The sequence below is a fragment of the Pseudomonas fluorescens genome, from assembly GCF_018614775.1.
Classification (GTDB): domain Bacteria; phylum Pseudomonadota; class Gammaproteobacteria; order Pseudomonadales; family Pseudomonadaceae; genus Aquipseudomonas; species Aquipseudomonas fluorescens_BY.
This window is the reverse complement of the sequence record NZ_JAGGOF010000005.1, coordinates 1-41,173: the sequence shown is the minus strand read 5'-3', so window position 1 is coordinate 41,173 and position 41,173 is coordinate 1. Positions and strand designations below refer to the sequence as shown.

Below are 41,173 nucleotides of genomic sequence, written 5' to 3'. Positions count from 1 at the left end.
TTTTGATCTGGGGCGCCCCGTTAACCACGATGGCCGAACGGAGGTGTTGCGCAGTGGGCAATCCGGCATGGATGCCGGATTAGCCGCGCTGGGCCATGGATGGCCCTTCGCGGCGGGCCCACGGAGCAATGCCGGAGTGAGGGCATGCCGAGCCTAGGCGAGGCACCGAGTGGTGGGGCAAGGCGCTTTTGGTTACTTTTGGCGCCCTTTCAAAAGTGACCCGCTGTAAGAGCGGAACCCTAAGCGGCCGTTACCGAGAAAACGGATATACACACTATCGAAGCCCAAAGAAAAATGCCCGCATCTCACAACACGGGCATTTCTCAAAAACAGCGCGCGCCTACTTCACCACCTTAAGACTAGGCCGCCCACTAGGCCGCGGCGGTTCATCATCCGGTGGCGGCAGTTCATCATCCGCTTCGAGCTCATCCTCGCCATCCAACGGCGCTTCCAGCTCAAACACCATACCCTGGCCATTCTCCCGGGCATAAATCCCCAGGATCGAGGCAATAGGCACGTACAGCGTATGCGGCACGCCACCGAAGCGCCCTTCAAAGCTCACGGCATCGTTGTCCATGTGCAGATGGCGCACGGCGGCCGGCGAAACGTTCAGGACAATCTGCCCGTCATTGGCAAAACCCTGCGGCACCTGCACCGACGGGTACTCGGCGTTGACCAGCATGTGCGGGGTGCAGTCATTGTCCACAATCCACTCGTAGAGCGCGCGGACCAGATAAGGTCGACTGGAGTTCATAGCGGCTCCTTAAGCCTCAGCGCATGTCGCGTTCGACACCAGACAGACTCGCCTGGAAAGCCTCACGCGCAAATTGGCGCTCCATATAATCAAGCAGCGGCTTGGCAGGCCGCGGCAGTTCGATACCCAGGATCGGCAATCGCCAGAGTATGGGTAATAGGCAGCAATCCACCAGACTTTGTTCCTCACTGAGAAAGAACGGCTTATCGACGAACAGCGGCGATACGCCCGTCAGGCTTTCACGCAATTCCTTACGCGCCACCACCCGCGCCGGCTCCTTGCTCCGCGAGTCCAGGATCAGGTCCACCAACCCGCACCAGTCCCGCTGGATGCGATGCATCAGCAAGCGACTGTTGGCACGCGCGACAGGGTAAACCGGCAGCAGGGGTGGATGCGGATAACGCTCATCCAGGTATTCCATCACCACAGTCGACTCCCACAATGCCAGATCACGATCGACCAGCGTGGGCAGGCTGCCGTAAGGGTTCACTTCGATCAGTTTTGGCGGCTGACGGCCCGCTTCGACGTAGATGATCTCGGCGCTGACACCTTTCTCTGCCAGTACGATGCGTACCCGGTGGGAATAGTGGTCGGCGGGGTCGGAGTAACAGGCCAACCGATTGGTCACGCCCATGGCGGTCCTCCTCGCTTGTTGAAATTATCGAAAAACGGAAAAACGAGCGCGCCCAGAGGGTGTCTCCCGTAACGCCTGGCCGACCAGGCTCGTTACACTTTCAGAGACGCCCTTGGGCGCGCACGATTAACAGCAACGGCTTACAGCTTTATCAATGTACGTCTTTCCAGTATTCACGCTTGAGCAGGTAAGCGAATACGAAGAAGAACGCCAGGTACAGCAAAACATACGTACCGATGCGCTGATGCTGCAGCTTCACCGGGTTGGCCGAGTAGGCCAGGAAGGTCACCAGGTTCTTGACCTTCTCGTCAAACTGCTCAGGCGTCAAGGCGCCGGTGTTCGGCACGATGGTCAACTGGTCGCAGGCTTCGTGAGTCAAAGCGGTGCCCGTCAGTGGATCGAACTGCTTCTTGCCGTTCTCGACGATCTGCACCTGCTTGCAGCCTACCACCTGGCGACCCTGCAGGCTGGCCAGGACGTTAGGCATGCCGACGTTCGGGAAGACCTTGTTGTTCACGCCCCATGGACGTGCCGGGTCTTCGTAGAACGAACGCAGGTAACCATAGAGCCAATCGGTACCACGCACCCGCGCAACCAGGGTCAGGTCGGGCGGCGCAGCGCCGAACCAGGTCTTGGCGTCCGCAGGCTGCATGCCAACGGTCATGTGATCGCCCAGCTTGGCACCGGTGAACACCAGCTTCTCGAGCATTACCTCATGGGGAATGCCCAGGTCATCGGCTACACGCTCGTAACGCTGGAACTTGGCGCTGTGGCAACCCATGCAATAGTTGGCGAACGTACGCGCGCCGTCCTGCATGGCCGCTTTATCGGAAACGTCGATGTCGACTTTTTCCAGCTCTGGACCACCGTGTTCGGCCGCGAAGGACAAGACAGGCATGGCAGCAAGAATCAGTACAGCAAATAGCTTTTTCATCAGCCAGTCACCCTTTCCGGAACCGGTTTGGTCTTCTCGAGCCTGGTATAGAACGGCATCAGAATGAAGTAGGCGAAGTACAGGAAGGTGCACACCTGCGAAAGCAGCGTACGTTCCGGTGTCGGTGCCAGTACGCCCAACACGCCCAGGATCACGAACGAGATGCAGAACACCACGAGCCAGATCTTGCTCAGCCAGCCTTTGTAGCGCATCGACTTGACCGGACTGCGGTCCAGCCATGGCAGGACGAACAGCACGGCAATGGCCGCGCCCATGGCGATAACGCCCATCAGCTTGTCCGGGATCGCCCGCAGGATTGCGTAGAACGGTGTGAAGTACCAGACCGGGGCAATGTGCTCGGGAGTCTTGAACGCGTTAGCCTGTTCGAAGTTCGGCTTCTCGAGGAAGTAACCGCCCATCTCGGGAAAGAAGAACACGATGGAGCAGAAGATGAACAGGAACACCACCACGCCGACGATGTCTTTCACGGTGTAGTACGGGTGGAAGGCAATGCCATCCAGCGGTACGCCGTTCTCGTCCTTGTGTTTCTTGATGTCAACGCCATCCGGGTTGTTCGAGCCAACTTCGTGCAGCGCCAGGATGTGCAGCACCACCAGGCCGAGGATCACGATCGGCAGGGCGACCACGTGCAGGGCGAAGAAGCGGTTCAGGGTAATGCCGGAGATCAGGTAGTCACCCCTGATCCATTGGGTCAGGTCGTTGCCGATGACCGGGATCGCGCCGAACAGCGAGATGATCACCTGGGCGCCCCAGTAGGACATCTGGCCCCATGGCAGCAGGTAGCCCATGAAGGCTTCGGCCATCAGCGCCAGGTAGATCAACATGCCGAAGACCCACACCAGTTCACGCGGCTTCTGGTACGAACCGTAGAGCAGACCACGGAACATATGCAGGTAGACCACGATGAAGAACGCCGAAGCGCCAGTGGAGTGCAGCAGACGCAGGATCGACCCGTACTCGACATCGCGCATGATGTATTCAACGGAAGCAAACGCCTCCTCCGCCGAAGGGGTGTAGCTCATGGTCAGCCAGACACCGGTGACGATCTGGTTGACCAGAACGAGCAGCGCCAGGGAACCAAAGAAGTAGAAGAAGTTGAAATTTTTCGGAGCGTAATACTTGCTGAGATGGTCTTCCCACATTTTGGTCGCGGGAAAGCGTGCATCAACCCAATCCATTAGTTTGCTCATCACGCTTTCTCCGAGTCGACGCCGATGACAATGATGTCGTCGGTCTCATAGGAATGCGGGGGAACTGGCAGGTTCAGAGGTGCAGGCTGGGATTTGTAGACGCGACCCGCCAGGTCGTAGTGGGAGCCGTGGCAAGGGCAGAAATAGCCACCGACCCAATCCTTGCCCAGATCGGCAGGGGCCACTTCAGGACGGAACGTAGGCGAGCAACCCAGGTGCGTGCAGATCCCGATCAGCAGCAGGATCTGCGGCTTGATCGAGCGCGTTTCAGGATTGACGTATTCCGGTTGGACCGAGTTCTTGGAGGAAGGGTCGGACAACTGGCCCTCGATCTTTTTCAGATTCCCCAGGATTTCCTCTGTACGGCGGACGATGAACACCGGCTGGCCGCGCCATTCAGCAATCATCTGCTGGCCTGGCTCGATCTTGCTGACATTCACTTTCACCGGTGCACCTGCAGCTTTCGCCTTGGCACTGGGAAACCATGACCCCACGAACGGGACCGCAGCCCCCACCGCTCCTGCAGCACCCACCACGGATGTGGCTGCTACCAGGAAGCGACGCCGGCCTGCATTCACGCCGTCATTGCTCATTCAGTCCTCTCCCATCAGCTTTGTGGCCTGTTAGATCAGGCGTCTACTAAGTAAAAATCTGAACTTATAAAAATTTTGCCGAATGGTAATGAAAAGCCCCAATTCTGACAAGGTAATTACCAAGCGGCCAAACCGCCAGGCCTTGTAGTATAGGGGCTCTACGAATGTGGCAAGTTGTCACAGAGCAATTCTTTCGCGCATAAAAAAACGCCCAGCTCCGTGAGGAACTGGGCGCCTTTTGAAAGCGGAAGCGAAATTAACGCTTCGAGTACTGCGGACGCTTACGCGCTTTACGCAGACCGACTTTCTTACGTTCAACTTCACGAGCATCGCGAGTCACGAAGCCGGCTTTGCGCAGGGCGCCACGCAGGGTTTCGTCGTAATCCATCAGGGCGCGAGTGATGCCGTGGCGGATTGCGCCGGCCTGGCCACTTACACCACCACCGATAACGGTGACGTAGATGTCGAATTTTTCGACGGTCTCGGTCAGTTCCAGCGGCTGACGAACTACCATGCGGGCAGTTTCGCGGCCGAAGAAGTTATCCAGGGTGCGGTTGTTGATGGAGATGTTGCCAGTGCCCGGACGCAGGAAAACGCGTGCGGTTGCAGTCTTGCGACGGCCAGTGCCGTAATTTTGAGTCGCCGACATAATGAACTATTCCGTTAAAACTTCAGTTCTTGGGGCTGCTGAGCAGTATGAGGGTGAGCAGCGCCCGCATAAACCTTCAGCTTACGATACATGTCGCGACCCAGCGGGTTCTTAGGCAGCATGCCTTTAACCGCGGTCTCGATCACGCGCTCAGGGGCTTTGGCGATCAGCTTTTCGAAGTTGATCGACTTGATGCCGCCAGGAAAACCGGAGTGGGAGTAGTACATTTTGTCAGTGGTTTTAGCGCCAGTAACACGTACTTGCTCGGCGTTGATCACGACAATGTAGTCGCCGGTGTCAACGTGAGGGGTGTACTCAGGCTTGTGCTTGCCACGCAGACGGCTCGCGATTTCGGTGGCCAGACGACCCAGGGTCTGACCAGCAGCGTCGACGACGAACCAGTCGCGCTGTACTGTTTCCGGTTTAGCAGTAAAAGTTTTCATTCTTTATAGCCTCAGGGGCCGCCCTGTAAATTAGACGGCGGATCTTACTGAATAGTGCGTACTTTGACAAGTCAAAGGCAGCCGGATACAGACGCTTTCGGGGGCTCGGGTCGGCGCGTCCGTTCAACGGCAAGATTCTTCGGCGGCGGCGCATCACTTCCACTGCAGAAAGAGGTGCGCAATTATGCAGATTGCGAAAAATATTTCAACCTGCTTTTATGATTGTTTTGCCCAAGGAGTCACTGATGGACTATCGCCAGCTAGGCCGTACCGATCTGAACGTGAGCGCCCTGTGCCTCGGAACCATGACCTGGGGCGAGCAGAACAGCGAGGCCGAGGCGTTCGCCCAGATCGAACGCGCCAAGAGTGCCGGCATCAATTTCATCGACACCGCCGAGATGTATCCGGTACCGCCGAAAGCCGACACCTACGCCACCACCGAGCGCTACATCGGCAATTATTTCAAAAGCCGCGGCGACCGTGCCGACTGGATCCTGGCCAGCAAGATCGCCGGCCCCGGCAACACCATCGACTACATCCGCGACAAAAACCTCAAGCACAACCGCCGCCACATCGTCGAAGCCGTGGATGCCAGCCTCAAGCGTCTGCAGACCGACTGGATCGACCTGTACCAGTTGCATTGGCCGGAGCGCAGCACCAACTTCTTTGGCCAACTGGGCTACCAGCACAAGGCCGACGAAGACTTCACCCCGCTGGAGGAAACCCTCGAAGCCTTGGACGAACAGGTCCGGGCCGGCAAGATCCGCCACATCGGCCTGTCCAACGAAACGCCGTGGGGCACCATGAAATTCCTCGCCCTGGCCGAGGCCCGTGGCTGGCCGCGCGCCGTGTCGATCCAGAACCCGTACAACCTGCTCAACCGCAGCTTCGAGATCGGCCTGGCAGAAATCGCCATTCGCGAACAGTGCGGCCTGCTGGCCTACTCGCCACTGGCGTTCGGCTTCCTGTCGGGTAAATACGAGGGCGGCGCCCGGCCTGCCAAAGGTCGCCTGACGCTGTACAGCCGCTTCATGCGCTACTTCAACCCGCAATCGGAAGCGGCGTGCAGCCGTTACGTGGCGCTGGCACGTGAACATGGCCTGGACCCGGCGCAGATGGCTTTGGCGTTCGTGACCCAACAGCCGTTCGTGACCAGCAACATCATTGGCGCCACCACGCTGGAACAACTGGACAGCAATATCGCCAGCTTCGACCTGAAACTGTCGAAGGAAGTCCTGGCGGGGATCGAGGCGATCCACAAGGATCATCCGAACCCGGCGCCTTGATCGAGCCCCTTCCTCTGCTGATCATTCCCACGCTCTGCGTGGGAATGCATCCGGTGACGCTCCGCGTCACCAGAGCGGAACGCGGAGCGTCCCTGGCGGCGTTTCCACGCAGAGCGTGGGAACGATCACCTCATCATCAAAGCGACCGCGCAATAATCTCCTTCATGATCTCATTGGTCCCGGCATAGATCCGCTGCACCCGCGCATCCGCCCATGCCCGGGCAATCGGGTACTCCCACATGAAACCGTAGCCGCCATGCAACTGCACGCATTCGTCGAGCACCTTGCATTGCAGGTCGGTGCCCCAGTACTTGGCCATTGCCGCCGTTGGCACGTCGAGCTTGCCCTGCAGGTGCAACTCCAGGCAGCGATCGATGAAGACCCGGCCGATCTGGATCTCGGTGGCCATTTCCGCCAGTTTGAAGCGGGTGTTCTGGAAGTCCGCGATGGACTTACCGAACGCCTTGCGTTCCCGGGTGTAGTCCAGGGTCCATTGCAGGGCCGCTTCGGCCGAGGCCAAGCCGCCGATGGCGACGGTCAGGCGTTCCTGGGGCAGCTCCTGCATCAGATAGGCGAAGCCCATTCCCGCTTGTCCGAGCAGGTTTTCCTTTGGTACGCGAACGTCCTGGAAGAACAATTCCGACGTGTCCTGGGCTTTCATTCCGACCTTCTCCAGGCGCTTGCCCTTCTCGAAGCCGGGCGTGCCCGCCTCCACCAGGAACAGGCTGGTGCCCTTGGCGCCGGCCTTCGGATCGGTCTTGGCGACCACGATCACCAGATCCGCCAGGAAGCCATTGGTGATAAAGGTCTTCGAGCCGTTGATGACGTATTCGTCGCCCTCCAGCACCGCCGTGGTCTTCACGCCTTGCAGGTCGGAACCGGCGCCCGGCTCGGTCATGGCGATGGCTGTGACCATCTCGCCGGACACCAGCTTGGGCAGGTACTTGAGTTTCAGCGCTTCGCTGCCGTAATGCAGGATATAGGGCGCGACAATGTCCGAATGCAGGGAGAAGCCGATCCCAGTCAGCCCCAGGCGCCCGATCTCCTCGATCACCACCGTACTGTAGAGAAAGTCCGCTCCCAGCCCGCCATAGGCCTCCGGGAGATGAGAGCACAACATGCCCGTCTCCCCTGCCTTGTTCCAGAGTTGACGGTCCACGTGCCCCTGTTTTTCCCACTGGCTATGGTATGGCACCGCTTCTTTTTCGAGGAAGGTTCGTACGCTGTCGCGAAACAATTCGTGCTCGGAACTGAACAGGGTTCTAGGGACCATGGTGCACCTTGGGTGATTGTTCGATGTGTTATCCGAGAGAGCCTAAGCCCGCGAGATACGACAGGACACTGGACACATCCGACAAAAAATAAGACGATCCAGCCGTTTGGTGACCACTTTCCCCTATAAAAATAAAGATGAATTATGTCCATGCACGTCTCCACGCCCTTGCGGCGCGTCAGCATCCTGGCAATCGACCGGGTCTTCGCTTTCACCCTCATGCAAGCCAAGGATTTCTTTCACCTGGCCAGCTTGCGCTATGGCAAACAACTAGGCCAAGGCCTGACTCCGGCGTTCGAGATCCGGCTGGTCAGCCCGGACGGCAAGCCGGTCAACAGTTTCAGCGACGTGATCATGCCGGTGGATGGCGGCCTGGAGGATACCGACGTCATTATCCTTCCGGCCTTCTGGGATGACTTCCAGGCCCTGAGCCAGCGCTATCCGCAGATCCTGCCCTGGCTGCGCGAACAACATGCCCGCGGCGCGGTGCTCTGTGGCGAGGCCACTGGGGTGTTCTGGCTGGCCGAGGCCGGGTTGCTCGATGGCAAGGAGGCGACCACTTACTGGCGCTTCTTCAATGCTTTCAAGGAGCGCTTCCCGCAGGTTCACCTGAACCAGGACAAGCACCTGACCGACGCCGACAACCTGTTCTGCGCCGGCGGCACGACCTCGGCCTGCGACCTCTACATCTACCTCATCGAACGCTTCTGCGGCGCCAACATCGCCCAAGCCGTGGCGCGGGACATCCTGTATGAGGTGCAACGCAGTTATTCACCGGGAAGGATCGGCTTCGGCGGGCAGAAACTGCATCAGGACGTGATCATCCTGCAGATCCAGCACTGGCTCGAAGAACACTTCGCCGACAAATTCCGCTTCGAGGACGTCGCCCGGGAGCACGGCATGAGCATCCGCAACTTCATGCGCCGCTTCCAGACCGCCACCGGTGATAAACCGCTGCACTACCTGCAACGCCTGCGCATCGAAACCGCCAAGGGCCTGCTCTCCGGCAGCCGCAAGAGCATCAAGACCATCAGCTATGAAGTCGGCTACGACGACGCGAGCTTCTTCGCCCGCCTGTTCCGGCAGCACACCGACCTGTCGCCGAACCAGTATCGACAGCAGTTTCAGCAGGCGGCGTGAGATTGATCACCAACAACCCCGTGTGGGAGCGAGCCTGCTCGCGATGGCGGTCGGCCTGAGACGGTGATGTCGGATGTACCGACGCCATCGCGAGCAGGCTCGCTCCCACAGGGTCATGCGGTGAATGTGCGATTACACGATTCATAAAAAGGACCTGCAGTGCAGGCCCTTTTTTATTCTTCGAAAATGCTTACGGCTTATGCGCCCGCGATAGGAATTCGTGGGATTGCATTTCCAGCAGGCGGCTCAGGGTTCGCTGGAATTCGAACGTCAGGCGGCCGCCGGTGTAGAGGTCCTTGAGTTCGACTTCGGCCGAGATGATCAGCTTCACGTTACGGTCGTAGAACTCGTCGACCATGTTGATGAAACGACGGGCGATGTCGTCGGTGGTGACGCTCATCTGCTCGACGCCGCTGAGCAGCACGGCGTGGAAGATCTTGCCCAGTTCGATGTAGTCGTTCTGGCTGCGCGGGCCGTCGCACAGTTCACGGAAGTCGAACCAGGCGACGTCGTCGCAGGTACGAATGGCCCGGATCTCGCGGTTCTCGATGATCAGTACGTCGTTTTCAATCGCCTGGGTGCATTCCGGCGTCAGGGCGCGGAAGCTTTTGCGCAGGCTCTCTTCGGCGGCGGCATCCAGGGGAAAGTGGAACAGTTCCGCTTGTTCGAGGTGACGCAGGCGATAGTCCACGCCGCTGTCGACGTTGACGATTTCGGTGTGCTGCTTGATCAGCGCGATGGCCGGCAGGAAGCGCGCGCGTTGCAGACCATCCTTGTACAAGCCGTCCGGGACGATGTTCGAAGTGGCGACCAGGGTCACGCCGTTCTTGAACAGCTCTTCCATCAAGGTGCCGAGGATCATTGCGTCGGTGATGTCGGACACGAAGAACTCATCGAAGCAGATCACCCGGGTTTCATCGGAAAAACGCTTGGCGATGATGGTCAGCGGATTCTTCTCGCCACCCAGGGTCTTCATTTCCTCGTGCACGCGCTTCATGAAGCGGTGGAAGTGCGTCCGGGTCTTTTCCTTGAAGGGCAACGCTTCGAAGAAGGTGTCCACCAGGTAGGTCTTGCCACGGCCAACGCCGCCCCAGAAGTACAGGCCCTTGACGGGCGCATGGTCTTTCTTGCCGAACAGTTTGCCCAACAAGCCCGGCTTGTTGTTCGACGCGGCGACCAGGTCGTCGTACAGGCGCTGCAAATGGCGCACGGCCGTTTCCTGGGCTGCGTCGTGGAAGAACTCCGGGCGTTTCAGATCAGCTTGATATCGTTCTAGGGGCGTCATATTCGTTAGCAAGGCAACAAAAACGGGCCGTCACTGTAGCGACGGCCCAGAGGAATGGCAATCGGCCCTTACTCGGGCCGATAGTCGGATGACGCGCTGGATCAATCCTGGACAGGCGTCAGGGCGACGCGCAATGCCTCGATGGCGGCATCCCGCGCGGTGCTGTCGGCAAAATCCGGGCTGTCAGCCACGCATTCGCCGTCGAGCCAGACGCTGAAACCCAGGTCGGCGCTGCGTACGTCCAATGGCTGGCCGGCTTGCAATTGCTTGGTGACCTGTCCGGCCGTCTTGCCATCGGCAAAGTGACGGGACAACAGCAATTGCTCGCCATCGGCCGCCAGCAGGCGGAAGCGGAAACTGCCGTCGTCTTCGCGGAAGCTGACGAAGCGTGCCGCCTTGGCGGCTTTCTTTTTGCTGCTGGCTGCGACCTGAACCTGGCTGACGAACGAGCGCAGGCCAACGGCCTCGCGCAACTCATTGAGGAACGGCGTCGCCACGGCGCGGGCTTTTTTCGCGCCCAACTGCAGGATGTCTTCGAGGTCCGACGGACGCTCGATGAACTGGTGATAACGCTCGCGCGATTCACCCAGCTCGTTGTCGAGCAACTGGAACAGGCGATTCTTGGCTTCGCCCCAACCCAGGCCTTGCAGCAATTCGCTGCGGAACTCCGCCGACTGGGCGGGCGTGGCGAAGGCCTGGAACAGCGTGAACAGGTGCGAGTTGTCCGGGTCCTTGGCTTCGCCCGGGGCACGGGAGTCGGTGACGATCCGCGAGATCGCGTCCTTCATGTCCTTGGCGCTGCTGAACAACGGGATGGTGTTGTCGTAGCTCTTGGACATCTTGCGGCCATCAAGCCCCGGCAGCGTGGCGACGCTTTCTTCGATCAGTGCCTCGGGCATGGTAAAGAACTCCTTGCCCTGGCCGAACAGGTGATTGAAGCGTTGACCGATGTCGCGGGCCATTTCCACGTGCTGGATCTGGTCGCGACCGACCGGCACCTTGTGGGCGTTGAACATCAGGATGTCGGCGGCCATCAATACCGGGTAGCTGTACAGGCCCATGGTGATGCCGGCGTCCGGGTCTTCGCCGGTCTCGACGTTCTTGTCCACCGAAGCCTTGTAGGCGTGAGCACGGTTGAGCAGGCCCTTGGCGGCGACGCAGGTCAGCAGCCAGGTCAGCTCGGGGATCTCGGGGATGTCGGACTGGCGATAGAAGGTCACGCGGTCCACGTCCAGGCCACCGGCCAGCCAGGTCGCGGCGATTTCCAGGCGCGAGCGCTGGATGCGCAGCGGGTCGTCGCATTTGATCAGGGCGTGGTAATCGGCCAGGAAGTAGAACGAATCAGCGTTGCTGTCGCGGCTGGCGACGATCGCCGGCCGGATGGCGCCGGCGTAGTTGCCCAGGTGCGGGGTGCCGGTGGTGGTGATGCCGGTCAGGATACGGGTACGGGTCGTCATGGGTTATCGCTTGTCAGACTGCTGTCAATTCGAAAGGCGCGGCAGGATCAGATCCTTGAGATCGGTCAGCTTGCCATGAAAAAAGTGTCCGCATTCTGCCACTTTCAGCAGCTCATGGGGACGCTGGAGCGCGTCAGACCATTGGTAGACGAGCTGGGGATCGACGACTTCGTCGGTTTCAGGCTGGATCACGGTCAACTCACCGCCCATTGGCAAGGGCGAGTGTTCGTCCAGGCGCATCACCGCCGGAGCCACCATGAACAGGTGCTTGAGCGCTTGCCCCTGGGCTTCCAGGCGCCCGCCCAGGCTGGCAGCGACGAATCCACCAAAGGAAAAACCGAACAGGGTCAGGGGCAACTGCGGATATTTTTCCGTCAGCCACCGCGCCACGGCTTGCGCGTCATCCACTTCACCGCTGCCCATGTCATGGCTGCCGGCACTGGCGCCGACGCCCCGATAATTGAAACGCAACGTAACCAGGCCAGCATCACGGGCGGTGCGTTGCAGGGTCGACACCACTTTGTTGAGCATGGTCCCGCCCTGCACCGGATTGGGGTGGCAGATCAGTGCCAGGCCACGGGGGGCCTCACTGTCCAGGTACAGGGCTTCCAGTTGGCCGACCGGGCCGTCGATGACTACAGGGGTTTCGCGCATGAGCAAGGAAAGAACTCCGTGACCTCGAATAGGGTCAACTCGTCTAGCTAAAAGTCTGTGCCTGGCATGATTGCGATGTTCTTCGCGGTATACAGCGCAGGTCCGAGCCGTTAACGTAAAGCAAAGCCGTTTATAGAGGAAGGACTCGTGGAACACTCGCTCTTAGTTTGGTTGTTGCCGACTCTTGCCCTGGTTGCCGGTGTCGCCATAGGATTCCTGCTTGCCCGACTGCTGCCCAACGCGGTGCCCAACAGCACGCAACGTCAGCTGGACGACATCCAGGAACGCTTCGACAGTTATCAGAATGAGGTGGTCACTCACTTCAACAGCACCGCCTCCCTGGTGAAAAAACTCACCCAGAGCTACCAGGACGTCCAGGATCATCTGTCCGAGGGCGCCAATCGCCTGGCCCTGGACGAACAGACCCGTCAACGCCTGCTGGCGGCCCTGCACGCCGGCTCAGGCCAAGCGCCACGGGAACGCCTGACCCCGCCAAAAGAGGTCCAGGAACCGCCCCGGGACTACGCGCCAAAGGCCCCCAATTCGCCCGGCATGCTCGATGAGCATTACGGTTTGAAGAAGTAACGCCAGCAACACCTGAAAGCCCGCCCGACCACTTGATCGGGCGGGCTTTTTTTTTGTCCGCAATTTCAGCTCCCACAAAGACCCGGTGGGAGCGAGCCTGCTCGCGATTGCGGTGGCACATCCAGCATCGATGCAAGCTGAACCATCGCTATCGCGAGCAAGCTCGGCTCCCACAGGGGATCGAGGATGGGCATCACCTTCGTGAGCCCCCCTGAACCAGCTCAATAGATCGACGTATAAAAAACGGGGGCCATGTTTCCATGGCCCCCGTTTTGATTTGCTCTCAGGCAATCATGGGTACTGCTGGTAAGTCTGCCCCTGCTGCTGCGGTGGGGCCTGGTATTGCTGGCCGGGGATGGCCTTGAGGTTGACTTCGACGCGACGGTTCTGCGCGCGGCCATTGACGTCGGCGTTGCTGGCTACCGGATTGTCCGGGCCGGCGCCACGGGCGGTCAGGTTGGCGCCGCTCACGCCCTGGGACGTCAGGTAGGTCGCCACGCTCTGCGCACGGCGCTGGGACAGGTCCATGTTGTGCTGGCGGCTGCCGGTGCTGTCGGTATAACCGACGATCTCGATCTGGTTCTGGTTGAACTCCTTGAGAGAGCTGGCCAGGTTGTTCAGCGGCTGGTAGAAGCTCGAAGCGATGTTCGCCGAGTCGGTGGCGAAGGTGATGTTGCCCGGCATGATCAGCTTGATCTGGTCACCCTGGCGCTGCACTTCAACGCCGGTATTGGCCATGCTCGCACGCAGTTTCTTTTCCTGTTGGTCGGCGTAATAGCCATAACCTGCCGCAGAAGCACCGACGACCGCGGCGCCGATCAGCGCACCCTTGCCACGGTTGTCGTGACCGATGGCCGCACCGGCCAATGCGCCCGCCAGGGCACCGAGGCCGCCGTACTTGGCGGTCTTGCTCATGCCGGAAGAATCCGTGGAAGCCTGCCCCTGGTTGTCATAAGGGTTAGGCGATGCGCAGCCGGACAACAGGGCCACAGCAGTAGCGACAACAATCAAGCGACGCGAGGTGAACATGGAATGCTCCTGGTTTCAGTCTGAAGTGCCAGCCCGTAGGCAACCGACTCTGGCTGGCGTTTGAACGCGACATCTGGCAAAAATTCCGTCCCGCTGCGTTTCGCTTGCATACAGCTGTTTTTTCCAAAAAAACCACAGCTCAGGACTTGACCAGCCTACGCCGATAGCAGTCGTCCGGCCCGAGTTTCTTGCCCACCACCGAGCGAACCTCAAGCAGCGCCACCGGCGCGTCGCGCTCCTTGTCCAGCAGCACTGAATGGGCCTCCCCATCATTGAACAGATGCCGCTCGCCCCATTGGCGCATCGAAACCACGATCGGGAACACCTCGCGCCCCTTCTGCGTCAGGGCGTACTCCTTATAGGCGCTGCCGTCCGAGGCGGGCCGGGTTTCGAACACACCCACGTGTACCAGCACTTTGAGGCGCGAGGCGAGGATGTTCCTGGCTAATCCGAGATTTTTCTGGAACTCGCTGAAACGTCGGACCCCGTCGAAGGCGTCCCGGATGATCAATAACGACCAGCGATCACCGATCACCTCCACCGCTCGGGCCACCGGACATTCGTTGTCACCGGGTGAGGCTTCGATCATATGCAACCCTTCTTCAGCTGTTTTGAAAAAACAAGTTGCAGATTAAAACCAGAATCGCTAAAAATCAAAAAACTGGTTTCAAAACAAAACCTGAACACCTCAAAGGAATGTGTCCATGACCGCAGAAGCGAAGGTTGACGAAGTCGTGTCGTTAACGTCCCCAGTGCAGGCCCCCCGGCTGACCCGACCCTTGATGCTGCTGTTTTCCGTGACGTGTGCACTGGCCGTGGCAAACGTGTATTTCGTCCAGCCGCTGCTCGATGCCATCGCCGCCAGCCTGCACGTTGCCCCGCGCCTCATCGGCATGGTGGTGACCGCCACCCAGTTCGGTTATGCGCTGGGCCTGGTGTTCATCGTTGCGTTGGGCGACCGGGTCAACCGCAAGCGCCTGATGATCGGCCAGGCGCTGCTGTCGGCCCTGGCGCTCGCTGTCGCGGGGAGTGCCGGCCAATGGTCGGTGTTGTTGGGGGCGATGATCATGGTGGGGATGATGGCGGTGCTGGTGCAGGTCGTCGTGGCCTGCACCGCCACCCTCGCTTCGCCGCAACAGCGCGGGCAAGCCGTGGGTACGGTCACCAGCGGCGTGGTGCTGGGCATCCTGCTCGCGCGGTTGGTCTCGGGGGGGATCTCGGACCTGGCGGGATGGCGCGCGGTCTATTTTGTCTCGTCCGGGCTGATGCTGGCGCTGAGCATTGTGCTCGTCATCGCGGTGCCTTCAACCCGCCAGTCTTCGCCCGACACCTCATACCCGGCGTTGATCGGGTCGATGTTCAAGTTGTTCGCCACGGAGCGCGTCCTGCGGGTTCGAGGATTGCTGGCGCTGCTGGTTTTCGCTGCGTTCAGCGTCTTATGGACTGCCATGGTGCTGCCCCTCAGCGCGCCGCCCTTGTCGCTGTCCCACACGCAAATCGGCTTGTTCGGCCTGGCGGGCGTGGCCGGCGCCCTGGCCGCTGCAAAGGCCGGACGCTGGGCTGACCGTGGCCGGGGACAACGCACCACCGGCATCGCCCTGGCGTTGTTGACCCTGTCGTGGTTACCCACGGCGTTCGCCCCGGCCTCGTTGTTGGCGTTGATCGTGGGCGTCATTGTCCTCGACTTTGCGGTGCAGGCCGTCCATGTGACCAACCAGAGCCTGATCTTGGCCGCCCGTCCCGATGCGCACAGTCGTTTGGTAGGCGCCTATATGTGTTTCTATTCGGTCGGCAGCGCCGTGGGGGCTGCCGCCGCGACCCAGGTCTATGCGCAATGGGGCTGGGTCGCGGTGTGCCTGCTGGGTGCGCTGATCAGTGCCGCGGCCCTGGCCTGGTGGGCCTGGGCCGAGTTCATCCCTCGGCGAGGCAGCGACTCACGCCCCTGACGATCATTTCCACTTCCCGCCCATCAAGGGTCAGCGGCGGCAGCAGGCGAATGGTCTTGCCCCGGGTGACGTTGATCAGCAGGCCATGATCCCGGGCGGCGCAGAGGGCCAGGTCGCGGACCGGCTGCTTGAGCTCGATACCGATCATCAAGCCCTGGCCGCGGATCGCCAGCACATTGGGGTTGTCCGCCAGTTCGGCCCGCAGCCGACCGAGCAATTGCTCGCCCTGGCGCCGGGCATTAGCCACCAGCCCCTGCTCTTCAATGATCTCCAGCACCGTGCAGCCGACCCGACAGGCCAGCGGATTACCGCCGAACGTGCTGCCATGGCTGCCAGGGGTGAACAGTTCGGCGGCCTTGCCCCGGGCCAGGCAGGCGCCGATAGGCACACCGTTGCCCAGGCCCTTGGCGAGGGTCATGACGTCCGGCACGATGCCCTCGTGCTGGAACGCGAACCATTGGCCGGTACGGCCGATGCCGGTCTGGATTTCGTCGAGCATCAACAGCCAGGCCCGCCGGCTGCACAACTGGCGCAGGGCCTTGAGGTAGCCCGGCGGCGCGATCTGCACCCCGCTTTCGCCCTGGATCGGCTCCACCAGTATCGCGACGATGCGTTCGCCGTGAGCCCGCTGGATGTCCTCCAATGCCGCGAGATCACCGAACGGCACCTTGATGAAGTCCCCGGGCAAGCGGTTGAAACCCAACCGCACCGATGGGCCGTCGCTGGCGGACATCGTGCCCAGGGTGCGCCCGTGAAAGGCATTGTCCATGACCACCACCAAAGGCTGCTCCACGCCCTTGTGCCAGCCATAGAGGCGCGCCAGTTTCAGCGCGGTTTCGTTGGCCTCGGCTCCGGAGTTGTTGAAAAACACCCGCTCCAGCCCGGACAACTGCGTGAGTTTGTGCGCCAACCGTTGCTGCCAATCGATGCTGTACAGGTTGGAAGTGTGCAGCAGCAGGCCGGCCTGCTCACTGATCGCCGCCACCAGCTTCGGATGGGAGTGGCCGACATTGGTCACCGCCACGCCCGCCACCGCATCGAGGTATTCGCGACCGTCCTGATCCCACAGGCGCGTGCCCAAGCCGCGGGTAAAGCTCAGCGCCAAGGGTTGGTAAGTGGACATCAGGCAGGCAGCGGTCATGGCATCAAGCTCCATCGGGTGATTTTTTCCAGTATGGTTAGCCACCGAAGCTGGATAAACGTCGCTTTCCTTCAATCATTTTAAAGCTGGGCTTGATAATGGATCTGTTCCAGGCAATGAGCGTGTACGTAAAGGTCGTAGACACCGGCAGCCTGACAGCGGCCGCGCAGGCGTGCGAGATGTCTACGACCATGGTCGGCAATCATCTGCGGGCACTGGAGCAACGTCTTGGCGTGCGCCTGATCAACCGTACGACCCGTCGCCAGCGCTTGACGGAATTCGGTTCGGCTTACTACCAGCGCTGCCTGGAAGTCCTCGGCCTGGTGGCCGATTCCGAGCGCCTGGCCGAGCAGACCCAAGGCGAGCCCTCCGGCACCCTGCGCATCACCGCACCATTGACCTTCGGCACCGAACGCCTGGCGCCGGCGCTAGCGCAATTCAACCAGCGGTTTCCCCAGGTCAAACTCGACGTGGTGCTGACCAACCAACGCCTGGACCTGCTCGACCATGGGTTCGACGTCGCCATCCGCCTCGGCCATCCCGATCCGAAAATGATCGCCCGGCCCTTGCTGGACTACACCCTCACCATCTGCGCCTCCAAGGCGTACCTGACACGGCGGGGCACGCCGCAAAAACCCGCCGACCTGCAACAGCACGACTGCCTGTCATTCGCCTATTCGGCGGCAGACGAGTGGCGTTTCGCCCAGGAACACTGGCCCATCAACGGTCCGGACGGCGAAATCAAAGTGCCAGTGAACGGTCCCATGCTGATCAACAGCTCCTCGGGCCTGCATCGCGCTGCCCTGGCCGGCATGGGGGTGGTGATGCTGCCTGATGCGCTGGTGGCCCAGGACCTGAAGGATGGGCACCTGGTCGCGCTTCTGCAGGGCTACCAACTGCCCCACCGCCCGATGAGCCTGATGTATGCGCAGGATCGCTACCGTCTGCCGAAGCTGCGCAGCTTTGTCGGGTTTGCGCTGGAGCAATGGGGTAAGCCTCAAGGGGAGGCTGAGTGACGTGTGACTGACCCAACGGGTCCTGGTGCTAGTGACGCACCGCCTCCATCGGCTACTCTTCCACCTCGGACGAGCATTTTGATATCAAGGCTGATTGAGGGGACGATGATGGAGAATGCCTCGAACATGGATACGCTACGGTTCGACCTGTCCGATCTGGACGAAGGCGTGCTGCACACCATTCTGGAACTGGTCAGCGACGGCATCTGGGACTGGAATGCCAATACCGGTTTCGTCTACCGCAACCCCGGCTGGTACACGATGCTGGGCTACCATCCCCACTCCCTCCATAACACCGTACTGACCTGGGAAAATGTGATCCACCCCGAAGACTATCCACGGGTGATGGCGCTATTCGACGACTACCTGGAACAACGATCCTCCGGCTACCGGGCCGAATACCGCTGCCGCATGCACGACGGCAACTGGCTCTGGATCGAGGATCGCGGCTACATCATCGCCCGCAACCCGGACGGTACGGTGGCGCGGATGGTCGGCGCACACCGCAGTATCGACGACAGGAAACGCCTGTTCGAACAACTCGAACGGCGCAACCAGTCATTGGAAGCGGTCATCGAGGAACGCACCCGCGAGCTGTCCCGGGTCAACCAGCAGTTGCAGGTCCAGCTCGATGAAAACCGCAGACTCGCCGAAACCGACGCGCTGACACTGGTTGCCAACCGTTACCGCCTGGAGCAGGCCCTGCCGTTGGCCTGCGAGCGCGCCCAGCGGTTTCGCGAACCGTTGTCCCTGATTGCCATGGACATCGATGACTTCAAGGACATCAATGATCGCTACGGCCACGCTTTCGGCGATGCGGCGCTGGTGCAAGTGGTGCAGAGCGTCAAGCGCTGCGAGCGCGACGGCGACTTGCTGGCGCGCTGGGGCGGCGATGAGTTCATCATGATCTTGCCCAACACGTCCCTCGCCGACGCCCGCCTGATGGCCGAAACCATCCGCCGTGGCTTGTCCGACCTGCTGCCGGTGGGCGACTTCCGGATCACCATGAGTTTCGGTGTGGTGCAGCGCTTCGAAGATGAACAGCAAGCGACGCTGCTGGAACGCGCGGACCAGGCGTTGTATCGCTCCAAGTCGGCGGGCAAGAATGTGATCTGTGAATAAGTCGGCAACGGTTCAAAGCAAAAACGATGCAGCTTTAAGGTACCTGCAGCGGTCATAGCTTGTATCCCTCGTCATCAGGCATTCACCCTTGTCGACTCCATCCACTTCACGCATTTACCTGGGCTGCGCCGGCTGGTCGCTGCCCCGGGAGCAATGGCCAGCCTTTCCCGTCGAAGGGACTCACCTGCAGCGCTACGCTGCTCGATTCTCGGGCGTCGAGATCAACAGCTCGTTCTACCGCCCACATCGTCCTGCCACTTATGCGAAGTGGGCAGACAGCGTCGACAGGGACTTTCGTTTCTCGGTCAAGGTGCCCAAGCAGATCACCCATGAACGGCGCCTGCTCGATTGCGCGGGGCTGGTGGACGAGTTCCTCGGGCAATGCTCGCAGTTGGGCGAAAAGCTCGGCTGCCTGTTGATTCAGTTGCCGCCGTCACTGGCTTTTGATGAGGCCACCGCCGGAGCATTTTTTACCGCGTTGCGTGACCGTTATCAGGGACTTGTAGTGCTCGAACCGCGGCATCCGAGCTGGCTGACGCCGCAGGCACTGACGTTGCTGCAAGCCGAGTGCATCGGCCGTGTCGCCGCCGATCCGTCGCCCCTGCCCGGCGGCGATCAGCCCGCAGGTTGGCCAGGTATCCGTTACTACCGCTTGCACGGGTCCCCGCGAATCTACTACTCCTCTTACGAAGAGGCCTGGCTGGAACGACTGGCCCGGCAATTGAAAGCCGACCCGGACACGCCGACCTGGTGCATCTTCGACAACACCGCCAGTGGCGCCGCGACGGCCGATGCGTTGCGATTGATGGCGCTGTTGGACGACTGAAACCGGCTACCGCCGACAAATGCCCGGCGGCCAACGGTCCGACCGTGACAACACTGCCCGCGTCCAATAGATTAGGCGGCCGGAAAAAGCTCAATGCCTTTCTCGCCTCATCCAGCTAACAGAAGTAGTGAAATTTCAATGTCCGATTCCAACACCGCTGAATCCGTAGCCACCCTGTCGTCCAAAGCGGAATACGAAAACTCCATCAATCTTTCACAGCATCTGCCCCAGGCCAAAAGCATCAGTGAGACGGTCCTCGATGCGTTCCAGTCGAACCGCGAAAGCGACCAGATCCGCGAACTGCGCAACGCCATCCGCCAGGCTCACGATGCATTCGACGATGACAAGGCCTACGAGCTGATGGGCCAGCTCAAACAACTCAAGGACGCCGAAGCCGCCGATTTCGCGGCGCTGGAAGACCTGAGCAGCCGCTTCCCGATCAGTCGCATCCTTTCCAGCTACAAGGACGATCCGGCGTTTCAGGAACTGGTCTACGGCCTGGCCCTGAAGGTGCTGAACCAGACCCACCAGGCCATCAGCAACCCGAGCGGCAGCAAGGGCAAGGCCGCGCGCGCCAAGAAGGACGCCGAAGTGTTTGTCATCAGCAAGGACGGCATCAGCGTCACCCTGCCCTTGCGCACCCCGCGTTCCAAGCCGAACGTCGACCGCGAAGCCTTCGAGTTCCTGGGCTTCAACTTCGTCGGCGAAGGCGATGAAGCCGAGCTGGAGAACGACCTGTTCCTGGACAACGACGGCACCGAACAGCCGGCCACCCGCAAAAGCATCATCACCGCCTTGCAGCAACAGAAAGCCTTCGACGGCTACAGCATCGCCCAGCAATAAACCCTCCATGGCTTCTTGTGGGAGCGAGCTTGCTCGCGATAGTGATGGGTCAGCCTGATGGATGCTGAATGTGATGCCGTCTTCGCGAGCAAGCCCGCTCCCACAGAAAAGCCCCGCGCTTCTGACGAAGGCGGGGCTTTTCTGAATCGTACTGCCGGGTCAGACAGCTCCGAGCCGCTCGACCATGTCTGGAAACTTCTCGACCAGCTTGATCAGCAGAGCCGCCTGGGCGTTGGGCTTGGATTTTTGCCGCTCCCAATTCCTGAGCGTACTCGGGCTGGTCCGGATGCTCTTGGCAAAAACGGCCTGAGACATATGCAACTTGTCGCGCAGGGCCACAATTTCTTGCGCCGACACCTCTGGGGGGGGCAACGCCTCGGTTGATACCTGGCGAAGTGTGAGCTTGCCCTCTCGATGAGCGGCCATCTCCTCAACGCCTTGCATCAACTCGGCAAACAGATCGCGCTTTTTCATAAGGTACCTCGTACTTTCAACTCCACTTCTATGGCGCGCTTGAGCAATTTTTCTTGCTCAGAGGTCAAGTTCTCCAACTCATCCTTGTCATAAATCGCAAACATCCAGAATTGGCCATCACTCATAAGCCAATAGTAGATCACTCGAAGTCCTCCCCGTTTCCCCTTGCCACGACGCTCATCCGCCCAACGCAACTTACGAAATCCCCCCGTACGCGGCATCAGATCGCCCGCTTCGGGATTCAGCAACATATGAGATTGAAGCAATCGATATTCATCGTCCGTCAGATAACGGCCTACGGTAGCGGTAAATGCAGAGGTTTCAAAAAATAGGGTTCGCATGGCCAAACTATAGGCAATCTGCCTATAGTTCAACATCCAACATTCTGTTGCTCCAAGTGACCGATGGAATGCAACCAGGCATCCACCCATGAAAAAGCCCCGCGCTTCTCACGAAGGCGGGGCTTTTTTGTACAGCGTTTGGAGCTTAAGGCGCGTAGGTCAGCAGCAGCTCACTGGGCACTTTGAAGTCCAGGGACATCATGACGCTCAGGGCGGTGATGGTGAAGATCGAGAACACGAACAGCTTGCGTGCCCAGACCGTGTCATCCACTGCCTTGTAGCCGGTCCAGGCCATGTACAGCCAGTACATGCCCATGGCGGCGGCGACGGCGAGGTAGCTCATGCCGGCGTAGCCGCTGAAGGTCAACATCAAGGTCGCCACGAGGAAGGCCAGGATGTAGAGCAGGATGTGCTTCTTGGCGACCCGGATGCCGCGCTTGACCGGCAGCACCGGAATCGAGGCGGCCAGGTAGTCGTTGAAGCGGAAGATCGCGATGGCATAGGAGTGCGGCATCTGCCACAGGCTGAACATCACCAGCAGCGTCAGCGCAGCCATGTCGAAGCTGTTGCTCACCGCGACGTAACCGATCACCGGCGGCATCGCCCCCGACAGGCTGCCCACCAGCGTGCCGTGCACCGACTTGCGCTTGAGATACAGGCTGTAGAGGCCGACGTAGATGACAAAGCCGATCACCGCGAACAACGCCGCCAACGGGTTGGCCACCCGGTACAACAGCGCCACACCGGCCACGCCCAGCACCGTGGCGAAGGCCAGGGCCAGTTGCACCGGGATCAGGCCCTGGACCAGGGCACGATTCTTGGTGCGCTCCATCTTGATGTCGATGTCGCGGTCGATGCAGTTGTTGAACACGCAACCGGACGCCACCACGAGGGAAGTGCCGATCATCGCCGCCAGGAAGATGGCCAGATCGACATGCCCTTTGGAGGCCAGGAAAAAACCGCCTGCCACAGAAAGCACGTTACCGAAAATGATCCCCGGCTTGGTGATTTGGATAAAGTGCTTTAAGGACATCCGGATTTTCCTCAGTGCGCCATCATGTTGGTGTGGATGCTGAACATGATCCACAACGACAGGCCGACCAGCAGGACAATCACGATCGCGGCAAAGACAAACGCAACCACGTTGTTACGCTGGGCGGCGGAGCGGTCCAGGTGCAGGAAGTACACCAGGTGCACCAGTACCTGGACCACGGCGAAGATCAGCACGATCCACAGGGTCAGGCTTTTCGGCAGCGTCGGGTACATCACCAGGCCGAACGGAATGACGGTCAGGATCACCGACAGGATGAAACCGATGGCGTAGGACTTGACGCTGCCGTGGCCGGCGTCGTGGCCATCATGGGAATGAGCGTTAGCCATTTACAGGGTCCCCATCAGATAAACAACGGTGAATACGCAGATCCACACTACGTCCAGGAAGTGCCAGAACAGGCTCAGGCAGCTCAGGCGCGTCTTGTTGGTAGCGGTCAGGCCGTTTTTCTGGACCTGGTACATCATGATCGCCATCCAGATCAGGCCGCTGGTCACGTGCAGACCGTGGGTGCCGACCAGGGTGAAGAACCCGGACAGGAAGCCGCTGCGGTTAGGACCGAAACCTTCGGAGATCAACATGTGGAACTCGTTGATCTCCATGCCGATGAAGCCGGCACCGAACAGGAAGGTCAGGGCCAGCCAGCCCAGTACCTGGTTCTTCTTGCCCTTGAACAACGCCAGCATGGCGAAGCCGTAGGTGATCGAGCTGAACAGCAGCAAGGCGGTTTCGCCCAGTACGTACGGCAGCTCGAAGATGTCGTGGCCCGACGGGCCACCGGCGACGTTGTTAACCAGCACCGCGTACGCTGCGAAGATCGACGCAAACAGAATGCAGTCGGTCATCAGGTAGAGCCAGAAACCGAATACGGTCATCTCGCCCGAGTCGTGGTGATGGTCATCGTGCCCATGGTCATGACCATGGGCGTGTCCAACATTGGTCACTAAGTTCGACATGGTTTAAGCCTGTTCCAACGAGGTTTCAACACGGGTGGCGTTAGCAGGGATCTTCCCGGCTGCGACCAGACGCTTGTGCTGCTCGGCTTCGATGCGTTCGATGACATCCACCGGCACCATGTAGCCCTGATCATCACGGGCGGCATGGATCGCGAAATACACCACGGTGCCGACCAGGCTTGCGATAGCCAGCCACCAGATGTGCCAGATCATCGCGAAACCGAACACCGTCAACAGGCCGCCCATGACCACACCGGTGGCGGTGTTGTTGGGCATGTGGATCGGCTCGTACTTGGCCGGGGCCTGGTACGCGGTGCCGTTTTCCTTGGCTTCGGTGAACGGGTCGATGACGTCTGCTTTGGGCAGCACGGCAAAGTTGTAGAACGGTGGCGGCGAAGAGGTCGACCATTCCAGGGTATGGGCATTCCACGGGTCACCGTGTTCGCACATGTTCTCTGGCTTGTTGCGGTCACGCACGCTGACGTACAACTGGATCAGCTGGCAGGCGATACCGCAGGCGATCAGTACCGCACCGAACATGGCGACGTACAGGTACGGCACCCACTCAGGGTTGGTGGTGGTGTTCAAGCGGCGGGTCATGCCCATGAAGCCCAGTGCATAGAGCGGCATGAACGCGACGAAGAAGCCGGTGATCCAGAAGCCGAACGCGGCCTTGCCCCAACCTTCGTGCAGCTTGAAGCCGAACGCTTTCGGGAAGTAGAACGCGAAGCCTGCGATGTAGCCGAACACGGCGCCGCCGATGATCACGTTATGGAAGTGCGCGATCACGAACAGGCTGTTGTGCAGCACGAAGTCTGCACCCGGGATGGCCAGCAGTACGCCGGTCATGCCGCCGATGGCGAAGGTCACCATGAAGCCCAGGGTCCACATCACCTGGCTGGTGAAGCGCAGACGGCCCTGGTAGATGGTGAACAGCCAGTTGAACAGCTTCACCCCGGTCGGGATCGAAATCAGCATCGTCGCCAGGCCGAAGAAGGCGTTGACGCTGGCCCCCGAACCCATGGTGAAGAAGTGGTGCAGCCAGACCATGAAGCCCAGTACCGAGATCGCGCCGCTGGCGTAAATCATCGAGTGGTGGCCGAACAGTTTCTTGCCGGAGAACGTCGAGATCACTTCGGAGAAGATACCGAACGCCGGCAGGATCAGGATGTACACCTCGGGGTGACCCCAGGCCCAGAACAGGTTCACGTACATCATCGGATTTCCACCCAGTTCATTGGTGAAAATGTGGAAATCCATGTAGCGGTCAAGCGTCAGCAAAGCCAGGGTAGCGGTGAGGATCGGGAACGAAGCGACGATCAGCACGTTGGCCCAGGTGCAGGTCCAGGTGAAGATCGGCATGTCCATCAGCTTCATGCCAGGGGTACGCATTTTCAGCACGGTGGCGAGGAAGTTGACCCCCGTCAGTGTCGTACCCAACCCCGATAGCTGCAGCGCCCAGATGTAGTAATCGACCCCCACGCCCGGACTGTATTGCAGCCCCGACAACGGCGGATAGGCGACCCAGCCGGTCTTGGCGAATTCGCCAACTCCCAGGGACACGTTGATCAGCACGACGCCAGACACCAGCAGCCAGAAGCTCAGGGAGTTCAGGAACGGGAAGGCAACGTCACGCGCACCGATCTGCAGCGGCACTGCAAGGTTCATCAGGCCGGTGAAGAATGGCATCGCCATGAAGATGATCATGATCACACCGTGGGCGGTGAAGATCTGGTCATAGTGTTCAGGCGGCAGGTAGCCGGACGAACCCGCAGTGGCCATGGCCTGCTGGGTCCGCATCATGATGGCGTCGGCAAAACCACGCAGCAGCATGACCATGGCGACGACGATGTACATCACGCCGATTTTCTTGTGGTCGACCGAGGTCAGCCACTCGGTCCACAGGTAGGTCCACTTCTTGAAATAAGTGATACCGGCGAACAGACCCAGGCCACCGAGCGCGATGATGGCGAGGGTCACCATGACAATCGGCTCGTGGAACGGGATCGCTTCCCAACTTAATTTACCAAACATCGTTTACTCCTCTGCCCCGGCAGCTGAATGCGAGCTCATGTCCATCCCTTCCATGTTGTGCGCCACTTCCTTTTCGTTCTTCTCGTGATGCATCGGCTTACCCGGATTCATCCCTTCATATTTGTCGATGATGGTCTGGAAAAGGTTCGGCGTGACCGACGAGTAGAGTTCGACTGGGTTGTTTTCGCTCGGTTTGGAAAGGGCTGCGTATTCAGCTTTTTCAAGCTGTTTAGGTGCCTTCTTCACATCGTTGACCCAGGCGTCGAAGTCTTCCTGGGTCGTGGCGATTGCTTTGAACTTCATGCCGGTAAAGCCCGCGCCACTGTAGTTGGCGGAGATACCGTCCATTTCGGCATTCTGGTTGGCGATCAAGTGCAGCTTGGTCTGCATGCCCGCCATGGCGTAGATCTGGCCGCCCAGGCCCGGGATGAAGAACGAGTTCATCACGGTGTCGGAGGTGACCTTGAAGTTGATCGGCGTGTGGGCCGGGAACACGATCTTGTTGACCGTGGCGATGCCTTGTTCCGGGTAGATGAACAGCCACTTCCAGTCCATCGAGACCACTTCAATAGTGATCGGCTTGACGTCGGAGTCCAGCGGACGGTAAGGATCCAGGGCGTGGGTCGACTTGTAGGTGACGTAACCCAGGGCAATGATGATCAGGACCGGAATCGTCCACACCGCGGCTTCGATCTTGGTCGAGTGCGACCATTTCGGCGTGTACACGGCCTTGGTGTTGGATGCGCGGTACTTCCAGGCGAACAGGAAGGTCATGACGATGACCGGCACGACCACCAGCAACATCAGCAGCGTGGCGGTGATGATCAGGTTGCGCTCATCCAGGCCGACCTGGCCCTTTGGATCGAGCAAGGTCATGTTGCAGCCTCCCAGCAGCAACGTGCCGAGCAACGGCAACAAGCCTAGCAATCGGGGGTACCTGTTTTTACTCATCTCACGACCTCTAAAGCAGCTTGCGCAATGCAGTTGGGTTTTGATCGCCAACACTTCACCCTGCCAAGGGTTGGCATTTTTCTTGGATTGAATAAGGGCTGCCCATCGAACGTCAGACGCTGTTCGACACATCCCGGGCCAGCAGTGAGTTCTTATTCGTTGGTCAAAAGGCCTAGTTCAAGCCCAATTCCGTTTGGTGCGGGTAGTTGGAGACACCGACACCTGGGGTCGCATGGGGCGCTCGCGCCCTTCGACCACTCTCGTGCTCAAGCCTGAGCCGGTTCGGAAATTCGGTGCGAGCGATTGTAGTGAGCTGACGCGCTGTAGACCATGTCTCATCCCGAAATAATTTCTCTCCGATCCAGCAATAATCTATCGCCAGGATTGCAAAGCGCAGGCATGTTATCGAAACTGATTCTCAACAAAAACCCAGAAAAGGTAAGGCTACTACGCCCGATTCAGACAGCCAGAGGGACCTTCAAAGGCGAGAATTTGCCTGGCAAGCGCCCGTTTTACGGGGGCTAGGCCAGCCAGCGCTTCGTTGTTAAAAATGCCTGCTACAACGGAAAAGTGTTTGGCCAAACCGAGCACCTTTTTGTTACAGAAGTACGTGTTTATTCGCCTGTGCAAAGCTTGTAGGTCGGCACGTATGTGACAACATGTCGCAGACTGTCGCAGGTCGTGCTTGCCTCCGGTCAAGGCCGATCCAACCTAAGGCTGAAACACAAAACGCCCCGGCCCTCCAAGAGAGAGTCCAAGGCGTTCCATTGGGGGTTCAGCGAAGCGCTTTGCGGTTGCGCAACACCAGCACCGGCACCAGCACCACGGTCAGCACGAAGGCCACCAGCGCCCACTGCGCCAGTGACAAGCCCAGGATCGGTGGGTACGGGGTGGAGCAGAAGCCATCGACCTGGAAACCCAGCGGGAAGATCTTCGCCAGGGGCAGATCATCGACAATCGGTTGCAGCACGTCGATGCCGCAGCTGACCGCAGGGAAGAACTGAGTGTACACATGGTGTCCCGCCACACCCGCACCGGCCAGGGCGCTGAGCACTACCAGGATTTCGAAAATGGTCAGGCTGCGACGGCTGCGCATGGCCGCGCCAATAAAGGCAAAGATCGCAATCAGTAACAGCGCATAGCGCTGCAGGATGCACAGCGGGCACGGCGCCTCACCGAGGGCCACCTGCATGTACAGCGCGCCGCCGATCAGCGCCAGGCAGATCAGCCCCAGCAACACCAGATAGCGCCGCTCACGACCTAACCGCGTCATTTCCTCACTCATTGCGTTTCCCTTTATCTATATGGATCGACGCGCAGCCTCGCGACACTCGGCACGCTATCGGTGGCCGAAGTCTACACGCTGACCATGACAGAGAACGAGCGGCCGCCGGCGACTTTGCAGGGGAATAGACAGGAAGTGGGTTAAGTGCGGATTAATTTTGGGTGGCTGGTTCACGAAACCGTGGTCATACCGCTTCAATGTGGGAGCAGGCTTGCTCCCACATTGGATCTTCGGTGTGTCGCTGGTCCTGTGGGAGCGGGCTTGCTTGCGAAAGCGCAGTGTCAGGCGACATTGAGGTTGACGAAGCGGCCGTCTTCGCGAGCAAGCCCGCTCCCACAGGGTTCGTGGGTATTTATTGTGTTCACCCCCATCCCATGTGGGAGCGAGCCTGCTCGCGATGCAGGCAACCCGGTCCACCTGGCTATTTTACTCAAGCGCCGCCGCCGGCCCGAAGAACTCGTAGCGGCTCTGTCCATCAGGCACGCCCAAGGCCTTGAGATGGCGCTTGACCGCGCCCATGAAGCCCTTCGGCCCGAGGAAGTAGGCATCCAGGTCACGCTGTTCCGGCAACCATTGCGCCAGTTGCTCCTGACTCAACAACCCGACCGTGTCAGCCGGCGGGCTTACGCCGTCGTCTTCGTCGTAGCAATAGAAACGCTTGAGCTGTGGGTGCCGCTCGGCCAGGTCGTCGATCCAGCTGCGGAACGCATGGACACGGCCGTTGCGTGCGCAATGGATGAAATGCACCGGGCGCTCGGTTTGCAAGGCCGCCTGCAACATGGCCAGGGTCGGGGTGATGCCAACGCCGCCACTGATCAACACCAGCGGTTTATCGCTGGCGGTCAGGTAGAAATCCCCGGACGGCGGGAACAGCTGGATGCTGCTGCCGATATCGAAATGGTGATGCAGGTAGTTGGACACCCGCCCGCCCGCCTCGCGCTTGACGCTGATACGGTACTGACCGTTGTCCGCCAGGGCCGACAGCGAATAATTACGGCGCACTTCTTCACCGTCCAGGAACAGTTTCATGCCGATATATTGGCCGGGCTCGGCCATCAGGATCGGCCCCTTGTCCGCCGGTTCGAAATAGAACGAAGTGATTTCCGAGCTTTCCTGCACCTTGGCCGCCAGGATGAACGCCCGCTCGCCCCGCCAACCGCCCGGCGCCGCCGCTTTCTGTTCATACATGCCGGTTTCGGCACCAATGAGGATGTCGGCCAACTGGTTGTAAGCCGCCGTCCACGCGGAGATCACCTCAGGGGTGGCGATCTCCTCGCCCAACACTTCGGCAATCGCCCGCAACAGGCAGGAACCGACAATCGGGTAATGCTGTGGCAGGATCTGCAAGGCGACGTGCTTGTTGACGATTTTCGCCACCAGGTCGCCCAACTGGTCGAGCTGGTCAATGTGCCGCGCATACATCAACACGCCGTTGGCCAACGCCCGCGGCTGGTCGCCACTGGCCTGGTGAGCCTGGTTGAACAGCGGACGCACCTGTGGATATTCGGACAGCATCATGCGATAGAAGTGAGTGATCAGCGCTTCGCCACCGCTTTCCAGCAAGGGCACGGTGGAGCGAACAATGGCACGTTGTTCTCGACTAAGCATAAGGTGACTCCTGACGTGGTACTGATACCTAAGCTGTATCAGATTCCATGCCATAATTTTTTACCTTTATTTTCAGCATGTTATAAATTAAGCAGTCATAAGGACTCGCTACATTTATAGTCTTTTCGACTACATGGAGTCTTTATGACCGCAACGTCCCTGACCTCGCTGTTGCCACTGGTGGCCGACCTGTCGCGCGAATTGCCCGAAGGCGAGCGTTATCGACGCCTGCTCGGCGCCCTGCGTGCCCTGTTGCCTTGCGACGCCGCCGCGTTGTTGCGTCTGGACGGAGACTGCCTGGTGCCGCTGGCGGTGGACGGCCTGAGCACCGATACGCTCGGCCGCCGCTTCCGGGTCAAGGAACATCCGCGCTTCGAAGCGTTGCTGGCTAACCCGCAGCCGACCCGTTTCGCCGCCGACAGCGCCCTGCCCGACCCGTACGACGGTTTGGTCGATGGCTTGGACGAACACCTCGAGGTCCATGACTGCATGGGCTGCCCACTGTTCGTCGACGAGCGGCCCTGGGGTCTGCTGACCCTCGATTCGCTGGACCCGGAGCGCTTCGAACCCATTGACCTCGGGGCCTTGCAAGCCTTCGCCAGCCTCGCCGCCGCGACCGTCAGCGCCGCCGAGCGCATCGAGCGCCTGGCCTTGAAGGCCGAGGACGAGCACCGCCGCGCCGAGGTCTATCGCCAAGCCAGCGGCCAACAGCCCCGCGACCTGATTGGCCAGAGCAAGGCGCACAAACACCTGGTGGAAGAGATCAACCTGGTGGGCGGCAGCGACCTGACGGTGCTGATCACCGGGGAAACCGGGGTCGGCAAGGAACTGGTCGCCCAGGCCATCCACGCCGCATCCAAACGCGCCGACCAGCCGCTGATCAGCCTCAACTGCGCCGCCCTGCCGGACACGTTGGTGGAAAGTGAACTCTTTGGCCATGTGCGCGGGGCCTTCACCGGCGCTACCAGTGACCGCCGTGGCAAGTTCGAGCTGGCCGACGGCGGGACCTTGTTCCTCGACGAAGTGGGCGAGTTATCGCTGACCGTCCAGGCCAAGCTGCTGCGGGTGCTGCAAAGTGGCCAGCTGCAACGCCTGGGCTCGGACAAGGAACACCGGGTTGATGTGCGGCTGATCGCGGCCACCAATCGCAACCTCGCCGAAGAAGTGCGCAACGGGCGTTATCGGGCCGACTTCTACCATCGCTTGAGTGTGTACCCGCTGCAGGTACCGGCGTTGCGTGATCGTGGCCGGGATGTGTTGCTGCTCAGCGGCTTCTTCCTGGAACAGAACCGCTCGCGCATGGGCCTGGGCAGCCTGCGCCTGACCAGCGATGCCCAGGTCGCGCTGCTGGCCTACGATTGGCCGGGCAATGTGCGCGAACTGGAACACCTGATCGGCCGCAGTGCCTTGAAGGCCTTGGGCAGTTGTCCGGTGCGCCCGAAAATCCTCAGCCTCAGCGCCCAGGACCTTGATTTGCCCCAGGTGCCTTTAGCTGACACCGAGCCCACAGCCGTCAATCCTGCGCCGGATATGCCGGCGGTTACCGGGGACTTGCGCGAAGCGGTGGATGAGTTCCAGCGCAAGCTGATCGGCGCGACCCTGGAGCGCCACCAGCACAACTGGGCCAGCGCCGCCCGGGAGCTGGGGCTGGACCGGGCGAACCTGGGGCGAATGGCGCGGCGGTTGGGGCTCAAGTAGCTTTGTGGCGAGGGAATTTATCCCCTCGCCACAAAGTGGGTATTCACACGTTACTGACTGGAAATCGTCTGTCGACCGCTTTCACCCTAAAGCCTGCCCCCAACAAGTCGATAACCCACTATCACAAGCTGTTTTGGCGATCCTTGCGCTCGCCTCACCTTTTTCCATAGAAGGTTTTTATGTCTTCCAACAAAGCCCGCGCAGATTCACTTTCGCTTCTGCTGTTTACTTTGCGCAGCGGCAAGCTGATGGCAATCAACCTGCTGAAAGTCAGTGAAATCATCCCCTGCCCGCCCCTGACCAAACTGCCGGAGTCACATCCGCACGTCAAAGGCATCGCGACCCTGCGCGGGGCGTCGTTGTCGGTGATCGACCTGAGCCGCGCCATTGGCGAACGGCCGCTGGAAGACCCGGACGGTGGTTGTCTGATTGTCACCGACGTCAGTCGCTCCAAGCAGGGCCTGCATGTACAGGCGGTGAGCAAGATCGTCCATTGCCTGACCACCGACATCAAGCCCCCCCCTTATGGCTCCGGCGGTACGCGCGCGTTCATCACAGGCGTGACGTCGGTGGATGGCAATCTGGTGCAGGTGCTCGACATCGAAAAAGTCATTCACGGCATTTCACCGGCGCAGATCGAAACCGCGCCTACCGAGCTGAGCATGGAAGACGCCGAAGTCCTGGGCAATGCGCGAATCCTGGTAGTCGATGACAGCCAGGTCGCGCTGCAACAGTCGGTGTACACCCTGCGCAACCTGGGCCTGCAATGCCACACCGCCCGCAGTGCCAAGGAAGCCATCGAGTGCCTGCTCGACCTGCAAGGCACAGCCGAGCAGATCAACCTGATCGTCTCCGACATCGAAATGTCGGAAATGGACGGCTACGCCCTGACCCGGACCTTGCGCGAAACGCCAGACTTCGCCCACCTTTATGTGTTGTTGCACACCTCCCTGGACAGTGCCATGAACAGCGAAAAGGCCCGCTTGGCCGGCGCCAACGGCGTGCTCACCAAGTTCTCCTCGCCAGAGCTGACCAAGTGCCTGATCACCGCCGCAAAGGCTGTGGCTGAGCAAGGGCACTGAGTGCAGGGCTTGCCCTGACAGGAGCAAACGACGCAGAGCCTGTGGGAGCCGAGCTTGCTCGCGATAGCGGTGGAACAGCCAACATTATTGTCGACTGAGACCCCACATCGCGAGCAAGCTCGGCTCCCACAGGCTTTGTGGTGCCCCGGTAGCTGGCGCACAACTTGCTTCGCCCGGCTCACCACGGCGTTTTTCTGTCGCCGCCTCCCAGCCATTTGCGACCGGGCGTTCAATGAACACAACGTTTTCCTGCGTAGGGTGTGGCAAATGCTGCTCCGATCACCACGTTCCCCTGACCCTTGCCGAAGCCCGGATGTGGGCTGAAGACGGCGGCCAGGTGATTGTCCTGGTGGAAGCCTTCCTGCCGGACGGCCTTGGCCTGCCGGTGGCGCAACGCGAGCATGCCGAGCGCCGCTCGGCGGTGGTCCACAGCGGTACCACCGAAGCCCGCGTGGCGATTACCTTTGCCGCCTACAACGCGGGTCGCTGTCGCAATCTCGACGAAGACAACCTGTGTCGCATCTACGAACGCCGGCCCTTGGTGTGCCGCATCTATCCGATGGAAATCAACCCGCACATCCCGCTCAATCCCGCCGCAAAGGACTGCCCGCCGGAGTCCTGGGAAACCGGTCCGCAACTGATCGTCGGCGGCAAACTGATCGATCAGGAACTGGCCACGCTGATCGAGCGCTCACGCCAGGCCGATCGTGAGGACATCGCTCTCAAGGACCACGTCTGCGCCGCCTTGGGCATTCGCACCACCGCGCTGAAGGGCGACGGCTTCACGGCGTACCTGCCGGACATGGCGGCGTTTGCCATCGCCCTCGATCAGGTGCGTATACAGCCCCTGGAGCAAGCGGCAAGTGAATGGCAGTTCCACCTGTCCGGCGATGACGTGGCGGATCAGGTGACGGCCAGCGGCGCCCGGGTTGTGACCGAAGCGCCCGTGAACTACGCGTTTATTTCGTTGCGGGCGGCGTAAGTCGGCAGGACAGGTATAGAGCCCCTCTGTGGGAGCGAGCCTGCTCGCGATGGCGGCAGGTGAGTCACCGACGATGTTGCCTGACCCGGCGCCATCGCGAGCAGGCTCGCTCCCACAGGTATTGCACTCCAGACCCGTGTTCCAATCAGGCTCCCCCTCGCCTAATCCCCACCCAGAATGTTAGCGTGCTTGGTATTCTCTGCCAGATGAGCCTTGCGCGATGAAAAAAACCGTACTTGCCTTCAGCCGTATCACGCCCCAGGTAGTCGAGCGCCTGCAACAGGACTTTGACGTGATCGTGCCAACCCCGTCGAAGGGTGACATCAACACGCAGTTCAACGAAGCCCTGCCCCACGTTCATGGGCTGATTGGCGTCGGGCGCAAGCTCGGGCGTGAGCAGCTGCAAGGCGCCGCGAACCTGCAAGTGGTGTCCAGCATTTCGGTGGGCTACGACAACTACGACCTGAGCTACTTCAATGAGCGCGGGATCATGCTCACCAATACCCCCGACGTGCTCACCGAAAGTACCGCCGACCTGGCCTTCGCCCTGCTGATGAGCAGCGCCCGTCGCGTTGCGGAACTGGACGCCTGGACCAAGGCCGGGGAATGGAAGGCGACGGTCGGACCGCAACTGTTCGGCAGCGATGTACACGGCAAGACCCTGGGCATCGTCGGCATGGGCAACATCGGCGCAGCCATCGCCCGGCGTGGCCGGCTGGGGTTCAACATGCCGATTATCTATAGCGGCAACAGCCGCAAGACCGAACTGGAAAACCAGCTGGGCGCGCAATTTCGCGAGCTGGATCAGCTGCTGGCAGAAGCGGATTTCGTTTGCCTGGTCGTGCCCTTGAGCGAGAAGACCCGCCACTTGATCGGGCAGCGTGAACTGACCCTGATGAAGTCGAGCGCCATCCTGATCAATATTTCCCGCGGTCCGGTGGTGGATGAGCCCGCGTTGGTCGAAGCCTTGCAAAACAACCGCATCCGCGGCGCCGGACTGGATGTCTACGAGAAAGAGCCACTGGCCGAATCGCCGCTGTTCCAGCTGAAGAACGCCGTCACCCTGCCGCATATTGGCTCGGCCACCTCCGAGACCCGTGCTGCCATGGCCGACCTTGCGGTGGATAACTTGCGCAGTGCGCTGCTGGGCGAGCGACCGCAGAACCTGGTCAACCCGCAGGTCTGGAAATAAACCCCGAGCCGTAAGGCACCGTGGCGAGGGCGCTGGCTCCCTCGCCACGGTTTATTGGCTGACTCAGCCCAACGCGGCTTTCATGGACGCCGGGCGGGGCTTGCGGAACACCAACACGTTCCCCAACATCACCAAAACCAACCCGGCCAACGCCGGTGCGGTCCATTGATAACCTTCGACAAAGGCCGAAACGTTCAACGCCACCACCGGGAACAGCACCGTGCAATACGCGGCCCGCTCCGGCCCCATGCGCCCGACCAGCGTCAGGTAGGCGGTAAAGCCGATCACCGAACCGGGGATCACCAGGTACAACAGCGAACCGATGTAGCGCGTGTTCCATTCCATATCGAAGGGAATGCCTTGGAAAACACACCAGGCCGCCAACATGCTTGCGCCATAGGCCATGCCCCAGGCATTGGTGGTCAACGGTTTGAGGCCGGCCTTCTGTTGCAGGCTCGACAGCATGTTCCCCGCCGAAAAACACAGGGTGCCCAGCAGCGCCAGCGCCAACCCGAGCAGCGTTTGCGGGCTCGCACTGTGACCGGCCAGCTCGGGCCAGAACAGCAGCGCCAGGCCTAGCAGTCCCAAGGCTCCACCCAACAACACGTTACGGGCAATCCGCTGCCCGAAGAACAGCCGCGCATTGAGCGCATTCCAGAGCGTGGCCGTGGAAAACACCACAGCAACCAGCCCGCTGGGAATCCACTGGCTGGCGGTAAGAAAACACATGAAGTTGATACAAAACAGGCACAGCCCCTGGGCCACGCAAATCAGATGACCGCGCCGATTCATCACCTGCAGGCGCCGACTGAGCAGCAGCAGCGCAAACAGAATCAGCGCTGCAAGGCCGAAGCGGTAGACGATCGACACCGGGATGGCAACGACGCCCAACTGCAGTTTCAGCGCGATCCAGGTGGTGCCCCAGATGAGCACGGTGAGCAGGTACAACGAGAGGTTCATGGCGGCAGCTCCTGACAATGCCCCCAGTATCACGGCGCGGCCAAACCGGCACTTGCATAAACTTGCGGTTTTCTCGGCAGCCTGGCTGGCACCGGCCGGTCGACGGAGTAGGATGCAAGGCGTTGGAGACCATCGATCATGCCCACACTGCAGACCTTGCAAGTCTTTCAAGCCCTCAACCGCTCGCCCAATGCTCGCCTGGAGCACAGTGCCGAGCTGGGTGACGGCATGGCGGCCGCGTTGTGGAGCAATCATCACGACGCCCAGGAGTATGAGGCGCCGACCCACCATACGCTGTCGTGCTACATCGCCGGCGGCACCGGCACGTTTCGTCGCGAGCGACCGGACACCACCGGCGGCCCCGACAAACTCTGCATCCTGCCAGCCGGGCATGAGTCGGCCTGGGTCATCAACGGCGACATCCGCCTCGCCCACCTGTACTTCAGTCCTGAACAGTTCGCCCTCGGTTGCGTCACGCTGCTGGACCGCGAACCCCGGCAAGTGCAACTGTGCGAAGCGACGTTCCTCGACGACCCGCTACAGGCCCGGCGTTTTCGCCAGTTGATCGCACTGAACTGGGACGAACCCGCAGAACGCTTGCTGACCACCAGCCTGGCCCACGACTTGCTCGATCATGTGCTGCTCAGCCAGGTCGGCCAGCGCCATGAGCTGCGCCTCAAGGGCGGCCTGGCCGCTCACCAGCGGCGCCTGCTGGTGGACTACATCGACAGCCACCTCGCCGACGCCATCAGCCTTGGGCAGTTGGCGGCGTTGTGCGCATTGTCGCAATACCACTTCGCACGGATGTTCCGCGAAAGCTTCGGCCTGCCACCCCACCAATATGTGCTGGCAAGACGCCTGGCGCGGGCGCGGCAGCTGCTGCGCACCACGTCGCAACCGTTGGGCGATGTGGCGCTGGGCTGTGGATTCGCCAGCGCCAGCCACTTCACCAACCGCTTCCGCCAGGCCTTGGGAGCGACGCCTGGGGAATATCGGCAGGCGTTTTTGCGTTAGAAGATCGCCGCTTCGGCATCGCTCTTCAGATCCCTGCAAATGAAAAGGGCCTGCGATTGCAGGCCCTTTTCCACTGAGGTTCAAATTGAACGGGGTATCACCCGTTAAGCGCGGCCCGTTCGTTCTCCAGGAATTCTTCCTCCAGCAACGCGTCGGCCAACGCGACTGATTCGGTCGGCACCGCATTGGCGGCACGCTTGCCGCGCAGCTTGCCGAACAAATGCTCCAGGGCGTGCTCCAGCTTGGTGGCCGCCCCTTCGATCGCCAGTTCCAGCGAATCGGCCTTGTGTGTCACGGAAATCGGCTGATGACCTTTTGGCCGAGCCTCAAGCTGGCAACGCAAATCATGAGGCCCCGGCTTGTCGCCGTTCTCGTCCCGCAAATGGACTTCAACCCGTGTCAGATCTTCTTCATAACGTTCGAGCGTGCTTTCGATGGTAGTACGTACCCACTCCTCCAGTCGGATGCTGCTTTGAATATGGTTATCGCTGTTGACTTGGATTTGCATAGTTCATCCCTTATTTCAGCTAGCTCGCCGGGGGCCATCGACGTTGGTGCAACGGCCCCTTGAATACAGAGTCGGGCTGGCGGCAGAACAATTCAACCCCTGGAAAAAGAAAAATATTCATTTGCAAATAAAGCCGGACAACGGACAAAGGCGCTGTTAATGTCGGGAGTTTCCCGGCTCCGCCACCTCTTGCAAAATCGCACCCCGCTCGCACCGCCAACGAACACCCGGCCCCGAAACGGGCAGCCTATGCCCTCCCGTTCCAGAGCCTCAACGCCCTCCACCCCGCGAACATTGTCCGACGGTTTTTCCGGCACGCCCCTTGCTATCCACCAGAAGGGAGCCGTTGCAAGCCGCGATCACCTGATCGCCTTGTGCACTGCCCCTGGGAACTGACGATGAGCACGATCATGGAATGCCGATGGTCTGGTGTTACGAACTAATCCCGATCAAGGCCGGTCAACAACTGCACGTTCAATCAGGCGGTGACGCATCATGGACAACCCTTTTCAGATCATTACCGACGCTTTTGCGCCGCACTATCAAATCAACCTGAGCATCCAGGGCCTGGACGGCAGCATCATGCTGACCCTGTCCAAGAGCGGGCGCATTGTCGCCAAACGCATGATCAGCGCCCAGCAGCGCAACGACCCGGAACGCCTGCGACGCTTGGTGCAGAGCATTCAATTCGGCATCGCCATCGAAGAAGGTCACAGCGCCGTGGCCATCCTGGAAGCCATGACGGGCGGCGACAACTTCAAGCTGCCACCGCCGCAAGCACACGCGCAAGGCACGGCATCCTCTGCCGCCAGCCTCTAGATTTCGCCCTTTTCCACTTCGGCATGCTCGCTGGAACCCGCGCCCACCTTGCGGTGCGGGTGCTCGATCTTCACCGAAGGGAATTGCGACGAGGCATAGCGCACCACCAGGATCGCGAACGCCAGCAGCAGAATCCCACCGCACAGGTAGATGATGCCCAGGTCCGGCGGGTTGTGGTGGGAAACGTTGGAGATCAGCAGGCGCGTCAGCGCCGTGATCGCCACGTAGATCAGAAACCGCACCGGCATGTGGTTGGTCTTGAAGTAGATCCCGACCATCGCGCCCAATTCCAGGTAGATGAACAGCAGCAGGATGTCATCGATCTTGATGTGCCCTGCCTCGATCATCTGCAGGAACTCCATCACCGCCGCCCAGGCAGTCACTGCACCAATGGCGAACAGCGCCAGGTAGTGGAAGGTCTCGACGAACAGGTTGCCCAGGGATTCGGCCAGTTGATGCACGTTCTGGCGCAGGTTCTCGGCCCAGTTGATTTTCACGATGTGGTTTCCTTAGGTCGACTCGACCGGATGATGCGGGTTGGACGTGACGGTTTCTGCATGCAGAAAAAAGGCCAGAGGCTGTCATGAGATGGCGACAGGCTGGCATCGGACACGTTGCTCGCGGAACAAACCCCGAAATCGGTCTACATTAAAAAGCCACTATCCAAAGCAAAAGGATTCGCTTATCCTCTTGCCTGTATATAAATACAGTATTCACAAAGACAACCAATGTGAAGGCATGTGAGGTGGTAAATGGCCGTCGAAGTGGTATACCGCAGCAGCCGAGATCTGGAGCGCTTGTTCATGGATAAAGCCGAAGCTGACCGTCATGACAAGATGCTGGAACTCGCCGAATTGCTGGCGCAGGTGTTGCACAAAGCGGTGCCATCGCTGAGTGAGCAACAGGTGGAAGAAGCCGGGATCTACATGGCGAAGAACCGTGATGTGTTCGCCAAGGCCTTCAAGAGCCAACCGGACGCCTTGGCCGAACTGCTCAACCCGTCGGACGAATAACCAACAGAAGATCGCAGCCTTCGACAGCGCCCCACAATGTGGTGCTGTTGAAGCTGCGATCTTTTTTTATCGGTACAACAAACGCTCCGCCAACTCATCGGCCACCCGGGCCGGTGAGCGCTTTTCCGCCTGGGCGTGGGCGAAGACTTCGGTCAGGCGCGTGCCGATTTTCGACAGGTGCGCGGTGATGGTCGGCAGTTCTTCGCCGCGATGCTTCAGGGCGACGTAGATCAGGCCGCCTGAGTTGATCACATAATCCGGTGCGTAGAGGATCCCGCGCCGTTCCAGTTGATCAGCCACTTGCAGGTTGCTCAACTGGTTATGGGCCGAACCGGCCACCGCCGAGCAGCGCAGTTGCGCCACGCTGTGGCTGTTGAGTACCCCGCCCAGGCCGCAGGGTGCAAGGATGTCGCAGGGAGTGCTGAGCAACGCATCGTTGGCGATGGGGTGGGCGCCCAGTTGCTCCATCGCCAGTTGCACCTTGCCAGGGTCGATGTCGCTGACCAGCAGTTCGGCGCCAGCTGCGTGCAGCTGTTCGGCCAGGGCATAACCGACATTGCCCAGGCCCTGGATCGCCACCCGCAGGCTTTCGAGGTTGTCGCTGCCCAGGCGCGCCATGGCCGTGGCCCGGATGCCGGCAAATACGCCCATCGCCGCATGGGGCGCGGGGTCTCCGGCGGACGTGGTGCTGGTGACGTGACGGGTCTGCTGGGCGATGCAATCCATGTCGGCCACCGACGTGCCACTGTCGATGGCGGTGATGTAGCGCCCGTCCAGTTGCTCGATGCAGCGTCCAAACGCCTCGAACAATGCTGCGCGGCTTTCGACATGGGCTGGGCGCATGATCACCGCCACCCCGCCACCCACGGGCAAACCGGCCAGGGCCGCCTTATAGCTCATGCCTTGGGCCAGACGCACGGCGTCCGCCACGGCACTTTCGTCGTCGGGGTAGGCAAGGTAACGACAACCTCCCAGGGCGGGCCCTGGACGGCTGCAATGAATGGCAATCACCGCCTTCAACCCGGTCATCGGGTCTACGCTTAAGTGCAGCGATTCAAGGCGGGAGCTTTGCATGAGAGCGAACATCGAAAGGCTCCCGAATCACTTTGTTCGTTCCGCCAGTATAGGCGTGCGGTCGGAATTTGCTGAAACACACCAGAATAAGATCACGTTGTCTTCGACCTTTTCGGCATAACCTGTGACGGCGTCTGTCCGGGACTGGACGAAAGTCCATGGCAGAGCTACAACGGGGGCATAGCCCGGAGAGTTTGATGAAACCGCGCCAAGCCTTTTTTGCCTGCCTGCACCGCTCGCCGCCGGCGCTGTTCGAAGCCGCTTTATGGATCGCCGCCGAACATGATCGCGAGGTGGATGTACCGGCGTTGCTGAGAGATTTCAAAGATCTGCAACAGCGGGTCAGCCATGACCTGCCGATGCTGCCGGTCAACGAACTGGGCCAGCCGTTACTGCGACGGCTCAATGACCTGGGCTTCGCTCAGGACGATGCCACGCCTTTGCGCGCGCAAGCTGCGCTGCTGGACAAGGTATTGGCGCGCAAGCGAGGGCAACCGCTGGCCCTCGGCCTGATCGCCCTGGAGTTGGCGCGAGGCCTGGAGATTCCGATGGTCGGCGTCAATTTCCCCGGCCATTTCCTGCTGAAGGTACCTGGCGCCGACCATTTGCTTGATCCGTGCGGTGGGCGTCGGTTGTACACCAACGACTGCCGGCAATTGCTGAATCGCCAATACGGCGCAAACATGCCGCTCAAGGCTGAGCACCTGGTCACCGCCGAACCGATTCAGATGCTCCAGCGCCTGTCGCGCAATCTGCGCCAGTTGCACCTGGCGAACGACGATTACATCGCGGCGCTGATCGACGCCGAACGGGTGCTGGAACTGGGCAACGCCAGCGCCGCCGACTACCTCGCCCGCGCCAGCCTGTACCAACGCCTCGACTGCCCCAACGCCGAGCGATTCGACCTGGAACATGCCCTGATGCTCAGTGACGACCCCATCCAGCGAATAAGGCTGACGGAACGGCTGGGGCATCTGCCGCCGAATTCGATTGTGCATTGAGTAGGCGGAGAGGTTTGACGGCTTTGTTGACTGTCAGGCCGCTATCGCGAGCGGGCTCGCTCCCACAGGGGGTTGGGTACTGCCGGAAGAGGCTGGTTGGCTGTCAGGCCGCATTCGCGAGCAAGCCCGCTCCCACAGGGAGATCAGGGTATAGTCGGAAGAGTTGGTCGGCTGTCAGGACGCCTCGCGAGCAAGCTTTGCTCCCACAGACTTGCCCCCCACAGATTTGCCTCTCATAGATTTGGTTCTACAGCCCAGGCACCGCAGATCTGGCGGGTGTATGGCCGAAAGAGCCAGGTCGGCTATAAG

Annotated in this window: 43 protein-coding genes; 16 read left to right on the top strand and 27 right to left on the bottom strand. The window is 60.3% G+C overall.

Translation table 11 applies throughout. From position 1 onward, the window contains the following. Positions 1-340: 340 nt before the first annotated feature. The 7 genes from J7E36_RS01620 to rplM all read right to left on the bottom strand — a co-directional run bounded on the left by J7E36_RS01620 (position 341) and on the right by rplM (position 5,218). Entirely contained in the window at positions 341-754 is a 414-nt protein-coding gene (locus J7E36_RS01620; protein WP_214999225.1) for a ClpXP protease specificity-enhancing factor, read from the bottom strand. Positions 755-770: 16 nt separating this feature from the next. Beyond that, complete coding sequence (locus J7E36_RS01615; RefSeq protein WP_214999223.1) at positions 771-1,388, bottom strand: glutathione S-transferase N-terminal domain-containing protein; 618 nt, start codon at positions 1,386-1,388, stop codon at positions 771-773. A gap of 151 nt (positions 1,389-1,539) precedes the next feature. Continuing rightward, the gene (locus tag J7E36_RS01610; protein WP_214999221.1) at positions 1,540-2,322 is read right to left on the bottom strand and encodes a cytochrome c1; all 783 of its coding nucleotides are present in this window, start codon (positions 2,320-2,322) and stop codon (positions 1,540-1,542) included. Further along, positions 2,322-3,533, bottom strand: a complete 1,212-nt coding sequence (locus J7E36_RS01605) for a cytochrome b (protein WP_139644895.1) — start codon at positions 3,531-3,533, stop codon at positions 2,322-2,324. The genes J7E36_RS01610 and J7E36_RS01605 overlap by 1 nt, the downstream gene beginning before the upstream one ends. After that, the gene (gene petA, locus J7E36_RS01600) at positions 3,533-4,126 is read right to left on the bottom strand and encodes a ubiquinol-cytochrome c reductase iron-sulfur subunit (RefSeq protein WP_214999219.1); all 594 of its coding nucleotides are present in this window, start codon (positions 4,124-4,126) and stop codon (positions 3,533-3,535) included. Before petA ends, J7E36_RS01605 begins: the two co-directional genes overlap by 1 nt. 256 nt (positions 4,127-4,382) lie before the next feature. Next, positions 4,383-4,775: a 30S ribosomal protein S9 gene (gene rpsI / locus J7E36_RS01595; protein ID WP_003178188.1), complete on the bottom strand. Its 393-nt coding sequence runs from the start codon at positions 4,773-4,775 to the stop codon at positions 4,383-4,385. Between the two features lie 14 nt (positions 4,776-4,789). Continuing rightward, on the bottom strand, positions 4,790-5,218 hold the full coding sequence (rplM, locus tag J7E36_RS01590; protein ID WP_024781110.1) for a 50S ribosomal protein L13: 429 nt from the start codon (positions 5,216-5,218) through the stop codon (positions 4,790-4,792). A gap of 245 nt (positions 5,219-5,463) precedes the next feature. On the opposite strand from rplM, the gene J7E36_RS01585 reads away from it, so the two are divergent. Then, positions 5,464-6,504 (top strand): NADP(H)-dependent aldo-keto reductase, encoded by a 1,041-nt coding sequence (locus tag J7E36_RS01585; RefSeq protein WP_214999217.1) that lies wholly within the window; start codon positions 5,464-5,466, stop codon positions 6,502-6,504. Between the two features lie 136 nt (positions 6,505-6,640). On the opposite strand, the gene J7E36_RS01580 is transcribed toward J7E36_RS01585, so the two are convergent. Then, on the bottom strand, positions 6,641-7,777 hold the full coding sequence (locus tag J7E36_RS01580) for an acyl-CoA dehydrogenase family protein (protein WP_214999215.1): 1,137 nt from the start codon (positions 7,775-7,777) through the stop codon (positions 6,641-6,643). A gap of 243 nt (positions 7,778-8,020) precedes the next feature. On the opposite strand from J7E36_RS01580, the gene J7E36_RS01575 reads away from it, so the two are divergent. Further along, a complete protein-coding gene (locus tag J7E36_RS01575; protein WP_214999231.1) occupies positions 8,021-8,917 on the top strand; it encodes a GlxA family transcriptional regulator in 897 nt (298 codons plus the stop codon). 190 nt (positions 8,918-9,107) lie between these two features. On the opposite strand, the gene zapE is transcribed toward J7E36_RS01575, so the two are convergent. The 3 genes from zapE to J7E36_RS01560 all read right to left on the bottom strand — a co-directional run bounded on the left by zapE (position 9,108) and on the right by J7E36_RS01560 (position 12,313). Then, positions 9,108-10,202 (bottom strand): cell division protein ZapE, encoded by a 1,095-nt coding sequence (gene zapE / locus J7E36_RS01570; RefSeq protein ID WP_214999213.1) that lies wholly within the window; start codon positions 10,200-10,202, stop codon positions 9,108-9,110. A 101-nt stretch (positions 10,203-10,303) separates the two neighbouring features. Beyond that, positions 10,304-11,659 carry a tryptophan--tRNA ligase gene (locus tag J7E36_RS01565; RefSeq protein WP_214999210.1) on the bottom strand — a complete coding sequence of 452 codons (1,356 nt, stop codon included), beginning with the start codon at positions 11,657-11,659 and terminating at the stop codon, positions 10,304-10,306. A gap of 24 nt (positions 11,660-11,683) precedes the next feature. Beyond that, positions 11,684-12,313, bottom strand: a complete 630-nt coding sequence (locus J7E36_RS01560; RefSeq protein ID WP_214999208.1) for an alpha/beta hydrolase — start codon at positions 12,311-12,313, stop codon at positions 11,684-11,686. A gap of 147 nt (positions 12,314-12,460) precedes the next feature. On the opposite strand from J7E36_RS01560, the gene J7E36_RS01555 reads away from it, so the two are divergent. Continuing rightward, positions 12,461-12,898, top strand: a complete 438-nt coding sequence (locus J7E36_RS01555; RefSeq protein ID WP_214999206.1) for a YhcB family protein — start codon at positions 12,461-12,463, stop codon at positions 12,896-12,898. A gap of 291 nt (positions 12,899-13,189) precedes the next feature. Here the strand turns inward: J7E36_RS01555 and J7E36_RS01550 are convergent, their stop codons facing one another. Further along, complete coding sequence (locus tag J7E36_RS01550; RefSeq protein WP_214999204.1) at positions 13,190-13,927, bottom strand: OmpA family protein; 738 nt, start codon at positions 13,925-13,927, stop codon at positions 13,190-13,192. Positions 13,928-14,066: 139 nt separating this feature from the next. Next, positions 14,067-14,516 carry a winged helix-turn-helix transcriptional regulator gene (locus J7E36_RS01545; protein WP_214999202.1) on the bottom strand — a complete coding sequence of 150 codons (450 nt, stop codon included), beginning with the start codon at positions 14,514-14,516 and terminating at the stop codon, positions 14,067-14,069. 115 nt (positions 14,517-14,631) lie between these two features. On the opposite strand from J7E36_RS01545, the gene J7E36_RS01540 reads away from it, so the two are divergent. Continuing rightward, positions 14,632-15,873, top strand: coding sequence for an MFS transporter (locus tag J7E36_RS01540; protein WP_214999200.1), 1,242 nt, complete (start codon positions 14,632-14,634; stop codon positions 15,871-15,873). On the opposite strand, the gene J7E36_RS01535 is transcribed toward J7E36_RS01540, so the two are convergent. Continuing rightward, positions 15,839-17,014 carry an aspartate aminotransferase family protein gene (locus J7E36_RS01535; protein ID WP_214999198.1) on the bottom strand — a complete coding sequence of 392 codons (1,176 nt, stop codon included), beginning with the start codon at positions 17,012-17,014 and terminating at the stop codon, positions 15,839-15,841. The genes J7E36_RS01540 and J7E36_RS01535 overlap by 35 nt on opposite strands. 98 nt (positions 17,015-17,112) lie before the next feature. Here J7E36_RS01535 and J7E36_RS01530 point away from each other — a divergent pair, with 98 nt between their 5' ends. The 4 genes from J7E36_RS01530 to J7E36_RS01515 all read left to right on the top strand — a co-directional run bounded on the left by J7E36_RS01530 (position 17,113) and on the right by J7E36_RS01515 (position 20,821). After that, a complete protein-coding gene (locus tag J7E36_RS01530) occupies positions 17,113-18,030 on the top strand; it encodes a LysR family transcriptional regulator (protein ID WP_214999197.1) in 918 nt (305 codons plus the stop codon). 108 nt (positions 18,031-18,138) lie between these two features. Next, a complete protein-coding gene (locus J7E36_RS01525; protein WP_214999229.1) occupies positions 18,139-19,152 on the top strand; it encodes a sensor domain-containing diguanylate cyclase in 1,014 nt (337 codons plus the stop codon). An 88-nt stretch (positions 19,153-19,240) separates the two neighbouring features. Next, complete coding sequence (locus J7E36_RS01520; protein ID WP_214999196.1) at positions 19,241-19,978, top strand: DUF72 domain-containing protein; 738 nt, start codon at positions 19,241-19,243, stop codon at positions 19,976-19,978. Positions 19,979-20,116: 138 nt separating this feature from the next. Further along, on the top strand, positions 20,117-20,821 hold the full coding sequence (locus tag J7E36_RS01515; RefSeq protein WP_214999195.1) for a hypothetical protein: 705 nt from the start codon (positions 20,117-20,119) through the stop codon (positions 20,819-20,821). A gap of 159 nt (positions 20,822-20,980) precedes the next feature. On the opposite strand, the gene J7E36_RS01510 is transcribed toward J7E36_RS01515, so the two are convergent. The 9 genes from J7E36_RS01510 to hmpA form a co-directional block, all read right to left on the bottom strand. Continuing rightward, positions 20,981-21,295 carry a helix-turn-helix domain-containing protein gene (locus tag J7E36_RS01510; protein ID WP_214999194.1) on the bottom strand — a complete coding sequence of 105 codons (315 nt, stop codon included), beginning with the start codon at positions 21,293-21,295 and terminating at the stop codon, positions 20,981-20,983. After that, the gene (locus J7E36_RS01505) at positions 21,292-21,636 is read right to left on the bottom strand and encodes a toxin (RefSeq protein ID WP_214999227.1); all 345 of its coding nucleotides are present in this window, start codon (positions 21,634-21,636) and stop codon (positions 21,292-21,294) included. Before J7E36_RS01505 ends, J7E36_RS01510 begins: the two co-directional genes overlap by 4 nt. A gap of 145 nt (positions 21,637-21,781) precedes the next feature. After that, a complete protein-coding gene (gene cyoE / locus J7E36_RS01500) occupies positions 21,782-22,669 on the bottom strand; it encodes a heme o synthase (protein WP_025211928.1) in 888 nt (295 codons plus the stop codon). Positions 22,670-22,680: 11 nt separating this feature from the next. Next, positions 22,681-23,016 carry a cytochrome o ubiquinol oxidase subunit IV gene (gene cyoD / locus J7E36_RS01495; RefSeq protein WP_214999193.1) on the bottom strand — a complete coding sequence of 112 codons (336 nt, stop codon included), beginning with the start codon at positions 23,014-23,016 and terminating at the stop codon, positions 22,681-22,683. Beyond that, positions 23,017-23,643 (bottom strand): cytochrome o ubiquinol oxidase subunit III, encoded by a 627-nt coding sequence (locus J7E36_RS01490; RefSeq protein WP_214999192.1) that lies wholly within the window; start codon positions 23,641-23,643, stop codon positions 23,017-23,019. It lies immediately after the preceding gene. A gap of 3 nt (positions 23,644-23,646) precedes the next feature. After that, on the bottom strand, positions 23,647-25,677 hold the full coding sequence (cyoB, locus tag J7E36_RS01485) for a cytochrome o ubiquinol oxidase subunit I (RefSeq protein ID WP_214999190.1): 2,031 nt from the start codon (positions 25,675-25,677) through the stop codon (positions 23,647-23,649). A gap of 3 nt (positions 25,678-25,680) precedes the next feature. Then, positions 25,681-26,628: a ubiquinol oxidase subunit II gene (cyoA, locus tag J7E36_RS01480; protein WP_214999187.1), complete on the bottom strand. Its 948-nt coding sequence runs from the start codon at positions 26,626-26,628 to the stop codon at positions 25,681-25,683. 775 nt (positions 26,629-27,403) lie between these two features. After that, positions 27,404-27,913 (bottom strand): disulfide bond formation protein B, encoded by a 510-nt coding sequence (locus tag J7E36_RS01475; protein WP_214999185.1) that lies wholly within the window; start codon positions 27,911-27,913, stop codon positions 27,404-27,406. Between the two features lie 426 nt (positions 27,914-28,339). Continuing rightward, complete coding sequence (gene hmpA / locus J7E36_RS01470; protein ID WP_214999183.1) at positions 28,340-29,521, bottom strand: NO-inducible flavohemoprotein; 1,182 nt, start codon at positions 29,519-29,521, stop codon at positions 28,340-28,342. Between the two features lie 144 nt (positions 29,522-29,665). Between hmpA and norR the strand changes: the two genes are divergently transcribed. The 4 genes from norR to J7E36_RS01450 all read left to right on the top strand — a co-directional run bounded on the left by norR (position 29,666) and on the right by J7E36_RS01450 (position 34,475). Next, a complete protein-coding gene (gene norR / locus J7E36_RS01465; RefSeq protein WP_214999180.1) occupies positions 29,666-31,219 on the top strand; it encodes a nitric oxide reductase transcriptional regulator NorR in 1,554 nt (517 codons plus the stop codon). A 179-nt stretch (positions 31,220-31,398) separates the two neighbouring features. Continuing rightward, positions 31,399-32,301 (top strand): chemotaxis protein CheV, encoded by a 903-nt coding sequence (locus tag J7E36_RS01460; RefSeq protein ID WP_214999178.1) that lies wholly within the window; start codon positions 31,399-31,401, stop codon positions 32,299-32,301. A gap of 232 nt (positions 32,302-32,533) precedes the next feature. Further along, the gene (locus tag J7E36_RS01455; protein WP_214999176.1) at positions 32,534-33,283 is read left to right on the top strand and encodes a YkgJ family cysteine cluster protein; all 750 of its coding nucleotides are present in this window, start codon (positions 32,534-32,536) and stop codon (positions 33,281-33,283) included. A gap of 220 nt (positions 33,284-33,503) precedes the next feature. Continuing rightward, a complete protein-coding gene (locus J7E36_RS01450) occupies positions 33,504-34,475 on the top strand; it encodes a 2-hydroxyacid dehydrogenase (protein ID WP_214999174.1) in 972 nt (323 codons plus the stop codon). Between the two features lie 63 nt (positions 34,476-34,538). On the opposite strand, the gene J7E36_RS01445 is transcribed toward J7E36_RS01450, so the two are convergent. Continuing rightward, entirely contained in the window at positions 34,539-35,435 is an 897-nt protein-coding gene (locus J7E36_RS01445) for a DMT family transporter (protein WP_214999172.1), read from the bottom strand. A 138-nt stretch (positions 35,436-35,573) separates the two neighbouring features. Between J7E36_RS01445 and J7E36_RS01440 the strand changes: the two genes are divergently transcribed. Next, complete coding sequence (locus J7E36_RS01440; protein ID WP_214999170.1) at positions 35,574-36,449, top strand: AraC family transcriptional regulator; 876 nt, start codon at positions 35,574-35,576, stop codon at positions 36,447-36,449. 97 nt (positions 36,450-36,546) lie between these two features. Here J7E36_RS01440 and J7E36_RS01435 read toward each other — a convergent pair whose 3' ends face one another. After that, on the bottom strand, positions 36,547-36,957 hold the full coding sequence (locus J7E36_RS01435) for an HPF/RaiA family ribosome-associated protein (RefSeq protein ID WP_214999168.1): 411 nt from the start codon (positions 36,955-36,957) through the stop codon (positions 36,547-36,549). Between the two features lie 495 nt (positions 36,958-37,452). On the opposite strand from J7E36_RS01435, the gene J7E36_RS01430 reads away from it, so the two are divergent. Beyond that, entirely contained in the window at positions 37,453-37,776 is a 324-nt protein-coding gene (locus tag J7E36_RS01430; protein WP_214999166.1) for a DUF3509 domain-containing protein, read from the top strand. On the opposite strand, the gene J7E36_RS01425 is transcribed toward J7E36_RS01430, so the two are convergent. After that, a complete protein-coding gene (locus tag J7E36_RS01425; RefSeq protein WP_214999163.1) occupies positions 37,773-38,273 on the bottom strand; it encodes a phosphate-starvation-inducible protein PsiE in 501 nt (166 codons plus the stop codon). The genes J7E36_RS01430 and J7E36_RS01425 overlap by 4 nt on opposite strands. Positions 38,274-38,528: 255 nt before the next feature. Between J7E36_RS01425 and J7E36_RS01420 the strand changes: the two genes are divergently transcribed. Next, positions 38,529-38,789: a YebG family protein gene (locus J7E36_RS01420; protein ID WP_214999161.1), complete on the top strand. Its 261-nt coding sequence runs from the start codon at positions 38,529-38,531 to the stop codon at positions 38,787-38,789. A gap of 66 nt (positions 38,790-38,855) precedes the next feature. Here the strand turns inward: J7E36_RS01420 and J7E36_RS01415 are convergent, their stop codons facing one another. Continuing rightward, on the bottom strand, positions 38,856-39,875 hold the full coding sequence (locus J7E36_RS01415; protein WP_214999159.1) for a Glu/Leu/Phe/Val dehydrogenase family protein: 1,020 nt from the start codon (positions 39,873-39,875) through the stop codon (positions 38,856-38,858). A 185-nt stretch (positions 39,876-40,060) separates the two neighbouring features. Between J7E36_RS01415 and J7E36_RS01410 the strand changes: the two genes are divergently transcribed. Then, a complete protein-coding gene (locus J7E36_RS01410; RefSeq protein ID WP_214999157.1) occupies positions 40,061-40,864 on the top strand; it encodes a SirB1 family protein in 804 nt (267 codons plus the stop codon). The last annotated feature ends 309 nt before the right edge of the window (positions 40,865-41,173 follow it).

Coding starts and splice junctions, on each gene's coding strand:
- J7E36_RS01440 (WP_214999170.1), top strand. CDS start 35,574: ATGCCCACACTGCAGACCTTGCAAGTCTTTCAAGCCCTCAACCGCTCG.
- rplM (WP_024781110.1), bottom strand. CDS start 5,218: ATGAAAACTTTTACTGCTAAACCGGAAACAGTACAGCGCGACTGGTTC.
- J7E36_RS01620 (WP_214999225.1), bottom strand. CDS start 754: ATGAACTCCAGTCGACCTTATCTGGTCCGCGCGCTCTACGAGTGGATT.
- norR (WP_214999180.1), top strand. CDS start 29,666: ATGACCGCAACGTCCCTGACCTCGCTGTTGCCACTGGTGGCCGACCTG.
- cyoD (WP_214999193.1), bottom strand. CDS start 23,016: ATGGCTAACGCTCATTCCCATGATGGCCACGACGCCGGCCACGGCAGC.
- J7E36_RS01435 (WP_214999168.1), bottom strand. CDS start 36,957: ATGCAAATCCAAGTCAACAGCGATAACCATATTCAAAGCAGCATCCGA.
- cyoE (WP_025211928.1), bottom strand. CDS start 22,669: ATGTCCTTAAAGCACTTTATCCAAATCACCAAGCCGGGGATCATTTTC.
- petA (WP_214999219.1), bottom strand. CDS start 4,126: ATGAGCAATGACGGCGTGAATGCAGGCCGGCGTCGCTTCCTGGTAGCA.
- J7E36_RS01550 (WP_214999204.1), bottom strand. CDS start 13,927: ATGTTCACCTCGCGTCGCTTGATTGTTGTCGCTACTGCTGTGGCCCTG.
- J7E36_RS01585 (WP_214999217.1), top strand. CDS start 5,464: ATGGACTATCGCCAGCTAGGCCGTACCGATCTGAACGTGAGCGCCCTG.
- J7E36_RS01420 (WP_214999161.1), top strand. CDS start 38,529: ATGGCCGTCGAAGTGGTATACCGCAGCAGCCGAGATCTGGAGCGCTTG.
- J7E36_RS01475 (WP_214999185.1), bottom strand. CDS start 27,913: ATGAGTGAGGAAATGACGCGGTTAGGTCGTGAGCGGCGCTATCTGGTG.
- J7E36_RS01460 (WP_214999178.1), top strand. CDS start 31,399: ATGTCTTCCAACAAAGCCCGCGCAGATTCACTTTCGCTTCTGCTGTTT.
- J7E36_RS01565 (WP_214999210.1), bottom strand. CDS start 11,659: ATGACGACCCGTACCCGTATCCTGACCGGCATCACCACCACCGGCACC.
- J7E36_RS01610 (WP_214999221.1), bottom strand. CDS start 2,322: ATGAAAAAGCTATTTGCTGTACTGATTCTTGCTGCCATGCCTGTCTTG.
- J7E36_RS01560 (WP_214999208.1), bottom strand. CDS start 12,313: ATGCGCGAAACCCCTGTAGTCATCGACGGCCCGGTCGGCCAACTGGAA.
- J7E36_RS01430 (WP_214999166.1), top strand. CDS start 37,453: ATGGACAACCCTTTTCAGATCATTACCGACGCTTTTGCGCCGCACTAT.
- J7E36_RS01415 (WP_214999159.1), bottom strand. CDS start 39,875: ATGTTCGCTCTCATGCAAAGCTCCCGCCTTGAATCGCTGCACTTAAGC.
- J7E36_RS01535 (WP_214999198.1), bottom strand. CDS start 17,014: ATGACCGCTGCCTGCCTGATGTCCACTTACCAACCCTTGGCGCTGAGC.
- J7E36_RS01445 (WP_214999172.1), bottom strand. CDS start 35,435: ATGAACCTCTCGTTGTACCTGCTCACCGTGCTCATCTGGGGCACCACC.
- cyoA (WP_214999187.1), bottom strand. CDS start 26,628: ATGAGTAAAAACAGGTACCCCCGATTGCTAGGCTTGTTGCCGTTGCTC.
- J7E36_RS01530 (WP_214999197.1), top strand. CDS start 17,113: ATGGATCTGTTCCAGGCAATGAGCGTGTACGTAAAGGTCGTAGACACC.
- J7E36_RS01605 (WP_139644895.1), bottom strand. CDS start 3,533: ATGAGCAAACTAATGGATTGGGTTGATGCACGCTTTCCCGCGACCAAA.
- J7E36_RS01455 (WP_214999176.1), top strand. CDS start 32,534: ATGAACACAACGTTTTCCTGCGTAGGGTGTGGCAAATGCTGCTCCGAT.
- cyoB (WP_214999190.1), bottom strand. CDS start 25,677: ATGTTTGGTAAATTAAGTTGGGAAGCGATCCCGTTCCACGAGCCGATT.
- zapE (WP_214999213.1), bottom strand. CDS start 10,202: ATGACGCCCCTAGAACGATATCAAGCTGATCTGAAACGCCCGGAGTTC.
- J7E36_RS01510 (WP_214999194.1), bottom strand. CDS start 21,295: ATGAAAAAGCGCGATCTGTTTGCCGAGTTGATGCAAGGCGTTGAGGAG.
- hmpA (WP_214999183.1), bottom strand. CDS start 29,521: ATGCTTAGTCGAGAACAACGTGCCATTGTTCGCTCCACCGTGCCCTTG.
- J7E36_RS01615 (WP_214999223.1), bottom strand. CDS start 1,388: ATGGGCGTGACCAATCGGTTGGCCTGTTACTCCGACCCCGCCGACCAC.
- J7E36_RS01505 (WP_214999227.1), bottom strand. CDS start 21,636: ATGCGAACCCTATTTTTTGAAACCTCTGCATTTACCGCTACCGTAGGC.
- J7E36_RS01545 (WP_214999202.1), bottom strand. CDS start 14,516: ATGATCGAAGCCTCACCCGGTGACAACGAATGTCCGGTGGCCCGAGCG.
- J7E36_RS01450 (WP_214999174.1), top strand. CDS start 33,504: ATGAAAAAAACCGTACTTGCCTTCAGCCGTATCACGCCCCAGGTAGTC.
- J7E36_RS01490 (WP_214999192.1), bottom strand. CDS start 23,643: ATGTCGAACTTAGTGACCAATGTTGGACACGCCCATGGTCATGACCAT.
- J7E36_RS01515 (WP_214999195.1), top strand. CDS start 20,117: ATGTCCGATTCCAACACCGCTGAATCCGTAGCCACCCTGTCGTCCAAA.
- J7E36_RS01580 (WP_214999215.1), bottom strand. CDS start 7,777: ATGGTCCCTAGAACCCTGTTCAGTTCCGAGCACGAATTGTTTCGCGAC.
- J7E36_RS01540 (WP_214999200.1), top strand. CDS start 14,632: ATGACCGCAGAAGCGAAGGTTGACGAAGTCGTGTCGTTAACGTCCCCA.
- J7E36_RS01410 (WP_214999157.1), top strand. CDS start 40,061: ATGAAACCGCGCCAAGCCTTTTTTGCCTGCCTGCACCGCTCGCCGCCG.
- J7E36_RS01525 (WP_214999229.1), top strand. CDS start 18,139: ATGGAGAATGCCTCGAACATGGATACGCTACGGTTCGACCTGTCCGAT.
- rpsI (WP_003178188.1), bottom strand. CDS start 4,775: ATGTCGGCGACTCAAAATTACGGCACTGGCCGTCGCAAGACTGCAACC.